Annotated in this window: 34 protein-coding genes and 1 pseudogene (2 of these 35 cut by a window edge); 16 read left to right on the forward strand and 19 right to left on the reverse strand. The window is 66.1% G+C overall.

The features are described from left to right. The 3 genes in view from IAE40_RS15620 to IAE40_RS15630 are tightly spaced (at most 1 nt apart) and all read right to left on the reverse strand, a layout consistent with a single transcriptional unit that may run on beyond the window. On the reverse strand, nt 1-1846 hold the start of the coding sequence (locus IAE40_RS15620) for a non-ribosomal peptide synthase/polyketide synthase (protein ID WP_200603495.1). It extends 10535 nt beyond the left edge of the window; only the first 1846 of its 12381 coding nucleotides appear in the window; its start codon is at nt 1844-1846; the stop codon falls past the left edge of the window. Next, the gene (locus tag IAE40_RS15625) at nt 1846-12849 is read right to left on the reverse strand and encodes a non-ribosomal peptide synthetase (RefSeq protein ID WP_200603496.1); all 11004 of its coding nucleotides are present in this window, start codon (nt 12847-12849) and stop codon (nt 1846-1848) included. The genes IAE40_RS15620 and IAE40_RS15625 overlap by 1 nt, the downstream gene beginning before the upstream one ends. 1 nt (nt 12850) lies before the next feature. Beyond that, nucleotides 12851-28333: a non-ribosomal peptide synthetase gene (locus tag IAE40_RS15630; RefSeq protein ID WP_200603497.1), complete on the reverse strand. Its 15483-nt coding sequence runs from the start codon at nt 28331-28333 to the stop codon at nt 12851-12853. A 585-nt stretch (nt 28334-28918) separates the two neighbouring features. On the opposite strand from IAE40_RS15630, the gene IAE40_RS15635 reads away from it, so the two are divergent. The 8 genes from IAE40_RS15635 to IAE40_RS15670 are packed head-to-tail and all read left to right on the forward strand — an operon-like array spanning nt 28919 to nt 35000. Beyond that, complete coding sequence (locus tag IAE40_RS15635) at nt 28919-30115, forward strand: PepSY-associated TM helix domain-containing protein (protein ID WP_054893236.1); 1197 nt, start codon at nt 28919-28921, stop codon at nt 30113-30115. Next, nucleotides 30112-30654: a thiamine pyrophosphate-binding protein gene (locus tag IAE40_RS15640; RefSeq protein WP_153775003.1), complete on the forward strand. Its 543-nt coding sequence runs from the start codon at nt 30112-30114 to the stop codon at nt 30652-30654. The genes IAE40_RS15635 and IAE40_RS15640 overlap by 4 nt, the downstream gene beginning before the upstream one ends. Next, complete coding sequence (locus IAE40_RS15645; RefSeq protein ID WP_200603498.1) at nt 30654-30974, forward strand: hypothetical protein; 321 nt, start codon at nt 30654-30656, stop codon at nt 30972-30974. The genes IAE40_RS15640 and IAE40_RS15645 overlap by 1 nt, the downstream gene beginning before the upstream one ends. Beyond that, the gene (locus IAE40_RS15650; RefSeq protein WP_125930178.1) at nt 30971-31540 is read left to right on the forward strand and encodes a DUF6162 family protein; all 570 of its coding nucleotides are present in this window, start codon (nt 30971-30973) and stop codon (nt 31538-31540) included. The genes IAE40_RS15645 and IAE40_RS15650 overlap by 4 nt, the downstream gene beginning before the upstream one ends. A gap of 16 nt (nt 31541-31556) precedes the next feature. Next, the gene (locus tag IAE40_RS15655) at nt 31557-32459 is read left to right on the forward strand and encodes a metal ABC transporter substrate-binding protein (protein WP_054893232.1); all 903 of its coding nucleotides are present in this window, start codon (nt 31557-31559) and stop codon (nt 32457-32459) included. After that, nucleotides 32456-33202, forward strand: coding sequence for a metal ABC transporter ATP-binding protein (locus tag IAE40_RS15660; RefSeq protein WP_054893231.1), 747 nt, complete (start codon nt 32456-32458; stop codon nt 33200-33202). The genes IAE40_RS15655 and IAE40_RS15660 overlap by 4 nt, the downstream gene beginning before the upstream one ends. After that, the gene (locus tag IAE40_RS15665) at nt 33202-34101 is read left to right on the forward strand and encodes a metal ABC transporter permease (RefSeq protein ID WP_200603499.1); all 900 of its coding nucleotides are present in this window, start codon (nt 33202-33204) and stop codon (nt 34099-34101) included. The genes IAE40_RS15660 and IAE40_RS15665 overlap by 1 nt, the downstream gene beginning before the upstream one ends. Further along, nucleotides 34098-35000, forward strand: coding sequence for a metal ABC transporter substrate-binding protein (locus tag IAE40_RS15670; protein WP_200603500.1), 903 nt, complete (start codon nt 34098-34100; stop codon nt 34998-35000). The genes IAE40_RS15665 and IAE40_RS15670 overlap by 4 nt, the downstream gene beginning before the upstream one ends. Before the next feature lie 724 nt (nt 35001-35724). On the opposite strand, the pseudogene IAE40_RS15675 reads toward IAE40_RS15670, so the two are convergent. The 3 genes and pseudogenes from IAE40_RS15675 to IAE40_RS15685 form a co-directional block, all read right to left on the reverse strand. After that, nucleotides 35725-35943, reverse strand: a pseudogene (locus IAE40_RS15675) (helix-turn-helix domain-containing protein); the annotation flags it as partial. 153 nt (nt 35944-36096) lie between these two features. Next, nucleotides 36097-36489, reverse strand: coding sequence for a hypothetical protein (locus IAE40_RS15680; RefSeq protein WP_200603501.1), 393 nt, complete (start codon nt 36487-36489; stop codon nt 36097-36099). A 178-nt stretch (nt 36490-36667) separates the two neighbouring features. Beyond that, nucleotides 36668-37582 carry an AraC family transcriptional regulator gene (locus IAE40_RS15685; RefSeq protein ID WP_200603502.1) on the reverse strand — a complete coding sequence of 305 codons (915 nt, stop codon included), beginning with the start codon at nt 37580-37582 and terminating at the stop codon, nt 36668-36670. 333 nt (nt 37583-37915) lie between these two features. Here IAE40_RS15685 and IAE40_RS15690 point away from each other — a divergent pair, with 333 nt between their 5' ends. Then, the gene (locus IAE40_RS15690) at nt 37916-38650 is read left to right on the forward strand and encodes an SDR family oxidoreductase (protein ID WP_200603503.1); all 735 of its coding nucleotides are present in this window, start codon (nt 37916-37918) and stop codon (nt 38648-38650) included. 99 nt (nt 38651-38749) lie between these two features. Here the strand turns inward: IAE40_RS15690 and IAE40_RS15695 are convergent, their stop codons facing one another. From IAE40_RS15695 to nikR, 3 genes are all read right to left on the reverse strand, one after another. Further along, nucleotides 38750-39301, reverse strand: a complete 552-nt coding sequence (locus IAE40_RS15695; RefSeq protein ID WP_197891516.1) for an AAA family ATPase — start codon at nt 39299-39301, stop codon at nt 38750-38752. Nucleotides 39302-39365: 64 nt separating this feature from the next. After that, a complete protein-coding gene (locus IAE40_RS15700) occupies nt 39366-39917 on the reverse strand; it encodes a GNAT family N-acetyltransferase (protein ID WP_153775013.1) in 552 nt (183 codons plus the stop codon). Between the two features lie 96 nt (nt 39918-40013). Then, nucleotides 40014-40433 (reverse strand): nickel-responsive transcriptional regulator NikR, encoded by a 420-nt coding sequence (nikR, locus tag IAE40_RS15705; RefSeq protein WP_063544420.1) that lies wholly within the window; start codon nt 40431-40433, stop codon nt 40014-40016. Between the two features lie 142 nt (nt 40434-40575). Between nikR and nikA the strand changes: the two genes are divergently transcribed. Genes nikA through nikE form a run of 5 tightly spaced genes read left to right on the forward strand, consistent with a single transcriptional unit; the run spans nt 40576 to nt 45461 of the window. Next, nucleotides 40576-42093 (forward strand): nickel ABC transporter substrate-binding protein, encoded by a 1518-nt coding sequence (gene nikA / locus IAE40_RS15710; protein WP_234465164.1) that lies wholly within the window; start codon nt 40576-40578, stop codon nt 42091-42093. 1 nt (nt 42094) lies between these two features. Further along, a complete protein-coding gene (gene nikB / locus IAE40_RS15715; protein WP_200603505.1) occupies nt 42095-43036 on the forward strand; it encodes a nickel ABC transporter permease subunit NikB in 942 nt (313 codons plus the stop codon). Next, complete coding sequence (gene nikC, locus IAE40_RS15720; protein ID WP_200603506.1) at nt 43033-43878, forward strand: nickel ABC transporter permease subunit NikC; 846 nt, start codon at nt 43033-43035, stop codon at nt 43876-43878. Before nikB ends, nikC begins: the two co-directional genes overlap by 4 nt. Beyond that, on the forward strand, nt 43879-44649 hold the full coding sequence (gene nikD / locus IAE40_RS15725) for a nickel import ATP-binding protein NikD (RefSeq protein WP_325167282.1): 771 nt from the start codon (nt 43879-43881) through the stop codon (nt 44647-44649). After that, nucleotides 44646-45461: a nickel import ATP-binding protein NikE gene (gene nikE / locus IAE40_RS15730; protein WP_200603507.1), complete on the forward strand. Its 816-nt coding sequence runs from the start codon at nt 44646-44648 to the stop codon at nt 45459-45461. Before nikD ends, nikE begins: the two co-directional genes overlap by 4 nt. Nucleotides 45462-45514: 53 nt before the next feature. Here the strand turns inward: nikE and IAE40_RS15735 are convergent, their stop codons facing one another. The 3 genes from IAE40_RS15735 to IAE40_RS15745 form a co-directional block, all read right to left on the reverse strand. Next, the gene (locus IAE40_RS15735) at nt 45515-47926 is read right to left on the reverse strand and encodes a TonB-dependent siderophore receptor (RefSeq protein WP_200603508.1); all 2412 of its coding nucleotides are present in this window, start codon (nt 47924-47926) and stop codon (nt 45515-45517) included. A 124-nt stretch (nt 47927-48050) separates the two neighbouring features. Continuing rightward, nucleotides 48051-48971: a FecR domain-containing protein gene (locus IAE40_RS15740; protein ID WP_197891507.1), complete on the reverse strand. Its 921-nt coding sequence runs from the start codon at nt 48969-48971 to the stop codon at nt 48051-48053. Continuing rightward, nucleotides 48968-49483, reverse strand: coding sequence for a sigma-70 family RNA polymerase sigma factor (locus IAE40_RS15745; RefSeq protein ID WP_200603509.1), 516 nt, complete (start codon nt 49481-49483; stop codon nt 48968-48970). The genes IAE40_RS15740 and IAE40_RS15745 overlap by 4 nt, the downstream gene beginning before the upstream one ends. Nucleotides 49484-49722: 239 nt before the next feature. Between IAE40_RS15745 and IAE40_RS15750 the strand changes: the two genes are divergently transcribed. Further along, nucleotides 49723-50949, forward strand: coding sequence for an MFS transporter (locus IAE40_RS15750; protein ID WP_063544401.1), 1227 nt, complete (start codon nt 49723-49725; stop codon nt 50947-50949). 42 nt (nt 50950-50991) lie between these two features. On the opposite strand, the gene IAE40_RS15755 is transcribed toward IAE40_RS15750, so the two are convergent. The 7 genes from IAE40_RS15755 to IAE40_RS15785 all read right to left on the reverse strand — a co-directional run bounded on the left by IAE40_RS15755 (nt 50992) and on the right by IAE40_RS15785 (nt 56762). Beyond that, nucleotides 50992-52044 (reverse strand): DUF1615 domain-containing protein, encoded by a 1053-nt coding sequence (locus IAE40_RS15755; RefSeq protein WP_151923958.1) that lies wholly within the window; start codon nt 52042-52044, stop codon nt 50992-50994. A 26-nt stretch (nt 52045-52070) separates the two neighbouring features. Continuing rightward, on the reverse strand, nt 52071-52622 hold the full coding sequence (locus IAE40_RS15760; RefSeq protein WP_054893213.1) for a hydrolase: 552 nt from the start codon (nt 52620-52622) through the stop codon (nt 52071-52073). Nucleotides 52623-52683: 61 nt separating this feature from the next. Further along, nucleotides 52684-53403, reverse strand: coding sequence for a thioesterase II family protein (locus IAE40_RS15765; protein ID WP_153775006.1), 720 nt, complete (start codon nt 53401-53403; stop codon nt 52684-52686). Between the two features lie 3 nt (nt 53404-53406). Beyond that, complete coding sequence (locus IAE40_RS15770; RefSeq protein WP_054893211.1) at nt 53407-53628, reverse strand: MbtH family protein; 222 nt, start codon at nt 53626-53628, stop codon at nt 53407-53409. Between the two features lie 181 nt (nt 53629-53809). Beyond that, complete coding sequence (locus tag IAE40_RS15775; protein WP_054893210.1) at nt 53810-55228, reverse strand: short-chain fatty acid transporter; 1419 nt, start codon at nt 55226-55228, stop codon at nt 53810-53812. 144 nt (nt 55229-55372) lie between these two features. Continuing rightward, nucleotides 55373-56029 (reverse strand): CoA transferase subunit B, encoded by a 657-nt coding sequence (locus IAE40_RS15780; RefSeq protein WP_054893209.1) that lies wholly within the window; start codon nt 56027-56029, stop codon nt 55373-55375. 34 nt (nt 56030-56063) lie between these two features. Further along, entirely contained in the window at nt 56064-56762 is a 699-nt protein-coding gene (locus tag IAE40_RS15785; RefSeq protein WP_054893208.1) for a CoA transferase subunit A, read from the reverse strand. Between the two features lie 121 nt (nt 56763-56883). On the opposite strand from IAE40_RS15785, the gene IAE40_RS15790 reads away from it, so the two are divergent. Beyond that, on the forward strand, nt 56884-57671 hold the 5' portion of the coding sequence (locus IAE40_RS15790) for a LysR family transcriptional regulator (protein ID WP_125930195.1). Its footprint extends 124 nt past the window's final position; only the first 788 of its 912 coding nucleotides appear in the window; the start codon lies at nt 56884-56886; its stop codon lies beyond the right edge, outside the window.

Below are 57671 nucleotides of genomic sequence, written 5' to 3' on the forward strand. Positions count from 1 at the left end.
GCAGGCCGATGCCGCTGTCGTCGAACATGTAGGCCAGGCGCTCGGCAGGATAGGCCGGGTCGAACGGCACATAGGCCCCACCGGCCTTGAGCACGGCCAACAGCGCCACCACCAGCTCCAGGCTGCGTTCGGCAGCGATGCCCACGCGCACCTCGGGGCCGACGCCACGGGCGATCAGCTCACGTGCCAGGCGGTTGGACCGCGCGTCGAGCTCGGCATAACTGCACTGCTGCCCGGCGCAGACCACGGCGACGGCCTGCGGCGTGCGCTCGGCCTGGGCCTGCACTTGCAGGTGCACCGGGCGAGCATCGGCATGCGCCACCTGCGGCCCCTGGGCACGCAGGCGCACCTGCTCGGTTTCGGCGGCGCTCATCAGCACCAGCTCGGCGCAACGCTGGTCAGGCTCGGCGACGATGGCCGCGAGCAGCGTTTGCCAGTGAGCGACCAGGCGCTGCACGGTGTCGCGCTCGAACAGGTCGGTGGCATAGGTGAAGGCGGCGATCAGCGCGTCGTCGGACTCATGGGTTTCCAGGGTCAGGTCGAACTGCGCGGTGGGGTTGTCCCAGGCCACCCCTTCGACGCGCAGGTCACTGCCCGGTGCAGCCTGGGCCTGGCCGCGCGCCGGGGCACTGCGCTGGTGGTTGAACATGACCTGGAACAGCGGCGCATGGCTGAGGCTGCGTTGCGGTTGCAGGGCTTCGACCAGTTGCTCGAACGGCAGGTCCTGATGCTCCTGGGCGCGCAACGCGGTGTGCTTGACCTGCTCGAGGAAGGCGCGGAACGGCTGCTGCCCATCGATCTCGGCGCGCAGCACCTGGGTGTTGACGAAGAAGCCGAGCAACCCCTCGGTTTCCGGGCGGTTGCGGTTGGCCACCGGCACCCCGACACGGATGTCGTGCTGACCGCTGTAGCGGTGCAGGAACAGTTGGAAGCTGGCCAGCAACAGCATGAACAGGGTCGCGCCCTGCCCCTGGGCCAGGCTGCGCAGTTGACGGCTGAGGTCGGCATCGAGGCTCACCTCCAGGCGCTCGCCACGCAGGCTCTGCACCGCCGGGCGCGGACGGTCGCCCGGCAGCGCCAGCAGCGGCTGCTCGCCGCCCAGTTGCTCACGCCAGTAGTGCAACTGGCGCTCGCGCTCGCCGGCTTCCATCCAGTGCCGCTGCCAGATCGCATAGTCGGCGTACTGGATCGGCAGCGCCGCTGCCACGGGGGCCTGCCCCTGGCTGAATGCACCATAGGCCCGCACCAGTTCGCCGATCATGATCTGGATCGAGGCGCCGTCGGCGATGATGTGGTGCTGGACGATGGCCAGCACATGGTCGTGCTCACCCACCTTCAGCAGGCTGGCACGCACCAGCGCGCCGTCGAACAGGTCGAACACCTGCTGGGTCAGGGCTTCGACCCGGGCCTTGATGCAGGCATCCAGCGCCGCATCGCCCGGGGTGCCGGCAACCAGTTGCTCGTGCGCCAGGGGTAGCCCTGCGGGCGGCAGGATACGCTGGCTCAGGCGCCCGTCCTGCTCGGCAAAGCGGGTGCGCAGGCTTTCATGGCGCTGCTCCAGCCAGTCGAGGCTGCGCTGCAGGGCGTCGATGTCCAGGTGGCCGCGCAGACGCAGCACGGTCGCCAGGTTATAGGCGGTGCTGCCAGGGTCCATCTGCCAGAGGAACCATTGACGCTCCTGAGCGTAGGACACCGGCAGCGTCTCGAAAGCCGACTGCACCTGCGGGATCGGCAGGTTGGCCGGGGACACCCCCTCCGCCAGCATCTTCTCCAGGTACAGGCGGCGCTTTTCCAGCGGCAGGGTAATGAAGCGCTGCGCAATTCTCAGGGCTGCTTGGGTTTCCATCAAACTTCCTCCATTTCGTCAAGCAGCCATTCGAGCTTGCTCAATTTCGATTCATCGACCACTTGTCCACCTGCCTGGCCCAGCGCCTCGGCGAACTGCTCCAGCACCGGCGCCTGGAATACCAGTTGCGGCGACAGCTTCAGACCCAGCGCCAGTTGCAGGCGCGAGACCACGCTGACAGCCAGCAACGAATGCCCGCCCAACTCGAAGAAGTGGTCGTGCACCCCGACCTGCTCCAGTTGCAGCACCTGCTGCCAGACCTCGGCGACCTGGCGTTCCAGGTCGGTACGTGGCGCCTGGTAGACCTGGCGTGAAGCGCTGGCGTCGACGGCCGGCAAGGCCTTGCGGTCGAGCTTGCCGTTGGGGGTCAACGGCATGCGTTCAAGCACCTGGATATGCGCCGGCACCATGTAGGCCGGCAGCCGCTCGGCCAGGCTCTGGCGCAGCGCCTCGCGCAGGCCATCGCTGCCCGCCTCCGCTGCCTCCAGTGGCACCACGTAGCCCACCAGCTGTGCGCCGCCCGCGCCGTCGCGAGCGATCACCACGGCCTCGCGGACCTGCGGATGGTCCTGCATCAGGGCCTGGATCTCGCCCAGCTCGATGCGGAAGCCGCGAATCTTCACCTGATGATCCAGGCGTGCGAGGTACTCCAGGGTGCCATCGGCCAGGTGGCGCACCAGGTCGCCCGTGCGGTACAGCCGCGAGCCATCGTCGGCGAACGGATGTGGCACGAAGCGCTCGGCGCTCAGTGCCGCGCGGCCGTGGTAGCCGCGGGCCAGGCCCTCGCCACCGATCAGCAGCTCACCGGCCACGCCCGGCGCCACCGGTTGCAGGTCGGGGCCGACGACGAACAAGGTGGTATTGCCGATGGCCTCGCCCAGCAGCGGTGCCGGCTGTGTGGCATCCAGGCGTCGCCGTGCCGACCAGATGGTGGTCTCGGTGGGGCCATACAGGTTCCACACTTCGCCCCCCAGGGCGAGCATGCGCAGGCTCAGTTCCGGTGCCAGCGCCTCGCCCCCGCAGAGCATGCGGCAACCACGCAGCAGCTCGGCCTGCGGGTTGTCGAGCAGCATGCGCCAGGTCGACGGCGTGGCCTGCACCACGTTCACGGCCTGCTCGCGCACCACCTCCAGCAGTTGCTCGGGATCGCGTGCAGCCTGGCGATCCACCAGCACCACACGTGCGCCGCGCACCAGCGGCAGGAAGATTTCCAGGCCGAAGATATCGAACGAGAAGGTGGTCAGCGACAGCACCCGGTCTTGCGCCTGCAACCCTGGCGCAGCCGCCATGCTGTCGAGGAAGTTGCCAAGCCCCCGGTGCGGGACCATCACCCCCTTGGGCCGTCCGGTGGAGCCGGAGGTGTAGATCACGTAGGCCAGGTGGTCGTCAGCCACCGCTACCTGCGGGTCATGTGCCGCCAGCGCGTCCAGCGCATCCGACTCCGCTGCCAGCAGCATCTGCTGTACGCCCTGAGGCAGGGTACGCCGTTCGGCCAGGTGGGGCTGGGTCAGCAGCAGGCCGATGCCGCTGTCCTGGATCATGTAGTCCAGGCGCTCTTCGGGGAAGTCCGGGTCCAGTGGCACGTAGGCGCCACCGGCCTTGAGCACGGCCAGCAGTGCGACCAGCATTTCCAGGCCGCGGTCCAGGCACAGCCCCACCAGGCGGTCTGGCCCCACGCCCCGGGCGATCAGCCCATGGGCCAGGCGATTGGCGCGCAGGTTGAGCTCGGCATAGCTGATCGATTCCGTGCCATAGACGGCGGCGATAGCCTGGGGCTGGGCCTGAGCCATGGCCTCGAACTGACGGTGCACTGGCAGCCAGCTCACATCGTGGCCGACCTGGCCGCTCCAGTCGTGCAGCACCTGGCGGCGCAGGTCCGCCGGCAGGCTGTCGACCTCGCCCAGCGGGCGTTCGGCATCTTCGACCAGGGCGTCGAGGATCTGCGCCAGTTGCGCCGCCAGCCCAGCGATCTGCACCGGGGTGAAGCACTGCGGGTCGAAGCTGTATTGCAGGCTCAGTTGCTCGCCGGCGTTGACCAGCAGGGTCAAGGGGTAGTTGGTCTGTTCGAGGTTGTCGATGGCACCGAAGCGCAGGCCATCCGGTGCACGCGCCTGCAGCACGTCCGACACCGGATAGTTCTCGAACACCAGCAGGCTGTCGAACAGGGCTTCACCACCCTGCCCGGCCCAGCGCTGGATGTCGAACAGCGGCGTGTATTCATGCTCGCGCAGACTCAGGTTCTGCGCCTGCAAGCCCTGCAGCAGGCTGGCGACGCTGTGCTGGGCGTGCAGGGTCAGCGCGACCGGCAAGGTGTTGATGAACAGACCGACCTGCTGCTCGACGCCCGCCAGCTCCGACGGGCGCCCCGCCACCGTGGCACCGAAGCACACGGTCTGCTGCCCCTGATGCCGTTGCAACAGCAACGCCCAGGCTGCTTGCAGCACGGTATTGAGGGTGACTTTCTGCTCGCGGGCGAACGCCGCCAGACGCGCGCTGCGCGGGGCATCGAACACCTGGTCGTGCTGGGCATGGGCCTGCTCATCGCTGGCAGGCGTGACGCCGCGGAACACTTGGGCCAACAGGGTCGGCTCGTCCAGTTCGGCCAGTTGCGCGCGCCAGAAGTCCTGGTTGCCCTGCTGATCCTGGCGAGCCAGCCAGGCGATGTAGTCGCGGTAGCGTCCGCGCGGCGCCTCCTGTGCCTGGCCGTTGTAGTGCTGCAGCACTTCGGACAGCACCTGCGCGTGGCTCCAGCCATCCATCAGGATGTGGTGATAGGTGTAGATGAAGTGGTGACGGCCTTGGCCCAGGTCCACCAGCAGCAGACGCAACAGCGGCGCACTGGCCAGTTCGAAGCCCTGCTGGCGCTGGGCATCGGCCAGGGCCTGGAGGGCCGGGGCTGGCGCGTCCAGGTCACGCAGGTCATGGACGCTGAATGGCACCTCGACCTGCTGGTGAACCACCTGCAGCGGCTGGGCCAGATCGCCTTCCCAGACGAAGGCAGTGCGCAGGATGTCGTGGGCCTGCACCGTGGCCTGCCAGGCGGCATGGAAGCGCTGCGGGTCGAGGCCATCGATGTCGACACGCATCTGGTTGATGTAGTCGCCGCTGGCCTGCTCGTAGAGGCTGTGGAACAGCATGCCTTGCTGCATCGGCGACAGTGGGTAGAGGTCCTGGATCGTCTGCGCCGCCACTGGCAGGGCATCGAGCTGGGCCTGATCCAGCCCGGCCAGGGGGAAATCCGACGGCGTCACGCCGGCGACACCAACCGTGCAGCAATGGCCGACCACCGCCACCAGCTCACGCTGGTAGTCCTCGGCCAGACGCTGCAGCGTGGCGATATCGAAGCGCTCGCGGCTGAAGGTCCAGCTGATCTGCAAGCGCCCGTCGAACACCTGGCCGTTGAGGTTGAGCCAGTTGTCCAGCGGCGCCTCGGGTGAATGCTCGGCGCCACGGTTCTCCCCGGCAGGCAGCCAGGCAGGCGACTCGTCGGCAAAGCTGGCATCGAGCTGGCCGAGGTAGTTGAAGGTGATGCGCGGGGTCGGCAGCGCACGCAGGGCGTCGCGCACCGAGGCGTCGCCCAGGTGACGCAGCACACCGAAGCCCAGGCCGTTATCAGGGATCGCGCGCAGTTGCTCCTTGATCTGCTTGAGCGAGTCGCCCAGGCCTGCCGCCGGGGTCAGGCGCACCGGGAATACACTGGTGAACCAGCCGACGCTGCGGGTCAGGTCGAGGTGCTCGAACAGGTCTTCGCGGCCATGGCCTTCCAGTTGCACCAGGGCGTGGTCGTGGCCAGTCCAGCGGCAGATCACACGGGCCAGGGCCGTCAGCAACAGGTCGTTGATACGGGTGCGGTAGGCGGCGGGCGCCTGCTGCAACAGTTGCCGGGTCTGCTCGGCATCCAGTGTGCTGTGCACCGTCACGCCGTCGCAGTTGCGATTGGCGGTGTCCGGGCGTTGGCACGGCAGGCTGTCGTGGGCGCCTTCTAGCGTTGCACGCCAGAAGTCCAGCGACTGTTGCAGGCGCGGGCTTTGCGCGGCGCGTTGCAGTTCGCCAGCCCAGTCACGCTGCGAGCTGGTCTTGCCCGGCAGGGCCAGGGGTTTGCCGCTGCTCAGTTGCTCGAGGGCCAGTTGCAGGTCTTCGAACAGGATGCGCCACGACACCCCATCCACCGCCAGGTGGTGGATCACCAGCAACAGGCGCTGGCTGCCGTCCGGCAGGTCCGCCAGCACGGCGCGCAGCAGCGGGCCATCGCCCAGCGACAAGCTGCGCTGGGCCGATTCGGCCAGGGCTTCCAGTTCATCGGCAGTGTTCAGGGTGCGTTGCCAGAGCAGCTCGGTTGGCTGCTCGCCAAGCGGACGGTAATGCGCCTGCCAGCCAGCATCGCTTTCGGTGAAGCTCAGGCGCAGCGCATCGTGGTGCGCGACCAACGCCTGCAACGCTTGCTCCAGGTAACCCGCATGCAGCGGCTGGGCCGGCTTGAGCAGCACCGACTGGTTCCAGTGGTGACGCTCGGGGATGTCGGTGTCGAAGAACGCTTGCTGGATCGGCAGCAGCGGCATCTCGCCAGTCAACGGGCCCTGCTCGATCAGTTGCGCACCCTCGCCTTCCTGGGCAACGGTCGCCAGCCCTTGGACGGTCTGGTGCTGGAACAGCGCCTTGGGCGTGAAGCGGATGCCCACCTGACGCGCCCGGCTGACCACCTGGATCGAGATGATCGAATCACCGCCCAGCTCGAAGAAGTTGTCGGTCACGCCAATCGGCGAAACTTTGAGGACTTCCTCCCAGATCGCCACCAGACGTTTTTCCAGCACGCTACGCGGTGCCACCTGACGCGCCGGGGCAGTTGCCTGCGGCGCGGGCAGCGCCTTGCGGTCGAGCTTGCCGTTGGGGGTCAGCGGCAGACGTTCGAGGAACAACCAGTGGGTGGGCACCATGTAGTCGGGCAGGGTCTGCTTGAGCCAGGCCTTGAGCGGCTCGGCATTGTCGTGCAGCGCGGAGGCGACGACATAACCCACCAGCTGGGTGCTCAGCTCGCCCTGATGCGCGATCACTGCCACTTCACGGACGTCGGCATGAGCCTGCAAACGCGCTTCGATCTCACCCAACTCGATACGCAGGCCGCGCACCTTCACCTGATGGTCCACACGTCCGGCGTACTCCAGCACGCCGTCTTCGCGGTAGCGCGCCAGGTCACCGGTGCGGTACAGCCGCGAGCCGTCCGACGCGAACGGGTCCGGCAGGTATTTCTCGGCGGTCAGCCCCGGACGCAGCAGGTAGCCGCGGGTGATGCCCTCGCCTGCCAGGTACAGCTCCGCCGTCGCCCCGACCGGCACCGATTGCAGCTCGCCGTCCAGCAGGTAGCTGGCGGTGTTGTGCAACGGGCGGCCAATGTTGGCCTGGCCACCCGCTTCGCGGCGGGTCCAGGTCGAATAGGTGGTGTCTTCCGAAGGGCCGTAGAGGTCGTAGACGTGCTGGATGTGCTCCAGCGCGTAAAGCGCCTCCACCACCGACTGCTTCAGCGGCTCGCCCGCCAGGTTGACGATGCGCACGCTCGCCGGTATCTGCCCGGCGCGCAGCAGCGCGCTGGCCGCCGACGGCACGCTGTTGATCAGGCGCACCCGATCCCGCGCTGCCAGCTCCGGCAGCTCCAGGGCATTGCGCGCCCCCACGATGAAACCGCCACCGGCCAGGGTCACGAACAGCTCCCACACCGACAGGTCGAAGCAGATCGAGGTGCTGGCCAGCACGCCTTGGATGTCCGCCTGGCTGTAGACCTGCTGCGACCAGGCCACCAGTGCGGCGACGTTGCGGTGGGCAATGGCCACGCCTTTCGGGCGGCCAGTGGAACCGGAGGTGTAGATCACGTAGGCCAGGTTATCGGCCACGGCGCGGGCTGGCAGGTCACTGTCGTCGCCGTCCAGCGTCAGCTCATCGAGCAGCACGCTCGCGAACGCGCCATCGACCGCCAGTGCATCGAGCACCGCGCGTTCGCTGATCAGCACGCGGGCTGCGCTGTCGTCAAGCATGTAGCTGACGCGTTCGGCCGGGTAGTCCGGGTCCAGCGGCACGTAGGCGCCACCGGCCTTGAGCACTGCCAGCAGCGCCACCAGCATCGACATGCTGCGCGGCAAAGCCACGCCGACCCGCACTTCGGGGCCGACACCCAGGCTCACCAAGTGGCGGGCCAGGCGGTTGGCGTGGGCGTTGAGGGTGGCATAGTCCAGCTGCTCATCACCCCAGATCGCCGCCAACGCCTGTGGCGTGCGGCATACCTGGGCTTCGATCAGGCGATGGATGCACTGGCTGCGGTCGAAGTCCAGGCCGTTGGCGTTCCACTGGCGTTCGATGCGCTCGCGCTCGCTGCCCTCGAGCATCGCCAGCTCGCCGACGCGCTGCTCCGGCGCTGCAACGACCGCCTGCAACAGGTTCAGCCAGTGCTGCGACAAGCGCTCGATGGTCTCTGGCAGGAACAGGTCGGTGGCGTAGGTCCAGATCGCCGACCAGGCCGTACCCGATTCGAAGGTATTGAGGGTCAGGTCGAACTGCGCGGTGTGGCTGTCCCACGCCAGCGCCTCGACCTGCAGGCCCGGCACTTGGGCCATGGAGGCCTCGGCGGCGCGCTCGCCCTGGTGGTTGAACATCACCTGGAACAGCGGGCTGTGGCTCAGGCTGCGCTCAGGGTGCAGGGCCTCGACCAGTTGCTCGAACGGCAGGTCCTGATGGGCCTGGGCTTCCAGGGCGCTATCACGTACCTGCTCGAGCAGGCGAGTGAAGGCCATGCCCGGCTCGACTTCGGCGCGCAGTACCTGGGTGTTGACGAAGAAGCCGATCAGGCGCTCGGTCTCCAGGCGGTTGCGGTTGGCCACCGGCACGCCGACGCGGATATCACCCTGGCCACTGTAGCGGTGCAACAGCACCTGGAACGTGGCCAGCAGCAGCATGAACGGCGTCACCCGCAGCTCACGCGCCCGCTGTTGCAGGCCCTGGGCCAGGTTGTCCGGCAGCGCCAGCGCAAGCTGCGCGCCACGGAACGACTGTTCGGCCGGGCGTGGATGATCGGTAGGCAGTTGCAGGAACTGCTCGCCGGCAAGGCGTTCGGTCCAGTAGCCGAGCTGACGCTCGCGCTCGCCGGCCTCCATCCACTGCCGCTGCCAGATCGCATAGTCGGCGTACTGCAGCGGCAATACCGGCAGCGTGGGCGCTTCGCCCTGGCTGAAGGCGGCGTAGCATTGCACCAGTTCCTCGACCAGCACCTGCATCGACCAACCATCGGAGACGCTGTGATGCTGGGTGACGACCAACACATGGTCGTCCTGCGCCACACGCAGCAGGCGCACACGCAACAGCGGCCCCTGCTCCAGATCGAACACCTGCGCCACCTCGGCCTGCACCCGTGCGGCCAATTCGGCCTCGGCGACCGTTTCGATCGGCAGCGCCAGCGGTACGGCGGCGTGAATGCGCTGCTGTGCACCCTGCGGCGCCTGGGCGAACGTGGTACGCAGCGACTCGTGACGCGCCAGCAGGCTGTCGAAGCTGCGCTGCAACGCGGGCACATTCAGCGCGCCGCGCAGGCGCAAGGCGCTGGGGATGTTGTAGGCGCTGCTGCTCGGGTCGAGTTGCCAGAGGAACCACTGGCGCTCCTGGGCGTAGGACAGCGGCGCCAGCTCGCCACGCGGTACTGGCAGCAGCGCAGGCTGTGCGGCGTCTGCAGTTGGCGTGAGGCTTGCGACGAACGCCTGCAGGGTGGTCTGTTCGAACAGAGTGCGCAGCGCCACTTGCAGGCCTAGGCCGTGACGCAGGCGCGACACCACCTGGGTGGCCAGCAGCGAATGCCCGCCCAATACAAAGAAATCGTCCTGCAGACCGACTCGCTCGACCTCCAGCACCTGCTGCCAGATTTGCGCCACCTGCTGCTCCAGCGCCGTGCGCGGCGCCTGGTAATCCTCCTGGCGCAGGGTCGGGGCCGGCAGCGCCGCACGGTCGAGCTTGCCGTTGAGGGTCAGCGGCAGGCTGTCCAGGCACAGGATATGCGCTGGCAGCATGTACTCCGGCAAGTCGGCCTTGAGGCCGCTGCGCAGGCGCTCGACAAGCGCAGACACCTCGCCGCTGCCCTGCTGCGCCACCACATAGGCCACCAACTGCGTACCGGCACTGCCGTCGCTAGCGAGCACCACCGCCTCGCGCACGCCTGGCAGTTGCAGCAAGCGGGCCTCGATCTCGCCCAGCTCGATACGGAAACCACGGATCTTCACCTGCTGGTCGATACGCCCGACGTACTCGATCACCCCGTCGTTGCGATAGCGCGCCAGGTCACCGGTGCGGTACAGGCGCCCGCCATTGCCGAACAGGTCGGGCACGAAGCGCTGGGCACTCAGGTCGCTGCGGCGGTGATAGCCGCGCGCAAGGCCGGCACCGCCGACGTACAGTTCGCCGATGCATCCCGGCGCGACCGGCTCCAGCTGGCCGTCGAGCAGGTACCAGGACAGGTCGTCGATCGGCTCGCCGATCGGGCTGCTGGCTGCCCCTTCGAGATCACGCGGGCTCAGCGGACGGTAGGTGACATGCACGGTGGTTTCGGTGATGCCGTACATGTTCACCAGGCGCGGCCCCTGCGCAGCGAAATGCCCGTACCACGGGCGCAGCGCCTGCACCTCCAGGGCCTCGCCACCAAAGATCACCTGGCGCAGGGCACCGAGCTCAGCGGCGTCGCGCGTGCAGGCCACCTGCATCAGTTGCTTGAACGCCGAAGGGGTCTGGTTCAGTACCGTGACGCCTTCGCGGTGCAGCAGCGCGTGGAAATCCTCGGTGCTGCGGCAGGTCTCGTGCGGCACGATCACCAGTCGCCCACCATGCATCAGGGCGCCGAAGATCTCCCACACCGAGAAGTCGAAGGCATAGGAGTGGAACAGCGTCCAGACATCGTCGACACCGAAGTCGAACCAGCGCTCGGTGGCGGCGAACAGGCGCATGACGTTGTCGTGGGGCAGCAGCACGCCCTTGGGCTGGCCGGTGGAACCGGAGGTGTAGATGACATAGGCGAGCTGGCGCGGGTCGCAGGCCAGCTGCGGCGCGCCGGGGTCGGCAAGCGGCTGTGGCGACAGCGGCTCCAGCATCAGTTGGCGCACGTCCTGCGCACCCTGCACACGTGCCGCCAGGTGCGGCTGCACCAGCAGCAGGGCAATGCCGCTGTCGGCCATCATGTAGGCCAGGCGCTGGGCCGGCGCGCTGGGGTCCATGGGCACATAGGCTGCACCGGCCTTGAGCGTGGCGAGAATGGCCACGATCATTTCCAGGCTGCGCTCGGCCACCAGGCCGACCCGCACCTCAGGGCCGACACCCTGCGCCAGCAGGCGGTGCGCCAGGTGGTTGGCCTGGGCTTCGAGCTGGCCGTAGCTGAGCTGGCGATCATCCAGCGTGACCGCGATGGCCTCGGGGCGCAGGCGCGCCTGCTCCTCGATGCGCTGGTGAATGCACTGCTGCACCGGATACTCAGCTGGCCGTGGATTCCACTCGGCGATGATGTCCGCGCGCTCCTGCGCAGTGAGCAACGGCACCTGCACCAGGGATGTATCCGGCGCTGCGACCATCTGCCCGAGCAGTTGCAGCCAGTGCCGCGCCATGCGCTCGACCGTGGCCCGCTCGAACAGGTCGGTGGCGTAGGTGAAGGCTGCCGACAACTGCTCGCCCGCCTCGGCGGTGTCCAGGGTCAGGTCGAACTGCGCGGTGACCGTGCGCACGTCCAGCCCCTCGATGTGCAAGCCCGGCAGGTTCAGCGCCGAAGCGCCATCGCCGCCAAGGTGGTTGTGCATGACCTGGAACAGCGGGTTGACCCCGGCACTGCGCTCCGGCGCCAGGGCTTCGACCAGTTGCTCGAACGGCAGCGCCTGGTGGGCCTGGGCGCCGAGCACCGCCGTACGCACCTGCTGCAGCAGTTCACGGAAGGTATTCTGCGGGTCGATGCTGACATCCAGCACCTGGGTGTTGATGAAGAAGCCGATCAGCGCCTTGGTATCGGGGTGCTGACGGTTGGCCACCGGCACGCCGACGCGGATCTCGCGCTGGCCGCTGTAGCGGTGCAACAGCAACTGGAAGCTGGCCAGCAGGAGCATGAACGGCGTCATCCCCTGCGACTGGGCCAGACTGCGCAGGCCACGCTGCAACTCGCCCGGCAGCGTTACCGCCAGTCGTTCGCCGCGATGGCTGGGCTGCTGCGGGCGCGAGTGATCGAACGGCAACTCCAGCACCGGTTGCTCGCCGCCCAGACGCGCAGCCCAATAGCCCAGCTGGCGCTCGCTCTCCCCCGCCTCCATCCACGCCTGCTGCCAGATCGCGTAGTCGGCGTACTGGATCGATGCCGCCGCCAGCGTAGGTTCACCACCGCCGCTGAAGGCCGCATAGGCGTGTACCAGTTCCTCGACCAGCACCTGCATCGACCAGCCGTCGGAGACGATATGGTGCTGGGTCATCACCAGCACATGGTCGTCATCGGCCAGGCGCAGCAGGTCGACCCGCAGCAGCGGGCCCTGCTGCAGGTCGAACAGCGCCTGGGTACGGGCCTCGACGAAGTCGCGCACGGCCTGCTCGGTGTCGGCGCCGGCATCAGCGGGCAGGTGCTGCAGCGGCAGCTCGAAGGCCGATGCCGGCGCCTCGATCACCTGGCGCACGCCCTCGGCCGTCTCGACGAAGCGCGTGCGCAACGACTCGTGCCGCCCGAGCAGCCACTGGAAGCTGCGGGCCAAGGCCGGCACATCCAGCGTGCCTTTCAGGCGCAGGGCACTGGGGATGTGGTAGGCACTGCTGTGCGGCTCCAGTTGCCAGAGGAACCACTGGCGCTGCTGGGCGTAGGACAGCGGGATAACATCGAGGCCTTCACGGGCCGCCGGAATCGGCAACTGCCCCAGGGTCAGGCCCTTGCCGGCCAGCTTTTCCAGGAAGGCCCTGCGCTGTGACAGCGGCAACCTGATGAATCGCTGAACCAGCGCGATGTTATCCATTACAGCCATCTCAGTTCGTCTCCAACTCGGTGAGGAAGTCATGCATATCGCTCAGATCCTGCTCGAGATCGGTGGTCCGCAACCCTTCCAGCGCTTGCGCATAGCCCTGCAGGTCGTCGGCCTGGAAGATCAGTTCCAGCGGCACCTGTACCTGCAGTTGCGCCTGTGCGGCTGCCGTGGCTTGTGTCGCCAGCAGCGAATGCCCGCCCAGTTCGAAGAAGTTGTCGTCACGCCCCAAGCGGTCGACCTTCAGCACCGCAGCCCAGATATCGGCGATGGCGCTTTCCAGCTCGCCTTGCGGCGCGCGGTAGTCGCGTTGCATCAGGCTGGCATCCGGGGCTGGCAGGGCCTTGCGGTCCAGCTTGCCGTTGGGTGTCAGGGGCAGTGCGTCGAGGAAGACCAGATAGGTGGGGACCATGTAACCCGGCAGTGTCTCTTTAAGACGAACGTTGAGCTGCTCACGCAATTTAGCCTCGCCGAGCGCCAGGCCTTGCGCGCTGGCCAGCACGTAGCCCACCAGTTGCGGGCCACCGACGCCAGGGCGGGCCAGCACCACCGCTTCACGCACGCCGTCCTGGGCCTGCAGGCGCGCTTCGATTTCACCCAGTTCGATGCGGAAGCCGCGGATCTTGACCTGGTGATCGACCCGGCCCAGGTAGTCGACCACACCATCGGCGCGCTGGCGCACCAGGTCGCCACTGCGGTACAGGCGTGCGCCCGGCACACCGTAAGGGTCCGGCACGAAGCGCTCGGCGGTGAGCGAGGGGCGGTGCAGGTAGCCGCGCGCCACCCCTGTGCCGCCGAGGTACAGCTCGCCCGCGACGCCCTGGGGCAGCAACGCCGCCGAATCGTCGAGCACATAGGCACTGCGGTTGCCGATGCGGCTGCCGATCGGCGCATAGGCTGCCTGGCAACGTTCGGCGCGATCGGCTTTCCAGATCAGCGGGGTGACCACGGTTTCGGTCGGGCCATAGCCATTGATGATGTGCTCGGGCGCAAGCACAGCCTTGACCAGCTCGAACGCGGCTTCCGGCACCGCGTCGCCACCGAAGCAGTAGATGCGTACCGGCGGCGGGTTGCCGTGCTCGCGCACGTGTTCGGCCAACTGCTGCAGGTATACCGGCGGGAATGCAGCGACGGTGACGCCATGCCGGTGCATGGCCGCGCAGGCCTGCTCGGCGGTCCACAGTTGCGGATCGCGAATCAGCAGGCGGCCGCCGTGCAACAGGCAGGTCAGCCAGCGTTCATGGGCACCGTCGAAGGCGAACGACATGAAGTGCAGCTCGCAGTCGCGTGCGCTCATGGCGTAGCGCTCACCGATCGCCAGGCAGTGCATGGCCAGGGGGCCATGGGCCACGGCGACGCCCTTGGGCTGACCGGTGGAACCGGAGGTGTAGATCACGTACGCCAGGCCCTCGGCGTGCACCGGGCGCTGCGGCGCGCTGCTCGGCAGCGAGGCGCTGGCCAGCTGGTCGATGCACAAGGTCGCCACGGTTTGCGCGGCAGGCAGGCGCGCCAGCAACTGCGAATGGGTGAGCAACAGCGCCATGCGCGAGTCCTGCATGAGGTAGGCCAGGCGCTCTTCGGGGTACTCCGGGTCGAGCGGCACATAGGCCGCGCCGGCCTTGAGCACCGCCAGCAAGGCAACCAGCATCTGCGGGCCACGCTCCAGCGCCACACCCACCAGCGACTCGGCGCCCAGCCCCGCCTCGATCAAGCCATGGGCCAGGCGGTTGGCCTGCTGGTCGAGCTCGGCATAACTCATTTGCTGCTCGCCGAACAACACCGCCACCGCCTCCGGCGTGCGCTGCGCCTGGGCCTCGAACAGCTGGTGCACTGCACGTGGCGAATCGAAGCGTGCATCGACGTGATTCCACTGCTCCACCAGTTGCGCACGCTCCTGCCCGGTGATCAGCTCCAGCGCACCGATGGCTTGGTCCGGCGCCGCCTCGAGCAGTTGCTCGAGGACCTGGCGCAGATGCCCGGCGACCTGCACGATGCGCGCATCGTCGAACGCTTCGCGCAGGTAGCTGTAGTGCACCTGCAGGGTCTGCTCCAGGGCGATGGCCAGGGTCAGCGGGTAGTTGGTGCGCTCGTGGCTGTCGATGGCGCCGAAGCCCAGGGCGGGCACCTCGGCCTGGCGCAGGGCCTCGGCCACCGGGTAGTTCTCGAACACCACCAGGGTGTCGAACAGCGCCTCGCCGCCCTGCCCGGCCCAGCGCTGGATATCGTACAGCGCGGTGTGCTCGTGCTCGCGCAGGGCCAGGTTGTGCTGCTGCAACTCGGCAAGCCATTCGCCCAGCGCCTGCTCGGCACGCACCTGCGCCACCACCGGCAGGGTGTTGATGAACAGCCCGACCTGGCGTTCGACACCGACGATCTCCGCCGGACGCCCCGAAACCGTGGCGCCGAAGCACAGCGCCTGCTGGCCGGTGTAGCGCTGCAGGAGGATCAGCCAGGCGCCCTGCAGCAGGGTGTTGACGGTCACCTTGTGACGGCGCGCCAGCTCGCCCAGGCGCTGGGTGAATGCGGCATCGAACTGCTGGTAGTGGTCGCCAAACGGCGCTTGCGCCACGGCTTCGCGGCGCACGAAGGCCTGGGCCAGTCGGGTCGGGGCCTCGAGCACACTCAGTTGCTCGGTCCAGAAACGCTCGCTCAGCCCGGCATCCTGGGCCTGCAGCCAGGCCAGGTAGTCGCGGTAACGCCCGACATGGCCGATCTCGCGGCGCGCGGCGTAGCGCTGCAGCACCTCACCCAGCAACTGCGAATTGCTCCAGCCGTCGAGCAGGATGTGGTGATGGGTGTAGATCAGGTGGTGACGCTCATCAGCCGTACGTACCAGCACCAGGCGCAGCAGCGGCGCGCGGGCAAGGTCGAAGCCCTGGGCCTGTTCCTCGGCCGCCAGGCGATCGAGGGCGGCGGCCAGGTCCTGGTCGCCGCGCAGGTCGAGCACGCGGAACGGCACCTCGACCTGCTTGTGCACCAGTTGCAGCGGCCGCTCGACATCGCCCTGCCAGAGGAACACGCTGCGCAGGCTGTCGTGGGCGTCCAGCGCCTGCTGCCAGGCCTCGCGGAAACGCGCCGGGTCCAGGCCGTCGATGTCCACCCGCATCTGGTTCACGTAGTCGCTGGCGTCCTGCTGGTACAGGCTGTGGAACAGCATGCCCTGCTGCATCGGCGACAACGGCACGATGTCTTCGATCTGCCGCGCAGCGACCGGCAGCGCATCCAGTTGCGCCTGGGCCAGCGGGTAGAGCGGGAAGTCCGAAGGTGTCACGCCTGCTTGTCCGGGCTGGCAGCAATGCTCGACCAGGGCCTGCAACTGCTCGGCGAAATCGCTGGCCAGGGCTTGCAGGGTGGCGTGGTCGAACATCTGCGTGCTGTAGGTCCAGCTCAGGTCCAGTTCGCCGTCGTACACCTGGCCGTTGATGCCCAGCCAGTTGGCCAGCGGCGCCTGGGCGCTCTGCTCGGCGCCACTGGCCTCGCCGCTCGGGCTGAACAGCGCGCCATCGTCGGCCTGGAAGCTCCCATCGAACTGGCCCAGGTAGTTGAAGGTCACCCGCGCCACCGGCAAGGCCTGCAGCGCTTCACGGGTCGCGGCATCGGCGAAGCGGCGCAGGGCACCGAAGCCCAGCCCTTTGTTGGGCACGCCGCGCAACTGCTCCTTGATCTGCTTGAGCGAGTCGCCCAGCGCTTTGGCCGGGGTCAGGCACACCGGGAAGACGCTGGTGAACCAGCCCACGGTACGGGTCAGGTCGAGGTGCTCGGCCAGTTCTTCACGGCCATGGCCCTCGAGCTCCACCAGCACGCTGCCCTGCCCGCTCCAGCGGCACAGGGTGCGGGCCAGGGCGGTCAGCAGCAGATCGTTGACCTGGGTGCGATAGGCGGCGGGCGCTTCCTGCAACAGGCGCTGGGTCGTGGTTTTGTCCAGGCGCGTATGGACCATCGCCGCATGGGCGTTGTCCAGCACTGCCGTTGGTGCGGCGCACGGCAACTCGGCGGTGCCCTGCAGGCGTTGCTGCCAGTAGCCCAGCTCAGCGCTGTGCTCGGTGGCGTAACGACGCAATTGCTCGGCCCAGTCACGCTGCGAGCTGGTCTTGCCCGGCAAGGCCAGGGGTTTGCCGCTGCTCAGTTGTTCGAAGGCCAGTTGCAGGTCTTCGAACAGGATGCGCCACGACACGCCGTCCACCGCCAGGTGGTGGATCACCAGCAACAGGCGCTGGCTGCCGTCCGGCAGGTCCGCCAGCACGGCGCGCAGCAGCGGGCCATCACCCAGCGACAGGCTGCGCTGGGCCGATTCGGCCAGGGCTTCCAGTTCGTCGGCAGTGTTCAGGGTGCGCTGCCACAGCAGCTCAATCGGCTGCTCGCCGAGCGGACGGTAATGCGCCTGCCAGCCAGTCTCGCGTTGGGTGAAGCTCAGGCGCAGCGCATCGTGGTGTGCAACCAGTGCCTGCAACGCTTGCTCCAGGTAACCCGCGTGCAGCGGCTGGGCCGGCTTGAGCAGTACCGACTGGTTCCAGTGGTGACGCTCGGGGATATCGGTGTCGAAAAACGCTTGCTGGATAGGCAGCAGCGGCATCTCGCCAGTTAGCGGGCCCTGTTCGATCAGGTACACGCCCTCGCCTTCCTGGGCCACGGTCGCCAGCCCTTGAACGGTCTGGTGCTGGAACAGCGCCTTGGGCGTGAAGCGAATACCCGCCTGCCGCGCACGGCTGACCACCTGGATCGAGATGATCGAATCGCCGCCCAGTTCGAAGAAGTTGTCGGTCACGCCAATCGGCGAAACCTTGAGCACTTCCTCCCAGATCGCCACCAGGCGTTTTTCCAGCACGCTGCGCGGTGCCACCTGACGCGCCGGGGCAGTGGCCTGCGGCGCGGGCAGCGCCTTGCGGTCGAGCTTGCCATTCGGCGTCAGCGGCAGACGTTCGAGGAACAGCCAGTGGGTCGGCACCATGTAGTCCGGCAGGGTCTGCTTGAGCCAGGCCTTGAGCGGCTCGGCATCATCGAGCAATGCCGCAGCAGCGACATAGCCCACCAGTTGCGTACCCAGTTCGCCCTGACGGGCGACCACCGCCACTTCACGCACCTCGGGGTGCGCCAGCAGGCGTGCCTCGATCTCTCCCAGCTCGATACGGAAACCACGCACCTTGACCTGATGGTCGATACGCCCCAGGTATTCGATCGACGCGTCTTCGCGGTAACGCACCAGGTCGCCGGTGCGGTACATGCGCCCGCCTTCACCGGTGAACGGGTCGGCGACGAAGCGCTCGGCACTCAGCCCTGGCCGGCGCAGGTAACCGCGCGCCAGGCCCTCGCCGGCCAAGTACAGCTCGCCCGCCACACCCACCGGCTGCGGCTGCAGGTGGCCATCCAGCACATAGGCGGCGGTGCCCGGCAGCGGCCGGCCAATGCTGGCCCGGCCGTTGGCCTGGCGCAGCACGCAGGTCGAATAGGTGGTGTCTTCGGACGGCCCGTAGAGGTCGTGCACGCGCTCGATGCCCGGCAGCGCATACAACGCATCCACCAGCGACTGCTTCAGCGGTTCGCCCGCCAGGTTGATGGTGCGCACACTGGGCGGAATCGCCCCGGCCTGCAGCAGCGCGGCAATCGCCGACGGCACGGTGTTGATAAGGGTCACGCGTTCGCGCGCGGGCAGCTCCGGCAGCGCCAGGGCGTTGTCGGCGAGGATGAAATGACCGCCGCCGGCCAGGGTCACGAACAGCTCCCAGACCGACAGGTCGAAGCAGATCGAGGTGCTCGCCAGCACGCCTTGCAGGTCGTCCTGGCTGTACAGCCCCTGGGCCCAGCGCACCAGCGCCACGGCATTGCCATGGGTGATCGCCACGCCCTTGGGCAGGCCGGTGGAGCCGGAGGTGTAGATCACGTACGCCAGGTGCTCGGCATCGTCATGCTGGACCGGCGCATGGGTCGGTTGCAGCGCCAACTGCGGGTCGTCATCGAGCAACAGCAGCGACTGGCCTTCGCTGATCACCGACGCCAGTTGCGCGGCCTGATCGGCCTGGGTCAGCAGCAGGTGTGCCTGGCTGTCGCCGAGCATGTGCGCCAGGCGCTCGCGCGGGTAGGCCAGGTCAAGCGGCACATAGGCGCCACCGGCCTTGAGCACCGCCAGCAGGGCCACCACCAGTTCGGCGCTGCGCGGCAGGGCCACGCCCACCCGCACTTCCGGGCCGACACCCAGGGCGCGCAGGCGATGGGCCAGGCGGTTGGCCTGCGTGTCGAGCTCGCGGTAGCTCAGCTCGCGCTCGCCGCAGATCAGCGCCAGGGCCTCGGGGGCTTGGGCGGCGCGGGCTTGGATCAGACCGTGCAGGCTGCCGTGGGTCGCAGGCGGCAGCGCTGCCGAATTCCACGCCTCAAGCATGCGCTGCTGTTCATCGGCAGCCAGCAGCGGCAGCCGCGCCACCGGGCACTGCGGGTCGTGCACCACGGCCTGCAGCAGGTGCTGCCAATGGTCGGCCAGACGCTCGATGGTGGCGTGGTCGAACAGGTCGGTGGCGTAGGTCAGCGACACTTCGATGCGGGCCTCGACCTCGGTGGTGTCCAGGCTCAGATCGAACTGCGCGGTGCCGCTGTCCCAGCTGAGCGGTTCGAGCTTCAGGCCTTGCAGGGAGGTCGCGGTGGCAGGCGTCACCTGATGGTTGTGCATGACCTGGAACAGCGGGCTGTAGCTCAGGCTGCGCTGGGGCTGCAGGGCGTCGACCAGTTGCTCGAACGGCAGGTCCTGGTGGGCCTGGGCGCCGAGCACGGCCTGGCGTACCTGTTGCAGCAGTTGATCGAAACCGGCTGCGCCATCGACCAGGGCCCGCAGCACCTGGGTGTTGACGAAGAAGCCGACCATCGACTCGGTCTCGGCCCGGGTGCGGTTGGCCACCGGTACGCCGACGCGGATATCGGACTGGCCGCTGTAGCGGTGCAGCAAGGCCTGGAACGAGGCCAACAGGTAGACGAACAGGGTCACGCCCTGGGCGCTGGCCTGCTCGCGCAGCGCTGCCACCAGCGGCTCGGCCAGGCTCAGGTCGAGCCGTGCGCCGCGCTGGCTCTGCTCGGCAGGCCGCGGGCGGTCGAACGGCAGCTCCAGCACAGGCTGTTCGTCGCCCAGTTGCTCGCGCCAGTAGGCCAGTTGCCGAGCGCCCTCGCCCGCCTCCAGCCATTGGCGTTGCCACTGGGCGAAGTCGGCGTACTGCAAGGCCAGCGGCTCGAGCGCCGCGGCCTCGCGACGGCAATGGGCGAGGTAACGCGCCTGCCACTGCTCGACCAGCAGTTGCATTGACCAGCCGTCGGAGACGATGTGGTGCTGGGTCATCACCAACACATGGTCCTGTTCGCCCAGCACCAGCACGCGAACCCGCAGCAACGGCGCCTGGAACAGGTCGAACGGACGACGAATCTCGCGTTGTACTTCGCGGCGGATGGCCGCCTCGTCGGCCTGCGCCTCCATGGCCTGGTAGTCGATCGCGAAGGTCAGCGCCGGGGCGATGACCTGACGGACCTCGCCGTCCTCTTCGACGAACGCGGTGCGCAGCGAGGCATGGCGATCCACCAGGTCCTGCACGCTGTGCGCCAGGGCGTCGCGATCGAGCACGCCGCGCAGGCGCAGCGCCGCCGGAATGTGATAGGACGCACTGTGCGGCTCCAGTTGCCACAGGAACCACTGGCGCTCCTGGGCGTACGACAACGCCAGCGGCCGGTCATGGCCCACATTGACCAACGCAGGCCCTGCCTCAGCGGCCTGGGCCTGGCAGGCCTCGGCGAACGCCTCCAGCACCGGCGCCTGGAACAGCACCCGCACCGGCACCTCGCGCTGCAACTGCTGGCGAATGCGCACCACCACCTGCATGGCCAGCAGCGAATGCCCGCCACGCTCGAAGAAATGGTCGGCCAGGCCGATCTGCGGCACGTCCAGCACCTGGGCCCAGATGTCCGCCAGCGCCGCCTGCAAAGCATTGCGCGGAGCGATGTAGGCAGCGCTGCTCGCGTCTGGCTCGGGCAGTGGCAAGGCTGCGCGGTCGAGCTTGCCGTTGTTGTTCAGCGGCAATTGCTCCAACACCACGAGGTGCGCCGGCACCATGAACTCCGGCAGCGACTGGCGCAACGCGTCGCGCAGCGCGGCGACGAAGGCCGTGCGCGCATCGCCCTGCACTGCCTCGCTGGCAACCGGCACGACGAAGGCCACCAACTGCGCACCCTGGCCGGTCGCCTGGGCGATCAGCGCAGCAGCGCGCACCCCCGGCTGGGCCTGCAGGCAGGCTTCGATCTCGCCCATTTCGATGCGCATGCCGCGAATCTTCACCTGGTGATCGATTCGCCCGACATACTCCAGTGCCCCTTCGGCGTTGTAGCAGGCCAGGTCGCCACTGCGATAAAGCCGTGCGCCCGGCTCGCGGGCGAACGGGTCGGGCAGGAAACGTTCGGCGGTCAGGCCCGGACGCTGGTAATACTGCTGGGCCAGACAGGCCGGTGCGGCGATGCACAGCTCACCGACCGCGCCGGCGGGCAGCAGCTCGCCAGCGCCGTCGAGCACATAGAGCGCACGGCCGGCAATGGCCCGGCCAATCGGCACGCCGTGGCTGTCGCTGGCATCGCTCAGGCGGCAGGCATGCACGCTCGAGACCACGGTCGCCTCGGTCGGGCCATAGGTGTTGATCAGCGCGACCTCGCCAAGGCCCGCAGCGTGCCAGAGGCGCAGCCCTTCCACCGACATCGCCTCGCCGCCGACGTGCACCTGGCGCAATGCGCCCAGGCCGCGGCCCGGCTGCGCGGCGCACTCTTTGGCCAGCAGGTACCAGTAGGCCGCTGGCAGGTCGGCCAAGGTGACCTCGTGCTGCACGATGTGCTCGGCCAACTGCTGCACATCCCACAGCGACTCGCCCCGCATCACCAGCGCCGCTCCCAGGGCCAGCGGTGGATAGCACTGTTCGACGAAGCCGTCGAAGCTGAAGGTGGCGAACTGCAGCACACGGTCGTTGGCGTCCAGGTGCGAATATTGCGCGCCGCTCTGGCAGAACTCACGCAGGGCGGCATGGCTGATGGCGACGCCCTTGGGCCGGCCGGTGGAACCGGAGGTGTAGATCACGTACGCCAGGTCCTGGGCGTGAGGCTGCACGAGCGGGTCATGCTCGGGCTGCACGTCCAGCGCCAGCTCGCCGGTCACCAGGCGCGGGACTTCGGGTGGCAGGCTCAGGCCCTGCAACAGGCCGTCGTCGCACAGCAGCAAGTCGAGCTGGCTGTCTTCGATCATGTAGCGCAGGCGCTCATCCGGGTAGGCCGGGTCGAGCGGCACGTAGGCAGCGCCACTCTTGAGCACGGCCAGCAGGCTGACGATCAGTTGCGGGCTGCGGCGCAGGGCCAGGCCGATACGTTTGCCCGGGCCCATGCCCTGGGCGATGAGCAAGTGCGCCAGGCGGTTGGCCTGGCGATTGAGTTGGCCATGGCTGAGCGAATGGCCCTCGCACGACACGGCCAGGGCGTCGGGGCTGCGCGCGGCCTGGGCGGCGATGCGCTGGTGCACCAGCGGTGTGGCAGACAGGTCGATCGCTTCGCCCTGGCTGTACGCCAACACCGCCTGCTGCGCGTTGTCATCCAGCAGGCGCAGGCTGCCCAGCGCGGCCGAGGGCTGCTCGATCATCTGCTGGAGCGCCTGGCAGAAAGCGGCGCACAACTGCTCGACCTGCGCAGCATCGAAGTGTGCCAGGTCGTAGGCGAACTCCACGCTCAATCGCGCACCCAACTCGATGCCAAGGGTCAACGGGTAATGGGTACGCTCGTGATTGCGCAGCGCACCCACCTGCAACCCGGCCGGCGCGCCATCACGCAGGGCCTCGGCCACCGGGAAGTTCTCGAACACCATCAAGGTGTCGAACAGCACGCCGCCCTGTTGGCCGGCCCAGCCCTGGACCTTGTACAGCGGCACATGCTCGAACTCGCGAAGGTCGAGGTTGAACGCCTGCAGCGTTTCCAGCGCCTCGCTGACCGACTGGCCAGGTGCTGCGCTGCACAGGACCGGCAGGGTATTGATGAACAACCCCAGTTGCTCCTCGATCCCCGGCAATGGCGCCGAACGCCCACTGACGGTTGCGCCGAACGCCACGCAGGCCTGGCCGGTGTGACGCTGCAATACCAGGCCCCACGCCGCCTGGAACAGGGTGTTGAGGGTGACTTTGCGCTGGCGGGCGAACTGGCCCAGGCGCTCGGCGAAGGCGCCGTCGAACAGGTGCAAGTGCTCGCCACTGCCCTGCCCTTGCGCCCGACGCAACGCCGAGGCCAGCAAGGTCGGCCCCTGCAACGGCGCCAGTGCGGCCTTCCAGAAGCGCTCGCTGGCGTCCAAGGGCTGGCGTTGCAACCAACCCAAGTAGTCGCTGAAACGCCCGCTGGCGGCAGCTACCGGTTGCCCGGCGTAGGTCTGGATCACCTGGGCCAGCAGGCTGGCATTGCTCCAGCCATCCATGAGGATGTGATGGCTGGTGTAGATCAGGTGCCAGCCACCGCCCTGCTGCGCCACCAGTTGCAGGCGGAACAGCGGTGCCTGGCGCAGATCGAAGCCGCGAAGGCGTTCGGCGGCGGCCAGGGCATCGAGGTCATGCACGCCCTCCAGCACCTGCAACGGCAGGTCGAGATGGCGCTGCACCAACAGCTGCGCCTCGCTCAAGCCTTCCCAATGCACGCTGGCGCGCAGGATCTCGTGGCGCGCCATCGCCTCGCTCCAGGCCTGACGCAAGCGCGCGGGCTCCAGCCCCTGGATATCCAGGCGCAACTGGTTGATGTAAGCACCGGCCTCGGGCTCGTACTGGGCGTGGAAGAACATGCCCTGCTGCATCGGCGACAGCGGATAGAGCGCTTCGATAGTGCTGGCAGCGACCGGCAGCGCGTCGAGCTGCGCCTGGTCGATGCGTGCGAGCGGGAAGTCGGACGGCGTCGCCTGGCCGGCCGGGGTTTGCAGGCAGTGGGCGATCAGTTGCGCCAGCTCGTCGCGGTAGGCCTGGGCCAGGCCTTCGATGGTGGCGTCATGGTACATCTGGCCGCTGTAGCCCCAGCGCAGCGACAGCTCGCCGGCATAGACCTGGCTCTCCAGGGTCAGCCAGTTGGCCAAGGGGGCCTCGGGGTCCTGGGCCTGGCCACTGCGCTCGGTGGCGGGCGCCCAGAGGGCCTGGGCATCGAACTGCTGGTCGAACTGCCCCAGGTAGTTGAAGGTGATGCGCGCAGGCGTGGCCTGGCCGAGCGCCTGGCGCTGGGCCTCATCGCCCAGGTAGCGCAGCAGGCCGTAGCCCAGCCCCTTGCCCGGCACCGCGCGCAACTGCTCCTTGACCGCCTTGATCGAGGCGCCCACCTCGTCACTGACGCTCAGGCGCACGGGGAACAGCGTGGTGAACCAGCCCACGGTGCGCGACAGGTCGACATCCTCGAACACCTCTTCGCGACCATGCCCTTCCAGCTGCACCAGCACCGCTTGCTGCGCGCTCCAGCGCGCGACCACCCGGGCCAGCGCGGTCAGCAGCAGGTCGTTGATCTGTGTGCGGTAGGCGGCCGGGGCAACGTGCAGCAACTGACGGGTCAGCTCGGCGTCCAGGCGCGTTTCCAGGGTGCGGCCATGGCGGTTGAGCGCGGCGCCCTGGGGCATGTCGCACGGCAGGTCATGCTCGACTCGCTGGGCGCGCCAGTAGTCCAGCTCGCCGGCCTGCTGCGCGGCCAGCGCAGGCAACCGCGCGGCCCAGGCCTGCCAGGCGCTGGTCTTGGCGGGCAGCGCCTGTTGTGTGTAGGCGTGCTGCAAGTCTTCGAGCAGTACGCGCCAGGACACGCCGTCGACCACCAGGTGGTGGATCACCAGCAGCAAGCGCTGGCTGCCATCGGCCATTTGCACCAGTACCGCGCGCAGCAGCGGCCCGTCGGCCAGGTCGAGGCTGCGCTGGGTGGCGTCGCAGAGCGTCGCCAGCGCCTGGGCGTCGGCGGCCGTCTCTTCGCGCAGCAGCCCGGCAGGCAGCGCGCCGTGCTCGGCTTGCCAGTGGCCATCGCGCAACTGGAAGCGCAGGCGCAGGGCGTCATGTTGCTCGACCAGACGCATCAGCGCCTGCTGCAGGCGAGTGCCATCCAGGGCCTGGCGTGGCGTCAGCAGCAGCGACTGGTTCCAGTGTGCCCGTGCAGGCACCGCCTGCTCGAAGAAGGCGCGCTGGATGGGGGTCAGCAGCGCCGGGCCCTGCACCGCGCCCTGCTCGGCCTGCACCTGCGTCGCACGCCCGGCAGCGCCAGCCAGGCCGCGCAGGGTCTGGAACTGGAACAGGTCACGCGGGCTGAACTGCAAGCCTTGGCGCCGGGCGCGACTGACCACCTGGATAGCGATGATCGAGTCGCCGCCCAGTTCGAAGAAGTTGTCGTCCAGGCCGATCTGTTCGACCCCGAGCACCTCGCTCCAGACCTGCGCGAGGATCTGCTGCACCGGCGTTTGCGCGGCCACGTAGGCACCGCGTGGCGCCGCATCGGGCTGCGGCAGCGCCTTGCGGTCGAGCTTGCCGTTGGGCGTCAGCGGCAGGCGTTCGAGCGGCATCAGGTGGGTGGGCACCATGAACTCGGGCAGCGCCTGCAACAGCCAGTCCTTGAGCCCCTGCTGCCAGCCATCGGGCTGTTCGTTGAGCACCAGGTAGGCCACCAACTGCTTGCCGTCCAACGCCAGCACCACGGCCTCACGCACCCACTCATGCTGGGCCAGGCGCGCCTCGATCTCGCCCAGCTCGATGCGCAGGCCGCGAATCTTCACCTGATGGTCGAAGCGGCCGAGGTATTCGATCACGCCATCGTTGCGCTGGCGCACACGGTCGCCGGTGCGGTACAGACGCTGGCCAGACACGAAGGGGTCGGCGACGAAGCGCTCAGCCGTCAGGCTCGGACGGCGATGGTAGCCTCGGGCCAGGCCGACACCCCCCAGATAAAGCTCGCCGGAAACACCGGGGGCAACCGGCTCGAGGCCGGCGTCGAGCACGTAGGTGCGCAGGTTGGCGATCGGCAGGCCGATCGGTACGCTGTCGCGGCCTTCGTCGCGGCAGGTCCAATGGGTGACGTCGATGGCTGCCTCGGTCGGGCCATAGAGGTTGTACAGGGCTGCGCCCGGCAGGCGGGCGAACACCTGCACTTGGGCATCCACCGGCAGGGCCTCACCACTGCATACGATACGGCGCAGGCTGCTGCAGGCTTCGACACCCGGCTCGTGGATGAACGCCTGGAGCATCGAAGGCACGAAATGCAGGGTGCTGACCTGGAAGCGGCGAATGGTCTCGATCAAGCGCGCCGGGTCACGATGTTCACCCGGCGCGGCCACTGCCAGGCGCGCGCCGGTCATCAGCGGCCAGAAGAACTCCCACACCGACACGTCGAAACTGAAGGGCGTCTTCTGCAGCACGGTGTCGTCGGCGCCGATGGCGTAGGCCTCCTGCATCCAGTGCAGGCGGTTGGCAAGGGCCCTATGGCTGTTGCCAGCGCCCTTCGGCCGCCCGGTCGAGCCGGAGGTGTAGATGACGTAGGCCAGTTGCTCGGGGTCGATATCCACCCTCGGGGCACTGGTGGGCTGCTCGTCCAACGGCAACCGGTCGAGCGCCACGCACTGCACGCCCTGGGGCAGCGGCAGGCTGTCGAGCAGTGCCTGCTGGGTCAGCAGCAGGTCGATGCCACTGTCCTCGATCATGTAGGCCAGGCGTTCTGCAGGGTACTCCGGATCCAGCGGCACATAGGCAGCACCGGCCTTGAGGATGCCCAGCAGCCCCACCACCATTTCGACGCTGCGCTGCACGCTGATGCCGACCAGGCTGTCGCCCCGGGCGCCTTGGGCGCGCAGGTAGTGGGCCAACTGGTTGGCGCGGGCGTCGAGCTGGGCGTAGCTGAGCGCGTGCTCGCCAAACACCAGGGCCGGGGCCTGTGGCGCGCGGCGTGCCTGGTCTTCGAACAGCTGGTGCACCGGGCGTTCGAGCGGGTAGTCACGGGCGGTGGCGTTCCAGTCCTGAAGCACGGTGGCAAGGCTGGCGTCATCGAGCATCGGCACCTGCCACAGCGCTTGCTGTGGCTGCTCGACCAGGCCCCGCAGCAGGGCCTGCCAGTGCCGGGCCATGCGCTCGATGGTGGCGGCATCGAACAGGTCGCTGGCATAGGTGAAGGCTGCGTGCAGCACCCCACCTTGCTCGTAGGTGTCGAGGCTGAGGTCGAACTGGGTGGTGCGGCTGCGCCATTGCAGCGGCGCCAGTTGCAGGCCGGACGCCAGGGTGACGGTGGTCAGGTCGGCGACCTGCGGCTGGTGGTTGTACATCACCTGGAACAGCGGTGCGTGGCTGAGGCTGCGCTCGACCTTGAGCGCCTCGACCAGGCGCTCGAACGTCAGGTCCTGGTGCGCCTGGGCGCCCAGAACGGTCTGACGTACCGCTTGCAGATAGGCCAGCACGTCCTGTTGCGCTTGTGGCTGCAGGCGCAGCACCTGGGTGTTGACGAACAGCCCGATCAGCCCCTCGACCTCGGCGCGGTTGCGGTTGGCCACCGGGCTGCCGATGCGCAGGTCGCATTGGCCGGTGTAGCGTTGCAGCAGCATGCCGAAGCTGGCGAGCAGGACCATGAACAGCGACAGGTTGTGCTGGCGGGCAAAACCGCGCACCTGCTCGGTCAGTGCCGCGTCGAGCGGGAATGACTGGCGGCTGCCGCTGAAGCTGGGGGTGGCCGGGCGGGCGTGGTCCAGCGGCAGCTCCAGCACCGGCTGCTCCTCGCCCAGCTGGGCCTGCCAGTACTGCAACTGGCGCTCCATCTCGCCCGCTTCGAGCCAGCGGCGCTGCCACAGGGCGTAGTCGACGTACTGGATGGGCAGTGCTGGCAACTGCGGTGCCTGCCCGGCGGCAAAGGCGTCATAGGCGCGGCTGAACTCATCGATCAGCACATTCATCGACCAGCCGTCGGAAACGATGTGGTGCAGGGTCAGCAGCAGTACGTGCTCCTGCGCATCGAGGTGCAGCAGGCGCACCCGCAGCAGTGGTCCGTGCGCAAGGTCGAACGGGCGTAGCGACTCGGTTTCGGCTTCGGCACGAACCTGTGCCTCACGCTGGTCGGCGGCGAGATTGCGCAGGTCGACGCGCTCGATGTTCACGCGGGTGAGCGGGCGATGGGCCTGCTCCAGGCGATCATCGGCCTGGGGTTCGAAGACGGTCGTCAGGCTTTGGTGACGGGCCAGTACGGTGGCGAAGGCCTGCTCCAGGGCGGCGGCGTCCAGTTGACCTAGCAGGCGTACGGCGCCTGGGAGGTTGTAGGCGCCGCTCTGGGGGTCCATCTGCCAGAGCACCCACATGCGTTGCTGGGCGTAGGACAGCGCCTGGCGGTCTGGGGCCTCGACACCGGCGGGGATGGGGAACTGGGAAAAGTCGATGCCCTCCTTGGCCAGGGTCTCGAGGAACACGCGGCGCTTTTCCAGCGGCAGTTCAATGAAACGGCGGGCCAGTTGCAGGGACTTCTCGGCATTCATCAGATTGCTTCCGTACGAGTGGGGTATCGGGCGGGGCCCGGCTATCCCTACGAAACGGATACATCTTGCAAAAAGTTAGGTTTTGGGGGGCGCTGGGTGGTGCTCGAGGCGCGTGAATATCCGATTTGGGGGGCGACGTGGAGTCACCTTTTCGCCCTTACGGCGACCTACTTTTTTTCTTGGAAAAAAGTAGGCAAAAACCGCCTGCTCCCACATACGGCCCCTGCGCTGCGCTCCGGGGTTCCCTCGCGCCGGCGCCTTCCGGGCCTTCGCGGACTCCGACTTGCTGCGCAAGTCTACATCTCGCGACTTCGGCGGGACGCCGAAGGGCGCTGCGCGCCAGGGCCCTACAGACGCCTCTGCTCGGCCTCCTGAGGTCGCGATTGATGGTGTCTGGGATATCGCGCGCTTAGAAGCAAGAGCAAGAGCAAGAGCAAGAGCAAGAGCAAGAGCAAGAGCAAGAGCGGGTTTGAAACATTTGCTTGCATTTGAGGCTTCAGGTTTTTGATTCTCATTCGTCCTATTAATTGCAGCCTTCAAGGTTGAGACGAAACTCGACCGCAATTTTCCTCAGAAGAACGACTGATGGCCCGACAAATTAAAAAATCCAAGTCCAAACTGTGGTTTCTGGTGCACAGTTGGCTTGCCCTGCCGATCTGGTTCTTTGTACTGATCGTCTGCTTCACCGGGATGCTTGCGGTGGTCAGCCAGGAGATCGTCTGGCTGGCGAACCCCGACGTGCGTGCCAGCCAACCGGACGACAACGCCGAACGGCTGAGCTTCCAGCAGGTCTTGAGCGCGTTGAACAAGGCCGAACCGGACATGGCGGTGCGCTTCATCAGCCAGCCGGATGGCTCGCACTTCGCCCTCGAAGCGGCAGTCACCTACCCCGACGGCACGTCGCCGACGCTCTACGTCAACCCCTACACCGGCGCCATCCAGGGCAAGACCCCCGACTTCAACTTCCAGGCCTTCACCCGCGCGCTGCACGGCTGGTGGCTGGTGCCGTTCACCAACGGCTATAGCTGGGGCTGGTACCTGGTGTCGTTGCTTGGCCTGCCGATGCTCGCTTCGCTGGTCACAGGGCTCGTGGTGTACAAGAAATTCTGGCGCGGATTCTTCAAGCCGGTACGCACACAGCACGGCTCGCGGATCTTTTGGGGTGACCTGCACCGCCTGGCCGGGGTGTGGTCGATCTGGTTCATCGCGGTGATTTCGATCACCGGCACCTGGTTCCTGATCCAGGCCATTCTGGGCGACAACCACGTCACCATTTCCACCGAGCCGATCGTGCCGGTCATCGCTCGCGAACAGGTGCCACAGAGCCCCGACGGCAATCCGGTGCCGCGTATCGACCTGGATGAGGCCGCCCGCATCGCCCAGGAGGCCATCCCCGGCCTGGACATCAGCTTCATCACCCTGCCGGCCACCGCCTACAGCCATATCAGCATGGGCGGGCGTGGCTGGTACCCGTTGATGTTCCAGACCGCCGAGGTCAACCCGTACACCCGCAACGTCGACAGCCAGTTCCTGCTCGGCGACCGCTCGACCCTGGAGTTCGTCACCGAATCCATGCGCCCGCTGCACACCGGTGACTTCGGTGGCCTGCCGATCAAGCTGATCTGGTTCTTCTTCGGCCTGGTGCTCACCCTGATGGTGCTCAGTGGCCTGCTGATCTGGACCAAGCGCACCGCCCAGGCCACCGCCGCGGCCCTCAAGCGCAGCGAGCGTCCGGCGCGCGTGCGCAGGCATGAAGACACCCCCGTGGAGGCCCAGCCATGAGCCAGACCCAGACTCAAACCCTGCCGCCCAGCGGCTTGAAGCAGTGGTGGCTGAAATGGCGCTTCCACATCAACATCCTGCTGATCCTCATCCCGCTGGGCTTCATGCCCAAGTACTTCGCCGATGCCAGCCTGTTCCGCGGTGACAGCGGCCTGGGCGCCAACGTGGTCAAGGATATCCAGGTCGACCGCTGGCGCCTGGACCTGGCCGAGTTGCGTGACGAAGCGCCACGCGCCGACGGCCCGGCCGGGCACTTCAAGGTGTTCAACGCTGCGCTCTGCCAGACGTGCACCGAGGGCGCCAAGGCCATCTACCTGCGCATCGGCAAGCCGCGCAACCTGCGCGCCGCCGGCTCGATCTTCTTCGGCTCACCCTACCGCATGAGCACCTCGCTGCCGATCCCGCCCCGCACCCGCCCAGACGCCGAGATCTGGATCACCATCGAAGGCTGGGACGGCAGCATGCACCAGGCATCCGTACCGCTGGCCAAGGCATCGCCGGCCACCGTCGCCTGGCTCGAGAAACAAGGAGGCAAATGATGAAACACCTGTTGCGCAGGCTTGCCCTGCCCCTGCTGACCTTCACCGCCCTGCCGGCATTGGCGCACAACCCGATGTGCGACTGCGTATCGGTGGCGGGTGATCAGATCAAGTGCACCGGCGGCTTCTCCGACGGTAGCGGCGCGCCGGGCGTGACGCTGGATGTGATCGGCTACGACGAGCAAGTACTGGTCGGCGGCAAGCTCGGCAACGACTCGACCCTCACCTTCAAGCGCCCCGACGGCGAGTTCTACGTGCTGTTCGACGCCGGCCCCGGTCACGTGGTGGAAGTCGACCATGCCGATATAGGCGCGCCATGAGCCGCGCCCAGGTCATCCGCCCGGCCGGCGCCGGACATGAAACCCTCTATGTACTGCTGGCTGCGCTGCTGATCGCCGCCGTCGCCGCGACCGTGGTCGGGCTGCGTGGTGAACGGGTCGACGAACAGACCATCGCCAGCCACCAGATCGACGCTCGCCGTGACCTCAACGCCGCCGAACAGGGCGTCTACACCGACCTGCACGTGGCCACCGAGGAAATCCTCGCCCTGCGCCAGGAAAACGGCCAGGCGCCCGCTGTGCAGGCACTGGCCGATGATGCGCTGCCGCCCTTCGTCGACGACACCAGCAGTGCCAGCCGGGGCCGCCATCAGTGGCAGTGGCTGGCCAGTGGCGCCTACCTGGGCTCGAGCCAGGACGCCGACGTTGCCGGCAGCTTCCTGTTGATCCTGCCGCAGGCCGACACCGCACCGGCCCAGGTGTGGCTGCGCCGCGACCGCAGCACCCGGGCCCCCGACGATCTTGGCCAGGCCGCGCTGATCGCCGCCGGCTGGCAGGAAATCGTCAGCCACTACGACGCCGGGGTCACCCGCGAACACCGTCACTGAACCCAAGGACCGCGCCATGCTCCGCTCCGCCCTCGCCTTTCTCCTGGCCTGCCTGCTCCCGGCACTGGCCCTGGCCGACAGCGGCAAACCGCTGCGCATCGGCATCACCCTGCACCCCTACTACAGCTACGTGAGCAATATCGTCGGCGACAAGGCCGAAGTGGTGCCGCTGATTCCCGCAGGCTTCAACCCGCATGCCTATGAACCGCGCGCCGAAGACATCAAGCGCATCGGCACCCTGGACGTGATCGTGCTCAACGGTATCGGCCACGACGACTTCGCCGATCGCATGATCGCCGCCAGCGAAAAACCCGACATCAAGACCATCGAGTCCAACCAGAACGTCCCGCTGCTTGCCGCCACCGGCATCGCCGCGCGCGGCGCTGGCAAGGTGGTCAACCCGCACACCTTCCTGTCGATCAGCGCCAGCATCGCCCAGGTCAACAACATTGCCCGCGAGCTGGGCAAGCTCGACCCGGACAACGCCAAGTTCTACACCCAGAACGCCCGCGCCTATGCCAAGCGCCTGCGCGTGCTGCGCGCCGAAGCCCTGGCCAAGGTCACCGAGGCACCGGGCGCGGAGTTTCGCGTGGCGACCATCCACGCCGCCTACGACTACCTGGTGCGCGACTTCGGCCTGGAGGTCACAGCAGTGGTCGAGCCGGCTCATGGCATCGAGCCGAGCCCGGCGCAGTTGAAGAAGACCATCGACCAGCTCAAGGCTCTGGATGTGAAGGTGATCTTCTCGGAAATGGACTTTCCCTCCGCCTACGTCGAAACCATCGAGCGCGAATCCGGGGTGAAGATCTACCCGCTGACCCACATCTCCTACGGCGAATACACCGCCGACAAGTACGAGGTGGAGATGAAGCGCAACCTCGAGACCGTGGTCAAGGCCATCCAGGAGAACCGCGCATGACCGCCGCGGCCAACCTGGTCAGCGCCCAAGGCCCGCGCATCGACTTCGCCGGCATCGACCTCACCCTTGGGCGCACGCGCATCCTCGAGCAGGTGAGCTTCAGCGTTGCCGCCGGCAGCGTGCATGCCATCGTCGGCCCCAATGGTGGCGGCAAGAGCTCGCTGATCAAGACCCTGCTCGGGCAGATGCCGCATCAGGGACAGTTGACCCTGCACTGGCCCAGCGAACGCGAGGTGATCGGCTATGTGCCCCAGGCACTGGAGTTCGACCGTGGCCTGCCGATGACCGTCGACGACTTCATGGCCGCCATGTGCCAGCAGCGCCCGGCGTTCCTCGGGCTATCGCGCCGCGTGCGACCCGACATCGACGCCGCCCTGGCCAAGGTCGGCATGCTCGACAAGCGCAAGCGGCGCATGGGCGCGCTGTCCGGCGGCGAGCGCCAGCGTGTGCTGCTGGCCCAGGGGCTGATCCCGGAGCCGCAGCTGCTGGTGCTGGACGAACCCATGTCGGCACTGGATGAAGCCGGTATCCAGGTGTTCGAGCAACTGCTGCACGGCTGGCGCCAGGCCGGCACCACGGTGCTGTGGATCGAGCACGACCTTGAAGCGGTACTGCGCCTGGCCGACCGCGTCACCGGGCTGAGCCGCAAGCTGCTGTTCGACGCCCCGCCCGCACAGGCCCTGACCCCGGAGCGCCTGCTCGGGCTGTTCTCCGTCCACCCGCGCAGCGAGAGCCTTGCCTGATGAGTTATGAAGCCTTCCGCCAACTGGTCCAGCAATGGGCCACCGCTGGCTACCTGCCCGAGGCCCTGGCCTATGGGTTCGTGATCAACGCCCTGATCGCCGGCCTGATGATCGGCCCGGTGCTGGGCGGGCTCGGCACCCTGGTCGTGGTCAAGCGCTTTGCCTTCTTCTCCGAGGCCGTCGGCCACGCCGCCCTCACGGGCGTGGCCATCGGCATCCTGCTCGGCGAGCCCTATACCGGGCCCTACGGCAGCCTGTTCGGCTACTGCCTGCTGTTCGGCATCCTGCTGAACTTCCTGCGCAACCGCACCGGCCTTTCGCCAGACACCCTGATCGGCGTGTTCCTCTCCGTCTCGCTGGCCCTGGGCGCCAGCCTGCTGCTGATGCTGGCCGGCAAGATCAACGTGCACATCCTCGAGAACGTGCTGTTCGGCTCGGTGCTCACCGTCAGCCCTCACGACCTGCTGGTGCTCGGTATCGTCGCCGTACTGGTGCTGGCCCTGGCCCTGCCGCTGTACAACCGCATCATCCTCGCCAGCTTCAACCCACAGCTGGCGGCGGTGCGCGGCGTAGCGGTGAAGACCCTCGACTACCTGTTCGTGGTGCTGGTGACCCTGGTGACCGTGGCCTCGGTGAAGGTGATCGGCGCCATCCTGGTCGGTGCGCTGCTGGTGATCCCCGCCGCCGCCGCGCGTCTGGTCAGCCAGTCGCTCAAGGGCTTCTTCTTCGCCTCGGTGCTGATCGCCACCCTCGGCACCTTGCTCGGCATCCTGCTGCCGATCGTCTTCGACCTGCCCGTGCCCTCCGGCGCTGCAATCATCCTGGTGGCCGGTGTGTGCTTCGCCCTCGCGGCCCTCGCCCGCGCCCTCGTCCCCCGCCTGCAAGGAAACCCGGCATGAACCTCACGCTCAAACGCCTCACCCTGGCCCTGGTCCTGGCCGGCGCGCCCACCCTGGCGCTGGCCGCACAGCCCGCCAGCAGCGCCGCAGCCACGCAAGTGCTGACCACCCTGCCGGTGACCCACAGCCTCGCTGTCGCGTTGCTCGACGGCACCTCGGTGCAGCTCAAGCGCGCGGCACCGGCCAACCTTCCGGCCAGCCGCCAGCCGTCGTACTTCGAGGGACGTGGTGGCGCGAGCCTGCAGAAGGATGCACGGCAGGCCACGGCGGTGATCGGCGTGCGCTCGATCTGGCATGACGACCCGCTCTATCCCATGGCGCGGCGCAGCAACATCCGCATCGTCGAGATCGACGCCGCACGCCCGGTCGATGGCGCCCTGCCCGGTATCGCGGTGGATGGCGACAATGCCTTCGCCAGCTATCCCTGGTTGAACCCGATCAACCTCGGACGCATGGCGGATGTGGTGGCCAACGACCTGGAGCGCCTGTCCCCCGCCGACAAGGACAAGATCCAGGCCAACCTGGCCGGGCTCAAGCGACAGATGCTCGAGCTGACGTCCAGCAGCCAGACGCGCCTGGCCGAGGCGGATAACCTCAGCGTGGTGAGCCTGTCGGAGCGGTTGGGGTATCTGGCCAGCGGGTTGAACCTGGATGTGGTGTCGCAGGCACTGCCGGCAGATGGCAAGTGGGACGAAGCGGCGCTGAAGGCGCTGGGAGAGACCCTCAAGACGCAGGATGTGGCGTTGGTGTTGCACCATCGTCAGCTTGAACCAGAGGTGCTCAAGGTGATCGAGGCTGCAGGCGCCAGGTGGGTGGTGGTCGACAGCGATCCGGAGGATACCGTGGTGGGATTGAAGAATAGTGTCGATGAAGTTGTGAAGATATTGGTAAAAGGTTGAAGGAGGCGTGGCGGGATTGTTTTTTTGGTTTAGGCCAGACCATTGCAGTGCCGGATGCCCGCCCTTATTAAAAGCCCGAATTAATGCAAATTCGGGCAATGCAAGATCATCAGCTGCCTCGCTTCAAATGTTGTCGGAGCGGGGCTTTTAAGTGTTCACAGGCCCGATGATAATCGTGACCGGCTCTGAGAGATTACCGTCGTCTGAAACCGGATCAAACCACCCGCACTGCAGTTGATGAGCGCCATTAGGGCCCAAACTGGAATCTGGAACATGAAGAATAACCGGAGCAACCCAGTCCTCAGACACCGGAACCCGAAGCACTTCATTAACGTCAAGAAAAACCACAATATCATCACCAGGGAGTGCTCCCTTGATGGGTCTCACTTTTAACTGAAGACCGGAAGACCTGTCCGGCAAATAATACTGAACGTTCAAGGCCTCGGGCAGTGGAAGATCATAGGCTCTCATTGCAACCTCACCAAATAGGGAATTGAAAAGTTATAGCTCCCAGCCTCCAACCTGGCACTCAACGAACGCTGCACAGATAATCGAATCTTTGGAGAGTTAGCGTCCCCAAAGTAAAACCACCGAGTAGAGGTACAGACCAGAAACTGTACTTAGCTATATCACACGCTTTAACTCTTGCGCACCTGACAAAATTATCAGGTAACTTCCCACCAAGGCCTGCTCATCCAACATGCTTGTCTGAGCCAAGCACGCCCTATGTCTGGCGAACCAAGCCGATATCCCTGGACGGCGCACACCCAAACTGGCGACTGTCCTCGCGGCTGAACTGCAACGGGCTTTCATAGCCGACCCGGTAACAGGCGCTCGACACATCCAACCCCTTCCCCAACATCAGCCGCCGAGCCTCCTGCAGGCGCAGTTGCTCCTGATACTGCAACGGGCTCATGGCGGTGACGGCCTTGAAACGGTGGTGCTTGTGAAGGAGCAGTGGCGGGATTGTTTTGTGATTAGAGACCAGACCATTGCAGTGCCGAGTGCACTGCCTTATTAAAAGCCCGACTCAATATAAATTCGGGCAATTTTAAAACCATCACCTCCCCGCTTCAAATATTGTCGAGCGGGGTTCTTAAGTGCTCATAGGTCCGATGATGATCGTGACCGGGTCTGAGGGGTAACTATCTTCTGAAAACCGATCAGACACCGCATACTGCAGTTGATAAACACCATTAGGGGACAAACTAGAATCTGGAATATTAAAAATAAGCGGCACAACCCAGTCCGCAGGTACCGGCACCCGAAATATTAAATTCTGATCCAGATAAACCAAGATATCATCATGAACGCGTGCTTCACTGACGGGGTTCACTTTTAACTGAAGGCCGGAAGACCTGTCCGGCAAATAATACTGAACATTCCCTGCCTCGGGCGGTGGAAGGTTATTTTTTTTCATTGCAACCTCACAAAATAGAAAAAAATTAAAACCCTTAGCTTCCAATCTGGCACTCAACGAACGCTGCACAGACAGTCGAAACTTTGGGAAGTTGGCGCCCCAAAGCATTCCTACGGAGTAGGTATATAGATCAGAAACTGCACCTAGCTATATCACACGCCTTAACGCTTGCGCACCTGACAAAATTATCAGGTAACTTCCCGCCGGGGCCTGCTCATCCAACATGCTTTTCTGGGCCAAGCACGCCCTACGTCCTGCGAACCAAGCCGATATCCCGAGACGGCGCACACCCAAACTGGCGGCTGTACTCGCGACTGAACTGCGACGGGCTTTCATAGCCGACCCGGTAACAGGCGCTCGACACATCCAGCCCCTCCCCCAACATCAGCCGCCGGGCCTCCTGCAGGCGCAATTGCTTCTGGTACTGCAACGGGCTCATGGCGGTGACGGCCTTGAAACGGTGGTGCAAGGTCGAGCTCCCCAGGTTCGCGATCCGCGCCAGCTCTTCGATGCGCAGCGGCTGGGTGTAGTGGTTGTTCAACCAATCGATGGCCTTGCTCACGCGCCGGGTCTGCGAGTCGCCCATGGCCAGCTCGTACAGCCGACGCCCATGCACGCCTCGCAGCAGGCGGTAGTGCAGTTCGCGCAGTGCCAATGGCGCGAGCATGCCGATATCCCGTGGCGACTCCAGCAACCGCACCAGGCGCAACATGGTTTCCAGCAGCGACACATCGATCTGCTCGAGAAAAAGCCCGCGCTCGGGCTCATCCGGTACGCCCGCAGGCGGCGCATCGGCGATCACCTGGGCAAGCTCGGTCGGCTCGAAGTCCAGGCGAATGCACAGGTAAGGCGCCTGCGCGCTGGCCGTCAGCACCCGACCAGACACCGGTAGCGTCACCGACACCACCAGGTAGTTGAGGGGGTCGTACAGATAACGGTCCTCGCCCAGGCCCACCTCTTTCTGCCCCTGCACGATCAGGCACAGCGCCGGTTTGTGCACGGTATGGATGATGTCTGACGGCGCATCCATTCGAATCACGTGCAGCGGCGCGATGGCGGTTTCGTAAACGCCCGGAGCGGTAAAGCGCTCGGTCAGCGAGCGGACGAGTTCACCACGGTACAAGGCAGTGGTTTGCAGGAGAAAAGCATCGTTATGCGCCATTCAAGGGCTCTCGCATGTTGGAATTCGGCGTTGTATCACGGTCTTGGTGTGACGGCAGACCATGGGGCTACCTGGCGGCGTCGTCAGGGCCAGGCACCCATTGTCCCCCGCGAAAAACACCTGCGTTAGGTCGAAACTGCCGTCGAGTTGCCTGATCCTTCCGTTCCGGCGCGCAGCATGGGGCTGTGCGGATCACCGACACGAATAGGCAAAGGTCGCGCAGGTTTCGGCACGCACCGAACCGCCTCACAACCTTAGTCTTTTCTCCGTACCCAGCAGGAACGTCTGCTCTCCCTGCAGACGCCTGAACCTTCATGTACAGGAGATATGCACATGTCCAACATCAACGACAAAGTCGTGCTGGTCACCGGCGCCAGCAGCGGCATCGGTGAAGCCGCCGCCAGGCTGATCGCTGCCAAGGGCGCTCACGTGGTACTCGGCGCCCGCCGTATGGATCGCCTGCAACAGCTGGTGAGTGAAATCCGCGCCGAAGGCGGCTCGGCAAGTGCCCGCGCACTGGACGTGACCGACCTCGACTCCATGCACGCCTTCGTCGAATTTGCCAAGGCGCAGCATGGCAAGGTCGATGTGATCATCAACAATGCCGGGGTAATGCCACTGTCGCCACTGAGTTCGCTGAAGGTCGAGGAATGGAACCGGATGCTCGACGTCAACGTGCGCGGCGTACTGCACGGCATCGCCGCGGTGCTCCCGGGCATGGAAGCGCAGGGGCATGGTCAGGTCATCAACATCTCGTCGATCGGCGGGCTCTCGGTCTCCCCCACCGCCGCCGTGTATTGCGCGACCAAGTACGCCGTCCGGGCGATCTCTGATGGCCTTCGCCAGGAAACCGACAAGATCAGGGTGACGGTGGTGTGCCCTGGGGTGGTGGAATCGGAGCTGGCCGACACCATCACCGACGACACTGCCCGCGAGGCCATGAGGACGTTCCGGCGCGTGGCGCTGGAGGCCGATGCGATTGCACGGGCGCTGGTCTATGCCATCGAGCAGCCGGATGATGTGGATGTCAGTGAGCTCGTGGTGCGGCCGACTGCCAGTCCTTATTGAGGACGCCTGAGCGAAGGGGTGTGGGTCGATGGGGTGGATGCAGAAAGCTGTTCATGAGGCGTCCGCCGCCGACTGTTACAGGCTATCGAGCTGATCTTCTCAGCGCTGCTGACTACACCGCTCAACCCGCCCCTTCAGCGGCTCCATGCTTGCGAGAAAAGCCCTGGTATCCCGGTTGGAGCGCAAGCACACCACCCGGCAACCCGCGGGTGCGCTCGCCGCAAGTTGCGCCATCTTCATTCGCGCCGAGCGTCTGGTCTGCCACATGAACTTGAAGAACGCCGGTAAGTTGGCCAGCCGCTCCGGGCAGTCGTGCGGCAGGTCCGGCCGGGACTGCCCGTGATAACGCAGCGCTCTGCTCAGCACCCGCCAGAATCGCAGCGACGCCGACCGATCGATCCAGATCAGAAGATCCGCACGAGCCAGTCGATTGCTCCAGGTGGTTGAATGGCCACCTTCGAATATCCAGCGATCACGCGCCTCGACCTCATGGCACAACCGTGTCTTCTCGTCTCGGCTTCGCTCGACCCAACCGGGCTGCCAGTGAATGGTGTCGATGTGCACGACCGGCAGCCCCGTGCATTCGCCAAGTTTGCGCGCCAAGGTGCTCTTCCCGGAGCCGGGTTGGCCGACAATCATGATCCGTTGCATCGAAGCTCCTTTTCGCCATGCCTGTTGAATGGGGCGCGCGATTCTACGGAAATGTCCGGCAGCGTCAACCCAAGGAGCGGGCGAGCCAATCACGGCGTGTCATCTCCCATATCTCGACCTCAAGCGGCCCGGAGACGAAATGCCCGTCGCGCCTGTCCACCAGGCGCATGCCTTCATGCTCCGACACTTTTCGAGAGGCGTGATTGGCAACGGCCTTGGGTACCTGCATGACGGGGCGAGACAATGTCTCGAACCAATAGGCGTTGGCCACCCCGCAGGCTTCGCGCATGTAGCCCTGCCCCCACCACTGCGGCGCAAGCCAGAAACCCCGGTTGTTCCCGGGTTGGTCGTACAGGCTGATGCTGCCGATGATGGGTTGCTCTGCGCCTCGCAGGCGGATCATCCAGTGCCATTCACGGCCCGCCGCCATGGCCGGTAACGCCATGTCACGCACGTAGACCAACGCGCCGTCTTGCGGATAGGGCCAGGGCACACGGCGATCGAGATAACGGACCACCTCCCACTGGGGAAACAACTGCTGGATCGCTGGCGCGTCTTCCAGTTGAAGGGGGGTGAGCACAAGGCGTTCTGTATACAGCGTCGCGAGGCAATCCATGGCGTTCGTTCCTGAGTACCGTTATGCCGGGGCCTTGATGGTCCGGGATTGAACCGCCGGTGTCGAGCGCAGAAGGGATGAGTCAGCTCGACGCATTCATCGCGTCGTTGCAGGGGGCAGTGGCGCCGGTATCACTTGCACCTGTCCATGCTCCACCCCGCGCTCGACCATCAATTGACGCGACAACTCGCCGATACGCCCACTGGGGCCCTGAAGCACCGAAACCTCCAGGCAATGCCCCGCATCCAGGTGTACGTGCAGCGTCGAGCGGGTCAGGTCGTGGTGCGCGTGCAATGTCTGGTTGAGGCGCTTGGGAAGCTCACGCGTGGTGTGGTCATACAAGTAGCTGACCACCGCCACGCAGGGGTCATCTTCCGGCAAGGCTTCGGCTTCGCGCAGGCCGTTGCGCAGCAGGTCGCGGATGGCCTCCGATCGCCCTTGATAGCCCTGCGTTTCAACCCGTCGATCGATCAGACCGAGCAGCTCTTCATCCAGAGTGATGGTGATCCGTTGCATTTTCACTTCCAGTAAGATGATTTTTTATAGACATCATACCCACCGCTCTTTAGCCTACGGCCTCCATCGAAGTGGGGGACGCAGTGTGAAGCAGCAGCCTGGCAAACGAAAGCCTGCCCTGTGGGGCATTGTTCTTCTCGCGATGAGCGCCTTCGCGCAGGCAGCCGCCCCCACGGCGCCGGGTCAGACACTGGTGTACTCCTGGCCGGTCAACGCCGGCCCCATCGAGCCACGCGGATACGCGCCGAATCAGATGTACGCCCAGGCCATGGTCTACGAACCGCTGGTGCGCTACACCCACGCAGGCACCGTCGAGCCGTGGCTGGCGACGGGCTGGAAAGTGTCCGAGGACGGCAAGACCTACACCTTCACCTTGCGCGACGGCGTGCGTTTCAGCGACGGTACGCCGTTCGATGCCGCGGCCGCCAAGGCCAACCTGGATGCGGTCCTGGCCAACAGCCAACGCCACCGCTGGATGGAGCTGGTCAGCACCCTCGACCATGTCGAGGCCCCCGATCACCTGACCTTGCGCCTGGTGCTCAAGCACCCTTACTACCCGACGCTGATGGAGCTGGCCCAGGTCCGCCCGATGCGCTTCGGCGCCCCCGCTGCCAAGCCTGGCCAGCCAGTCGGGACCGGGCCCTGGATGCGGGTCGAGTCGCGCCTGGGCGAGTTCGACCGCTTCGTGCGCAACCCTTTCTACTGGGGGCCGCAACCGGCCTACGGCGAAGTCATGGTGAAGGTCATTCCCGACCCCAACAGCCGCGCTTTGGCCTTGCAGGCCGGTGAAATCGAGCTGATCCAGGGTGCCGCCGGCGAGATCAGCGCCGCCACCTTCGTGCGCCTGCGCGACCAGGGCTACGCCACTGCCCTGTCGGCGCCGTTGGCTACCCGCACGCTGGCCATGAACACCGGCCGTGGCGCCACGCGCGACCTGGCGGTGCGCCAGGCGATCAACGAGGCGGTGGACAAGCAGGCGATCATCGACAAGATCCTCTACGGCCTGGAACCGCGGGCTGACACCCTGTTCGCCAGCAACATGCCGTACTCGGACATCGGCCTGAAACCTTATCCATACGACCCTGCACAGGGCAGGCAGGCGCTGGAGTCCGCAGGCTGGACACTGGCTCCCGGTGCCAGCGTGCGCAGCAAGGGCGGTGAGCCGCTGTCGATCGAGCTGGTGTTCCTCGGCACCAGTGCCTTGCAGAAAAGCCTGGCTGAAGTCCTGCAGGGCGAGTTGGCCAAGGTCGGTATCCATGTCGAGTTGCGGGCAGTTGAAGAAGGCGCCCTGGTGCGGCGCCAGCGCGAGGGTGACTTTGACATGATCTTCGCCGACACCTGGGGCGCCCCGTACGATCCGCATTCGTTCGTCAGCTCCATGCGTTATGCCGGCCACGCCGACTACATGGCCCAGCGGGGGTTGGCGATGAAGGATGAACTGGACCGGCGCATCGGCCAGGTGCTGGCCAGCACCGACGAGCAACAACGCGCCGAGCAGTACCGCTTCATCCTGACCACCCTGCACGAGCAGGCGGTGTACTTGCCCATCTCCCACCTCACCGCCATCAGCATGCACCGCGATTCGGTCGATCACGTCGAATTCGGCAGCACCTTGTTCGATGTGCCCTTCGAGGCCATGACCCCCAAGCAGGCCCACTGACATGCTGCGCTACATTCTGCTGCGTCTGGTATTGCTGGCCCCGGTGATGCTCGGTGTGTCGCTGCTGGTGTTCGTGTTGCTGCACCTGGGCAGCACGGACCCGGCCCTGGATTACCTGCGCCTGTCGCACATCCCGCCGACAGATGCAGCCATCGCCGAAGTGCGCCATGCCCTGGGCCTGGATCGGCCCTTGTACGAGCAGTACCTGAACTGGCTGTGGAAGGCGTTGCATCTGGATTTCGGTGTTTCCTACCTGACCGGCCGACCGGTACTGGACGACCTGTTGTACTACCTGCCGGCGACCCTTCAACTGGGCGGACTGGCGCTGGCCTGCACGTTGTTGCTGTCGATCCCGCTGGGGCTCATGGCCGCGCGCTGGCAGGGTCGCTGGCCCGACCATGCAGTCCGGGCGGTGACTTTCCTGGGCGTGTCGATGCCCAATTTCTGGCTGGCGTTCCTGTTGATCGCACTGTTCTCGCTGTCGCTGGGCTGGCTGCCGCCGCTCGGTCGAGGAGGCGCCGGGCACTTGGTGATGCCAGTACTGGCCATTGCCCTGATGTCGATGTCGATCAATGCTCGCCTGCTGCGCGCCAGCCTGCTCGAAGCCAGCGGCCAGCGCCATGTCACCTACGCCCGCGCCCGGGGCCTGCCCGAACGCCGGGTGTGGCGCGACCACGTGCTGCGCAACGCCTGGCTGCCGTTCGTCACCGCCACTGGCATGCACGTGGGCGAACTGATCGGCGGAGCACTGGTGATCGAGACCATCTTCGCCTGGCCCGGCGTGGGGCGCTTTGCCGTCTCGGCGGTGCTCAACCGCGATTTTCCGGTGATGCAGTGCTTCACCCTGCTGCTGACCGGCCTGTTGATGGTCTGCAACCTGGTCGTGGACGTGTGCTACGCCTGGCTCGACCCACGCAGCCGGCTGGAGGGCGCACGCGCATGAGTACGCTCTGGGCAATTCGTCGGCCGGCCGTGTCCGGCCATGCGGGACTGGTCCTGGGCCTGGTGCTGGTTGGCCTGCTGGCGGTACTGGCCGTGTTCGGCCAGTGGCTGACCCCGCACGACCCCGATCTGGTCGACCTCGGCCAGCGCCTCATGCCACCCGATGCCAGCCACTGGCTGGGCACCGATCACCTGGGCCGCGACCTGCTGTCGCGCTTGATCGTCGGTACCCGCCTGTCGCTGGGCAGCGTGATGTTGACCCTGGCCCTGGTACTGGCGCTCGGGCTCGCCGTGGGCGGCCTCGCGGGCTTTGTCGGCGGGCGCACCGACCTGCTGCTGATGCGCCTGTGCGACATGTTCATGACCTTTCCGACCCTGGTGCTGGCGTTCTTCTTCGTCACGCTGCTCGGTACCGGCCTGACCAACGTGATCATCGCCATCGCGTTGTCCCATTGGGCATGGTATGCGCGCATGGTGCGCGGCATGGTGATTGCCCAGCGTGGTCGTGAATACGTGCTGGCCTCGCGCCTGGCCGGTGCCTCGCGCAGCACCCGCCTGCGCCAGCACGTGCTGCCGAACATCGCAGGCCCCCTGCTGGTACTGGCGACCATGGACATCGGCCACATGATGCTGCACGTCTCGGGCCTGTCGTTTCTCGGCCTGGGTGTGGCACCGCCTACGGCCGAGTGGGGCGTGATGATCAACGATGCCAAGGAGTTCATCTGGAGCCACCCCCACCTGCTGCTGTTGCCGGGGCTGATGATCTTCTTCTCGGTGATGGCCTTCAACCTGCTGGGCGACGCACTGCGCGACCGCCTCGACCCGACCCGGGAGCACCACTAGATGATGCCAGCGACCCTCGAAATCCAGGACCTGCGCATAGCGTCCCACGCCGGTTTGCTGGTGCATGGCGTCGACCTGCAGTTGCGCCGCGGCGAGGTCTGCGCACTGGTCGGGGCCAGTGGTTCGGGCAAGTCCCTGAGCTGCCTGGGCATGCTTGACCTTTTGCCTGCCGGCCTTGTGCGTACCCAGGGCCAGCTGCTGCTCGACGGCCAACCGGTGAGCGCCGCCCAGGTGCGTGGCCGCCTGGCCGGTCTGGTGCTGCAGAACCCGCGCAGTGCCTTCAACCCGGTAAGCAGCATGGCCAGCCACGGGCTCGAAACCCTTCGCCAGCACGGTATCACCGGCGCCGCCGCTCGCGAGCGCATGGCCGACTGCCTGGCGGCCGTGGGCCTGACGGATCACGCCCGCGTGCTGCAAGCGTTCGCCTTCCAGCTCAGCGGCGGCATGCTGCAGCGCATGATGATCGCCTTGGCGCTGATGGCCGAAACTCCGTTCCTGCTGGCCGACGAGCCCACCAGCGATCTCGACGCGGTAAGCCAGGCACGCTTTCTCGACGTGCTGATGGAGCTGGTTGGACGGCATGGCCTCGGGGTGCTGCTGGTGACCCATGACATGGGGGTGGTGGCGCGCTGCGCCGATCAGGTAGCGGTGATGGATGCCGGCCGCATCGTCGAGCGCCAAGCCGTGCATGCACTGTTCGACCGCCCTGTCAGCGACACTGCTCGCACCTTGCTCGAAGCCCATCGAATCCTCTGCGGAAGCCGACCATGAGCCTGCTGCATGTCCAGCAACTGAGTCATCGCTACCGCACCGGCGGCTTGCTGCGAAAACGCGGCTGGCTGCAGGTGCTCGACGGTATCGACCTGCAACTTCAAGCGGGCGAATCCATTGGCTTGCTGGGCTGCAGCGGCAGTGGCAAGAGCACCCTCGCCCGCCTGCTGCTCGGGCTCGAAACTCCGAGCCAGGGGCAGGTCACCTTCGCCGGGCAGGCGGTAAGCCAACTGCGCGGCGAACAGGCACGAGCCTTCCAGCGGACCGTGCAGTTGGTGTTCCAGGACGCGCCGGGGGCATTCAATCCACAGCGCAGCATCGGCTGGAGCATTGCCGAGCCACTGCGGCACCTGAGCAATCTGAGTGAGACAGCCCAACGCCTACGGGCCATCGAGCTGCTGGAGCAGATGGGCCTGCACGCCGAGCATGCCGAACGCTTGCCACAGCAACTGAGCGGCGGCCAGCTACAGCGGGCCAACATCGCCCGGGCGCTGGCAATCTCGCCAAAGCTGGTGGTGCTCGACGAGGCGCTTTCAAATCTGGATCGCGTGCTGCAACTGCAACTGCTGCAACGGCTCGACACACTGCGTCGCGACAACGGCACGGCCTTTCTGCTGATCAGCCATGACCTGAGCCTGGTGCGGTACTTCTGCCAGCGGGTTGTGGTGCTTGACGCAGGGCGCATCGTCGAGAATCGGGCTGTGGAGGGTGAACTGTCGTTCGAACATCCCGCAGGTCGCCAGTTGCAGGCCGCCGTACTGCCCGAGCGCCCGGCAAGGCGCGGCGCTCAGGTCAGCAGGTCAATTGCGTGAGGCAGTGCGCCTGATATCACGCGGATCAAGCGCGGTTTCCTCAAGACGCCTTATCAGAACGCATACACCAGCGTGGCCGTTGCGCTGCGCGGCGTGCCATACCAGCCCCGCGAGCCGATCGCGGTGTAGTACTTCTCGTCGAACAGGTTATTGAGGTTCAAGGACACGCTGGTCTGCGGCGTGAAGGCGTATTGCGCCATTACGTCGACGATGCTGTAGGCGCCTTGGGTGAAGGTCTCGTTGTTGGGCCCGGCGTCCTTGTAGTACTCCATGCCCTGCCAGCGCACTCCCCCGCCAACCTTCAACTGCGGCAGCGACTGCAGGCGATAGCTGGTGAACAGCTTGAGGGTATCGCGCGGTACTTCGGTGAGCAGGCGATCGCCATCGGCGTTCTTGCTCACCGCGTAGGTGTAGCTCGCGGAGACTTGCCAGTCAGGCAGGATCTCCCCCGTCATTTCCATCTCGAAACCACGGGTCTTGGTGCCGGACTCGGCGCGGTAAGCCTGGTTGCCATCCGGGGCAAGGTTGCTGCCGTCGGCCACGGCGAGATTATCCTGGTGCACTTCGAAAACGCTGAGCGCGGTGGTCAGGCGCTTGTCGAAGAACTCACTCTTTATACCCAGCTCGTAGTTCACGCCTTCGAGCGGGTCGAGGTAGTTGCCGCCCACATCCTTGCTGTTCTGCGGCTTGAAGATGGTGGTGTAGCTGGCGTAGGCCGACCAGTTCTCGGCCAGGTCGTACACCAGCCCGATGTATGGAGTGACGACGCCGGTTTCGCTGCGCGAGGTCCGGCGGGTCGCCCCGCTCGAGAGGTTGGTGTTGGCTTCGTCACGTTTCCAGTCGATCACCCGCGCACCGGTAATCAGCGACAGGTCATCCGCCAGGCTCCAGCGCACCGAAGCCACCAGACCATCCTGGGTTTCGTCCAGCGCATCGCGCGACGACTTGGTGTGGATGGCATCCGGGACCGCCAGCGAGCCGTCCCAGGTATGGATATTGTCGATGGTCTGGAAAGACCAGAGCGGATAACCGTCATTGCGGTAATACGCCCGGTAATGACTGGCGCCCACATACGCCTGATGCTCGCGCGACAGCAACTCGAAGGGGCCAGAGGCAGAGAGATCGAACGACGTCTGCCGGGGGTCCCCCGCCCAACGGCCGGTCCAGGTACTGATGCCGCTGCCGTCGGGGTTTACGGTGCCGTTGGCGGCGGTGGCGAAGGCGTCGTCATAGCTGCGGCGGCTGTGCTCGGCGTTCAGTTTCAGCTGCCAGCCGTTGTCCAACTGGTGCTCCAGGGTGGTGAACAGGGTTTTCGTGCGGCGCTTGTGATAGCTCCAGTCCGACGCCGAGTTGAACGAGCGCGAAGGCTTGAAGTGGCTGCCATCGCTATTGAACATCGGGAAGCCATGGTTGCCCGCGCCGTCGTTGTCCATCTCCTGGTATTCGGCGCCTACGGTCAGCATCGTGCTGTCGGTGACATCCCACTCCACCACGCCGTATGCCACCTGGCGCTCCAGCGACTGGCGGTCGATGTGGCTTTGGCTGTCGGTGGTCGACGCCACGAAGCGCCCACGGACATGGCCGCTTTCGGACAGCTTCCCGGACACGTCCAGCTCGGTGCGATAGTTGTCCCAGGAACCGGCCTTGAGCGTGAGTTTGCGCTGGGTCTGCAGCGTCGGTTTCTTGCGAATCAGGTTGATGGTGGCGCCCGGATCACCGGTACCCGACATCAGCCCCGTGGCGCCGCGAACCACCTCGACGCGGTCGTAGCTCACCATGTCGGCCAGGTCGTCACGAAAACCGTAGCTGTCAGGCCGATTGACGCCGTCGACCTGGTAGCTGCCCACCTGGAAACCACGGACATAAATGTTGTTGCCGTCACTACCGGCCGGCCCCATGCTGTCGACGACCACACCTGGCGTCTGTTCAAGTACCTGGGCAACGTCTGTCAGGTTCTGGTCTTCGATGCGCTGACGGGTGACCACGCTGATGGACTGGGGCGTCTCGCGTGCCGACAGGCGCAGGCCGGTCGCGGTGTTCGCCGAGCCCGTCGCATAGCTGCCAGTACCCTCGGTCGTGCTGCCCAGCCCCGTGGCATCGATGCTGGTGGCCCCGAGCTCCACCGTGCCTTCGGCTGGCGCCTTGCTCAGCACGTAGCGCTTCTCGCCCATCTGCTGGATGCGCAATCCGGTGCCTTGCAGCAAGTGGGCGAAACCCTGCTCCAGCTCGAAGCTGCCGTGCAGCCCCGATGACCGCAGGCCATCCGCCTCTTCGTGGCTGAAGCTGATGGTCACGCCGCTGGCCGCGGCGAACTGGCTGATCGCAGCGGCCACGCTGCCAGCGGGAATATCGTAGTGCTGTGGGGCAGCCCAGGCGGTCGAAGTCGCCAGTGCGGCACTGCACAGGCTCAGCGCGAGGGTCGCCTGGCGAATGCTGCTGGCTAGCGAGGAACGGCGTGCGGACATGAGATTGGGGTTCCTGATCTGGTTGGCATGGGCGCGCCAGATGCGCGCTCCCTCAAGGGCCGAGCCAGCAAAAGAAATCTGTTACCCCGACGCAAAAAAAATCCGGGCAACGCCTATGACCCTCTTACCCCAGCCCGGAGGGCTCCAGGCGCACCCAGTAGTCGGTCATGCGCCGGACGCGGATCGGCAAGGCGTCTTCCAGGCTGGCCAGCGCAACGTTGGTGTCATCGAGGTTGAAGGCGCCGGACAAGCGCAGCCCGGCGACCTCCTTCGAGCAGCCGAGATAACCGGGCCGGTAGCGGGCCAAGGCCTGCACCACATCACCCAAGCGCCAATCGACGCTGACCAGCATGCCCTGGACCCAGGCCTGGGCATCGGGCTCCATCGGTCGCAGCGGCCCGAAACTGTCGGCAGTGAAGCTCAGGCTGTAGCCGGTATCGATGCGTAGCCGTTGCGACATGCGCTTGGCTTGCACCTCCACGGCCTGGGTGGCCACCGTGACATGACTTACGCCAGCGTCCTGGCGCACGCTGAAGCGGGCGCCAAGGGCCAGGATGTCGCCTTCGGCGGTGCACACGCTGAGCGGACGCGGATCCTGGGCAGTGTCCACCAGAATCTCGCCCTGGCGCAGTTGAATCAGGCGCTGCCCGGCGTCGAACACGACGTCCACCCGGCTGTCAGTGTTGAGGTCCAGCCGCGTACCGTCGGCAAGCGTCAATTGCCGCCGCTCACCCACCCGAGTCCAGTAATCGGCACGCCAGGGCGAGACCCGATAGCCCTGCCACCCCACCGCCCCGACCCCGAGCAGCAGCGCCAGGGCCTTCATCGCGGAACGTCGATCCCAGCGTGCGGTCTGCAGCGTCTGCGCCGCACCACGAGGGGCGTTGCCCAGGCGGTACTGCAATTGCTCCAGCCGTGCCCAGGCTTCGGCATGACGGTTGTCGGCGGCGTACCAGGCTTGCCATTGGACGCGGGTGGTTTCATCGACGTCGCTGTCGTGCAGGCGCACATACCAGTTCACAGCATCGGCTAGAATGGCCTTCATGCGTCGTCGATCAGCACGCAATGCATCAACCCACGGGCCAGGTGCTTGCGCACGGTGCTGACCGAAACACCAAGCCGGGTGGCGGCTTTTTCGTAGCTCAGGCCGTCAAGCTGTACAGCCAGGAAGATCGCCCGCGTGCGCTCGCCGAGACCATCGAGCATACGATCGATGGCCATCAACGTTTCCAGCACGGCAGCACGGGTTTCGGCGCTGGGCGCATAGTGCTCGGGCTGTTGCGCCAAGGCTTGGAGGTAGGCGCTTTCCAGACTGCGACGCCGGTAGAGATCGATGACCAGGCCGCGAGCGATGGTCGCCAGATAATGCCGTGGCTCGTTGAGCATGCCTGCACTGCGCGCCAGCAACACCCGGATGAACGTGTCCTGGGCCAGGTCCGCAGCATCGGCGGCGTTATTCATGCGCTGACGCAACCAGCCGTGCAGCCAGCCGCTGTGCTCGCGGTACAGTGTTTCCAAACCCATGTGCGCGGCGCCGCCAGCTACAACGGTGGACATCACGCCCCTCCCCGAAAAAGATTATTAGATGCAAATAAGAACATGTCGCAAGTGTACGCAGTGAAGGGGAGATTGGGAATGCCGCGCTGGATGAGGTGAGCCGAGCGTTCCATCGATCACACTGATGATTACTATCGAACGGCCTGCCTATAGGCCTTTCGGAACCGACTTCTATAATCGCCCTCCTATTTTCCCGCCTCCTGCGCCTGCTCCAGGCGACAACACTTGGAATCCGTACCATGCCAAGCGTCAATCAGGCCCCCGATGGCCTTCTTGAACACAACCAACAGAGCGTCAAACAGCAGTGGCTGGCGATTCTCTCGGTCGCCGTGGGCGCCTTCGCCCTGGTGACCAGTGAATTCCTCCCGGTAGGCGTTCTCAACGATGTGGCCAGCGACCTGGGCATCAGTGCCGGGCAAGCCGGCCTGATGGTCACCCTGCCCGGTATCATGGCCGCCCTCGCCGCCCCGCTGCTGTCTGTCGGCATCGGTGCCATGGACCGCCGCTACCTGCTGATCGGCCTGACGCTGATCATGATCATCGCCAACTCGGTGGTGGCCTATGCCAGCGACTTCAGCCTGCTGCTGTTCGGCCGCGTGCTGCTGGGTATCAGCATCGGTGGTTTCTGGGCCACGGCCATTGCCCTGAGCGGGCGCCTGGCGCCCAAGGGGGTGGGCGTGGCGCAGGCGACTTCGATCATCATGGTCGGGGTCACCCTGGCCACGGTGCTGGGCGTGCCGGTCGGCACCTGGCTCAGCGGCCTGATGGGCTGGCGCATGACCTTCCTGGTGACCGCCCTGCTGGGTGTGCCGGTGCTGCTCGCGCAGGTCTTCCTGCTGCCACGGCTCAATCCCGACAAGGCCATCCGTATCAGTGACCTGCCGGCGCTGTTCATCAATCCGCTGGCACGGGTTGGCCTGATCGCGGTCTTGCTGATTGGCCTGGCGCACTTTGCCGCGTACACCTATGTCGCACCGTTCTTCAAGCAAAGCTCGGGCTTCGACGGCGCAACCATCGGCTCGCTGTTGCTGCTCTACGGCGTCGCGGGCGTCATCGGCAACCTGTTCGCCGGCTTCGCCGCCAACCGCAGCGTGCGCTACACCCTGCTGCTGGTGGCCTTGCTGATCGGCATCAGCACCGCACTGTTCCCTTACTTCGCCACCGGCATGACCGGCGCGGTGATGCTGATCGCGCTGTGGGGCTTTGCCTTCGGTGCCTTCCCGGCCTGTGCCAGCATCTGGATGTTCGTGGTCGCGCCCAAGGATGTCGAACGCGGCATGCCGCTGTTCGTGGCCATGTTCCAGGTGATCATCGCACTGGGCTCGTTCTTTGGTGGGCGGATCGTCGACCAACTGGGCAGCTCGGTGCTGCTGAGCCTGGCCACGGCGCTGGTCGGTTGCGGATTCGTCACCGTGCTGGTACTGGGGCGTAACGTCAGCAACAGCCTGGCAGCTCAGCCTGCCTGAGCCTTGCAGGGGCTGCGTTGCGGCCCCTGCAGCTTGCGTCGGTCAACGCGTCATGCAGCGCTGGTAGCGCTCGTCCACCCTCCCCGCAAACCACGCCGTGGTCAACTTGCGGGTGATCTTCGGGCTCTTGAGCACGATCCCCGGCAGCACCGCACGTGGCAGTGGCTTGCCCGCCTTGGCGTCAGCGAGGGCAAATACGCCGCGGTACAAGGCGCTGTCCTCGAGCGCCAGGCTGTTCTCCAATTCCAGCTGGCTGCGAATCTGCGGATTGCGCAGCCCCAGCTTCACCCCAAGGCTGCGCGCCGCGCGCTCGGTCGTGCCTGGCAGGATCGCACCCGGTGCGATCAGGTCGCCGTCCAGGGCCAACTCTGCACCCGTCACGCTGTTCAGCGCCGCCTGGAATGCGGCGTTGCGGCTGGCGTACCAGCCTGCGTTGAAATCGGCGAAGCGGTACAGCGGCCGCTCATAATGGGCGGGATAGCCCAACAAGTGGGCGATGCCGAAGTACAGGCCGCCGCGACGGCTGAATACCTCCTGGCGAATCGTGCCCTGGCGCTGGTAGGGATAGTCCTTGGCATGGCGTTCGGCAAAGTCGATGCTGACCTGCATCGGCCCGCCGGTACGCACCGGGTTGAGCCCGCCGAGCAACTTGTCGCCCAGCGGCAAGCCGGCGATGAAATCATCGAACAGGGCGCTGAGCTGCTTCTCGCTGCGTACCGCCAGCAGGCGCTGCTGGTAGCTCTGGCCGTTCGCCGAAGGCGTCGCCAGGGCGCCATCGACCAGCAGCCTGGGGATGTGCAGACGCGCGGCGCGGCGGTCGATTTCCTCGCGGGCGATGCGGCCCAGGTTGGGCACCTGGGGGTCGGCGGTGAAGGTGGACTCCTGCTCGGTCACCGCCAGCACCGCGCACAGGTTGCTGCGGCTGGGCGCGATGCCCTGGGCGGTGAACGCGACCTGGATGTCCTCGGCCCAGCCCTGGCGGTCCTTGACCGAGGCAGGCAGCAGGCGCATGAGCTGGGCACGAACCTGGGCAGGGTCGACTTCGGGCGCCTCCTCGCGGCGCCCGGCACAGCCTTGCAGCAGGGCCAGCAGCATCAGCCCAGCGCCCAGCAGCCGCGGGTTCAGGATGGGTCACCGACGATGTAGGTCTTGCTGATATGGCGGAACAACGGGTGGCTGGCACTGCCCAGCAGTTCGAACAGCACCATCTCGCGGGTGACGATCTGCGCCCCGGCATCGCGCATGCGCGCAAGGCCTGCCGCCTTGTTTGCCGGGGTGCGGCTGTCGCAGACGTCCTCGACCACGAACACCTGCTTGCCCAGGCCCAGCAGGCCAAGCACTGTCTGCAGCACGCAGACGTGGGTTTCCATGCCACAGACGATCACCTGCTCGCGCGCCAGCAAGCTGGCGGGCAGGCATTCGGCGGCCACGCAGGAAAAGTGCAGCTTCTCGACGATCTCGGCCCCTGTAGCGGCGGCCTTGAGTTCGGCCAGGGTCGGGCCCAGGCCCTTGGGGTACTGCTCGGAGATCACCGTGGGCAGTTCGAGTTCGGCGGTGGCGGCCAGCAGCCCGCGGGCCCGCGCGCGGGTGCCCTCGGGGTCGCTCATGGCACCGATGAGGCGTTCCTGGATATCGACGACCAGCAGCGTGGCCTGGCGGGGATCGATCAGCATGGGGACAACCCTTGTCCTGTGGGAAAGCCCCCAGCCTCCCCCAGGCAAAGGCCTACGTCAATCATGCCGAAAGTCGATGAGGTTCCAGAGAGGCGGTCAGCAGGCTCAGCACCCGGTCTTCGTGTTCATGGATGAAGAAGTGCCCGCCGGGGAAGACCTCCAGCGAGAAATCGCCCAGGCTTTCGCGACGCCAGGCCAGCAGTTGCTCTTCGCTGGCGCGGTCGGCCTCGCCGCCCAAAACATGCAACGGGCAGTGCAACGGCGCGCGTTGGCGATAGTCGTAGCGGCCGCACATGAGGAAATCGGCGCGCAGAATCGGCAAGGTCAGGCCCATGAGCTCTTCGTTGGCCAGCACCTCCTCGGGGGTACCTTGCAACTGGCGCAGTTCGTCGATCAGCTCGGCATCGGTCTTGGCTTCGCGCCAGCCCTTGCCGTCGTAGTCCTCACGTCGGGTCGGTGCCGCCGTACCACAAGCGAACAGTGCGACCGGCGCCTTGCAACCCAGGGCTTGCAACTCGTGGGCCAGCTCGAAGGCGAGCAGCGCACCCAGGCTGTGTCCGAGCAGCGCATAGGGCGTGCTCGCCGCCAGGCGTTGCTCGCTGGCCAGTTGCCGGGCCAGTGCCTGCATGTCGGTTTGCAGGGGCTCGCCCAGACGCGCGCCGCGCCCGGGCAACTCCACCGGGCGCACCTGCAACCAGGCCGGCAGCTTGCGCCGCCAGCGGCTGTAGACCATGGCACTGGCGCCCGAGTACGGCAGGCATAGCAGGTTGAGTGCAGTCACGCCTTACTGCACCGCAGCTTCGGCCATCTTCTGGCGCAGGCTCAGGGGGCGCATGTCGGTCCACACTTCATCGATGTAGGCCAGGCAGTCTTTCTTCAGGCCACTCTTGCCTGCGGCGCGCCAGCCGTTGGGGATCGCCTTGTAGTCGGGCCAGATCGAGTACTGTTCCTCGTGATTGATCACAACCTGGAACACGATGTCGTCGCGGTCGAAAACGGAAGTCATTGCCTGTCTCCTTGGGGTGATGATGGCCCGGTCCGCCTGGACGCAGGGCAGCTCTCAGGAAAACGAAGGGAGTCGGGGGAAAATTACGCTTTTTTCACGGATCGACATGCAAGGTCGTCGAGCGGCGGGCAGCGCTTGCGGGCCATTGCGGCCCGCAGCGCGGTAGTGCGCGGTGACGCGGCTACGGCATCACTGGTGGCACGTACTGCAAGGTGGTGCCCAGCGCCCAGAGCAGCACCAGCACCAGGGGCACGTGCACCAGCAGTTGCACGAAGGAGAAGCCGATCAGGTCACGCGCCTTCAGGCCCAGCACGCCCAGCAACGGCAGCATGTAGAAGGGGTTGATCAGGTTCGGCAGCGCCTCGGCGGCGTTGTAGATCTGCACCGCCCAGCCCAGGTGGTACTGCAGGTCGTTGGCCACCAGCATCACGTAGGGCGCTTCGATGATCCACTTGCCGCCGCCAGACGGAATGAAGAAGCCCAGCACCGCCGAATACACGCCCATCAGCAAGGCATAGGTGTCATGGGTGGCGATCTGGGTGAAGAACACCGAGATGTGGTGCGCCAGGGTCTGTGCGTCGGCGCCCTTGACCTGGGTGAGGATGGCGGCGATCGAGCCGTACAGCGGGAACTGGATCAGCACGCCGGTGGTGGTCGGCACCGCACGGGCCACGGCGTCGAGGAAGCTGCGCGGACGCCAGTGGAGCAAGGCGCCCAGCATGATGAACAGCAGGTTGTAGGTGTTCAGCCCGGAGATGGCGGTGATCGCAGGCTTGGTGGCGAACTCCTGGTACAGCCAGCCGGCCGCCAGGGCCACCAGCAGCAGGATCAGGATCGGGCTGTGCTCCAGCCACTCGCCGGGACGGGTGCGCTGCGGCGCAGGTGGGGCGGTAAAGGTCGGATCGACACCACAGTCCTGGGCGCTGCGCGCACTGTTCGGTCCGGGCGCGGTGGCGTAGGCGACGACCAGCGAGACGATCACCAGCGCAGCCAGCATCACCCCGGACTGCCAGAGGAAGATGGTCTCGGTGAACGGAATGACGCCGGTGATCGACAGGATCGACGGCGGCAGGCTGGCCGGGTTGGCCTGCAACTGCGCAGCCGACGACGACAGGCCCAGCGCCCACACGGCACCCAGGCCCAGGTAGGCAGCAGCGCCAGCGGCGCGGTAGTCCATCTTCAGGTCCGTGCGGCGGGCCAGGGCACGCACCAGCAGGCCGCCGAACACCAACGACAGACCCCAGTTGAGCAAGGAGGCGAGCATCGAGATCAGCGCCACCCAGCACACCGCCGAGCGGCCGTTCTTCGGCAGGCGCGCGAGGCGGTCGATCAGGCGCGCAGCAGGCGGCGAGCTTGCGACCACATAGCCGCCAATGACCACGAAGGCCATCTGCATGGTGAACGGGATCAGGCTCCAGAAGCCGTCACCAAAGGCCTTGGCGGTGTCGGTGGGCTTGGCGCCCATGGCCAGGGCCCCCAGGCACACCAGCATCACGGCCAGGGCGGCGAACACCCAGGAGTCAGGGAACCAGCGTTCGGCCCAGTTGGAGCAGCGCAGGGCGAAGCGGGCGGAGCGGCTGTCTTGGATTTCAGCGGCCACGAGTGTTTTCCTTTTTTGGTCTTATTGGTGGATGTTGCTTGTCGAACAACGCAAAACCCCTGTGGGAGCGGGCTTGCTGTAGGAACGGGCTTGCCCGCTCCCACAACTAGCCCACCCTCACAGGGGGGAGGTAAAGCAATAGCGTCAGAACGTCATCTCTTTCACATCGTCCGGCACGATCAGCTTGCCGGCGGTTTTCTCGACGATCTCCTGGACGCTCACCCCGGGCGCGGTCTCGCGCAGGATGAAGGCGCCGTTCTCGATCTCGAGGTAGGCAAGGTCGGTAAGCACCTTGCGGATGCAGCCAGCACCCGTCAGCGGCAGGCTGCAACGCGGCAGGAGCTTGGACTCGCCGTCCTTGGAGGCGTGGGTCATGGTGACGATGATGTTCTCGGCGCCGGCTACCAGGTCCATGGCACCGCCCATGCCCTTGACCAGCTTGCCGGGGATCATCCAGGAGGCGATGTTGCCCTCCACGTCCACCTCGAAGGCACCCAGCACGGTGAGGTCGACATGGCCGCCACGGATCATGGCGAAGGATTGCGCCGAATCGAAGATCGACGCGCCACGGCGGGCGGTCACGGTTTGCTTGCCGGCGTTGATCATGTCGGGGTCGAGGGTGCTCTCGGTAGGGAACTCGCCCATGCCGAGCAGGCCGTTCTCCGACTGCAGCATCACGTCCATGTCGGCGGGCACGTAGTTGGCCACCAGGGTGGGGATGCCGATGCCGAGGTTGACGTAGTAGCCGTCCTTCAGTTCACGGGCGACGCGTTGAGCCATCTGTTCGCGGGTCAGTGCCATGGTCAGGATCTCTTTGTTGTTCTGTGGACGGCGCTCAGGCCTTGACGGTGCGCTTCTCGATGCGCTTCTCGAAGGTGCCGACGATGACCCGGTCGACGAAGATCCCCGGCGTGTGGATCTCGCTGGGCAGCAGCACGCCCGGCTCGACGATTTCCTCGACCTCGACCACGGTGATCTTGCCGGCGGTGGCGGCCAGCGGATTGAAGTTCTGGGCGGTGTTGCGGTACACCACGTTGCCGTAGTGGTCGGCCTTCCAGCCCTTGACGATGGCGAAGTCGCCGGTGATGGACTCTTCGAGGATGTACTTGCGGCCGTTGAACTCACGCACCTCTTTGCCTTCGGCGACCGGGGTGCCGTAGCCCGTGGCGGTGTAGAACGCCGGGATACCGGCACCGCCGGCGCGCATCTTCTCGGCCAGGGTGCCTTGGGGGGTGAGCTCCACTTCCAGCTCGCCGCTGAGCAACTGGCGCTCGAACTCGGCGTTCTCGCCGACATAGGAGGCCACCATCTTGCGGATCTGCCGGTCTTCGAGCAGCACGCCCAGGCCGAAGCCGTCGACGCCGCAGTTGTTGGACACCACCGTCAGGCCCTTGACCCCGCGGCGCTTGATCTCGGCGATGAGGTTCTCGGGGATGCCACACAGGCCGAAGCCGCCGGCCAGTACCGTCATGTCGTCGGTCAGGCCTTCGAGAGCCTGTTCATAGGTTGCTACGCGCTTGTCCAGTCCGGCCATGCTGATCCGCCTTTGTAGTTGTTTGAGCGTGTGGAAGGCATCTTCACCGCTGGCGACTGATTTGTTAATTTTGTTTTCGTCATCGATTGATAACTTTTGCAAAACAACCTGCGGACCCGCCATGAACGTCAAGCAACTGCGCGCCTTCGTCACCGTGGCCAAGTACCAGAGCTTCGCCCAGGCCGGCGAACACCTGCACATTTCGCAACCGGCACTGAGCCTGACCATCAAGGCGCTGGAGGACAACCTCGGCGGCGCCCTGCTCACCCGCACCACACGCAGCGTCAGCCTCACCGCCGAGGGCGAAGTGCTGCTGCCGCTGGCCCGGCGCCTGCTGGCCGACTGGGACGATACCGAGGAAATGCTGCGCCAGCGCTTCACCCTGCAACTGGGGCGGGTGTCGGTGGCGGCGATGCCGGCCTTTGCCGGCAACCTGCTGCCGCAGTCACTGAAGGTGTTTCGCCAGCGCTACCCCAAGGTCAACGTCACCGTGCACGACGTGATCAACGAGCAGGTGCTGGAACTGGTCCGCCACCGCCGCGTCGAACTGGGCATAGGTTTCGAGCCCGAGCGCAGCGATGCCTTGCAGTTTCACCCGTTGTACCTGGACCGCTTCGTCGCCGTGGTGCCGGGCGATTCACCCTTGGCGCAGCAGCCCCAGGTGAGCTGGCGCGAACTGTTGACTCATGACTTCATCGCCCTGCAACGCCCTTCGGCGGTGCGCCTGCTGCTCGAGCAACACCTGGCCGCCGAGCATGGCCGGCTGGCGGTGGCCTTCGAAAGCCACCAGTTGTCCACAGTCGGGCGCATGGTTGCCAATGGTTTGGGGGTCAGTGCCGTACCGGCGCTGTGCATCAACCAGATGCAGGAGCTGGGGGCGCGCTGCGTACCTTTGGTCGAGCCCACTGT

The organism is Pseudomonas sp. S44 (assembly GCF_016624805.1).
In the GTDB taxonomy this organism is placed as follows: domain Bacteria; phylum Pseudomonadota; class Gammaproteobacteria; order Pseudomonadales; family Pseudomonadaceae; genus Aquipseudomonas; species Aquipseudomonas machongensis.

What these genes read in the sequence shown, in the direction of transcription:
- IAE40_RS15625 (WP_200603496.1), bottom strand. Translation starts at nt 12,849, where the DNA reads ATGGCTGTAATGGATAACATCGCGCTGGTTCAGCGATTCATCAGGTTG.
- IAE40_RS15630 (WP_200603497.1), bottom strand. Translation starts at nt 28,333, where the DNA reads ATGAATGCCGAGAAGTCCCTGCAACTGGCCCGCCGTTTCATTGAACTG.
- IAE40_RS15635 (WP_054893236.1), top strand. Translation starts at nt 28,919, where the DNA reads ATGGCCCGACAAATTAAAAAATCCAAGTCCAAACTGTGGTTTCTGGTG.
- IAE40_RS15640 (WP_153775003.1), top strand. Translation starts at nt 30,112, where the DNA reads ATGAGCCAGACCCAGACTCAAACCCTGCCGCCCAGCGGCTTGAAGCAG.
- IAE40_RS15645 (WP_200603498.1), top strand. Translation starts at nt 30,654, where the DNA reads ATGAAACACCTGTTGCGCAGGCTTGCCCTGCCCCTGCTGACCTTCACC.
- IAE40_RS15650 (WP_125930178.1), top strand. Translation starts at nt 30,971, where the DNA reads ATGAGCCGCGCCCAGGTCATCCGCCCGGCCGGCGCCGGACATGAAACC.
- IAE40_RS15655 (WP_054893232.1), top strand. Translation starts at nt 31,557, where the DNA reads ATGCTCCGCTCCGCCCTCGCCTTTCTCCTGGCCTGCCTGCTCCCGGCA.
- IAE40_RS15660 (WP_054893231.1), top strand. Translation starts at nt 32,456, where the DNA reads ATGACCGCCGCGGCCAACCTGGTCAGCGCCCAAGGCCCGCGCATCGAC.
- IAE40_RS15665 (WP_200603499.1), top strand. Translation starts at nt 33,202, where the DNA reads ATGAGTTATGAAGCCTTCCGCCAACTGGTCCAGCAATGGGCCACCGCT.
- IAE40_RS15670 (WP_200603500.1), top strand. Translation starts at nt 34,098, where the DNA reads ATGAACCTCACGCTCAAACGCCTCACCCTGGCCCTGGTCCTGGCCGGC.
- IAE40_RS15685 (WP_200603502.1), bottom strand. Translation starts at nt 37,582, where the DNA reads ATGGCGCATAACGATGCTTTTCTCCTGCAAACCACTGCCTTGTACCGT.
- IAE40_RS15690 (WP_200603503.1), top strand. Translation starts at nt 37,916, where the DNA reads ATGTCCAACATCAACGACAAAGTCGTGCTGGTCACCGGCGCCAGCAGC.
- IAE40_RS15695 (WP_197891516.1), bottom strand. Translation starts at nt 39,301, where the DNA reads ATGCAACGGATCATGATTGTCGGCCAACCCGGCTCCGGGAAGAGCACC.
- IAE40_RS15700 (WP_153775013.1), bottom strand. Translation starts at nt 39,917, where the DNA reads ATGGATTGCCTCGCGACGCTGTATACAGAACGCCTTGTGCTCACCCCC.
- nikR (WP_063544420.1), bottom strand. Translation starts at nt 40,433, where the DNA reads ATGCAACGGATCACCATCACTCTGGATGAAGAGCTGCTCGGTCTGATC.
- nikA (WP_234465164.1), top strand. Translation starts at nt 40,576, where the DNA reads ATGAGCGCCTTCGCGCAGGCAGCCGCCCCCACGGCGCCGGGTCAGACA.
- nikB (WP_200603505.1), top strand. Translation starts at nt 42,095, where the DNA reads ATGCTGCGCTACATTCTGCTGCGTCTGGTATTGCTGGCCCCGGTGATG.
- nikC (WP_200603506.1), top strand. Translation starts at nt 43,033, where the DNA reads ATGAGTACGCTCTGGGCAATTCGTCGGCCGGCCGTGTCCGGCCATGCG.
- nikD (WP_325167282.1), top strand. Translation starts at nt 43,879, where the DNA reads ATGATGCCAGCGACCCTCGAAATCCAGGACCTGCGCATAGCGTCCCAC.
- nikE (WP_200603507.1), top strand. Translation starts at nt 44,646, where the DNA reads ATGAGCCTGCTGCATGTCCAGCAACTGAGTCATCGCTACCGCACCGGC.
- IAE40_RS15735 (WP_200603508.1), bottom strand. Translation starts at nt 47,926, where the DNA reads ATGTCCGCACGCCGTTCCTCGCTAGCCAGCAGCATTCGCCAGGCGACC.
- IAE40_RS15740 (WP_197891507.1), bottom strand. Translation starts at nt 48,971, where the DNA reads ATGAAGGCCATTCTAGCCGATGCTGTGAACTGGTATGTGCGCCTGCAC.
- IAE40_RS15745 (WP_200603509.1), bottom strand. Translation starts at nt 49,483, where the DNA reads ATGTCCACCGTTGTAGCTGGCGGCGCCGCGCACATGGGTTTGGAAACA.
- IAE40_RS15750 (WP_063544401.1), top strand. Translation starts at nt 49,723, where the DNA reads ATGCCAAGCGTCAATCAGGCCCCCGATGGCCTTCTTGAACACAACCAA.
- IAE40_RS15755 (WP_151923958.1), bottom strand. Translation starts at nt 52,044, where the DNA reads ATGCTGCTGGCCCTGCTGCAAGGCTGTGCCGGGCGCCGCGAGGAGGCG.
- IAE40_RS15760 (WP_054893213.1), bottom strand. Translation starts at nt 52,622, where the DNA reads ATGCTGATCGATCCCCGCCAGGCCACGCTGCTGGTCGTCGATATCCAG.
- IAE40_RS15770 (WP_054893211.1), bottom strand. Translation starts at nt 53,628, where the DNA reads ATGACTTCCGTTTTCGACCGCGACGACATCGTGTTCCAGGTTGTGATC.
- IAE40_RS15780 (WP_054893209.1), bottom strand. Translation starts at nt 56,029, where the DNA reads ATGGCACTGACCCGCGAACAGATGGCTCAACGCGTCGCCCGTGAACTG.
- IAE40_RS15785 (WP_054893208.1), bottom strand. Translation starts at nt 56,762, where the DNA reads ATGGCCGGACTGGACAAGCGCGTAGCAACCTATGAACAGGCTCTCGAA.